Annotated in this window: 55 protein-coding genes and 2 pseudogenes (1 of these 57 only partly in view); 33 read left to right on the plus strand and 24 right to left on the minus strand. The window is 38.0% G+C overall.

The genetic code is table 11. The features are described 5' to 3' along the window. The 4 genes and pseudogenes from MSG95_RS09510 to gmk all read right to left on the minus strand — a co-directional run. Nucleotides 1-1,540, minus strand: the 5' portion of a protein-coding gene (locus tag MSG95_RS09510; RefSeq protein WP_004705224.1) for a RelA/SpoT family protein. It extends 566 nt beyond the left edge of the window; the window shows 1,540 of its 2,106 coding nt (coding positions 1-1,540); it begins with the start codon at nt 1,538-1,540; its stop codon lies beyond the left edge, outside the window. 39 nt (nt 1,541-1,579) lie between these two features. Beyond that, nucleotides 1,580-1,710 (minus strand): annotated as a pseudogene (locus MSG95_RS09515) (hypothetical protein). 38 nt (nt 1,711-1,748) lie between these two features. After that, nucleotides 1,749-2,027 carry a DNA-directed RNA polymerase subunit omega gene (rpoZ, locus tag MSG95_RS09520; protein ID WP_000135049.1) on the minus strand — a complete coding sequence of 93 codons (279 nt, stop codon included), beginning with the start codon at nt 2,025-2,027 and terminating at the stop codon, nt 1,749-1,751. A 72-nt stretch (nt 2,028-2,099) separates the two neighbouring features. Beyond that, nucleotides 2,100-2,729, minus strand: a complete 630-nt coding sequence (gene gmk, locus MSG95_RS09525) for a guanylate kinase (protein ID WP_151819360.1) — start codon at nt 2,727-2,729, stop codon at nt 2,100-2,102. A gap of 122 nt (nt 2,730-2,851) precedes the next feature. On the opposite strand from gmk, the gene ispH reads away from it, so the two are divergent. The 12 genes from ispH to rplS all read left to right on the plus strand — a co-directional run bounded on the left by ispH (nt 2,852) and on the right by rplS (nt 13,732). Next, entirely contained in the window at nt 2,852-3,802 is a 951-nt protein-coding gene (gene ispH / locus MSG95_RS09530) for a 4-hydroxy-3-methylbut-2-enyl diphosphate reductase (protein WP_077164860.1), read from the plus strand. Nucleotides 3,803-3,970: 168 nt separating this feature from the next. Beyond that, nucleotides 3,971-4,420, plus strand: coding sequence for a GspH/FimT family pseudopilin (locus MSG95_RS09535; protein WP_077164861.1), 450 nt, complete (start codon nt 3,971-3,973; stop codon nt 4,418-4,420). Next, entirely contained in the window at nt 4,417-4,917 is a 501-nt protein-coding gene (gene pilV, locus MSG95_RS09540; RefSeq protein WP_081410218.1) for a type IV pilus modification protein PilV, read from the plus strand. The genes MSG95_RS09535 and pilV overlap by 4 nt, the downstream gene beginning before the upstream one ends. A gap of 1 nt (nt 4,918) precedes the next feature. Next, on the plus strand, nt 4,919-5,956 hold the full coding sequence (locus MSG95_RS09545) for a PilW family protein (protein WP_077164863.1): 1,038 nt from the start codon (nt 4,919-4,921) through the stop codon (nt 5,954-5,956). Beyond that, nucleotides 5,953-6,735, plus strand: a complete 783-nt coding sequence (locus MSG95_RS09550; RefSeq protein WP_077164864.1) for a pilus assembly PilX family protein — start codon at nt 5,953-5,955, stop codon at nt 6,733-6,735. The genes MSG95_RS09545 and MSG95_RS09550 overlap by 4 nt, the downstream gene beginning before the upstream one ends. A 15-nt stretch (nt 6,736-6,750) precedes the next feature. Next, complete coding sequence (locus tag MSG95_RS09555) at nt 6,751-10,428, plus strand: pilus assembly protein PilY (RefSeq protein ID WP_324624763.1); 3,678 nt, start codon at nt 6,751-6,753, stop codon at nt 10,426-10,428. A 13-nt stretch (nt 10,429-10,441) separates the two neighbouring features. Next, nucleotides 10,442-10,918 (plus strand): type IV pilin protein, encoded by a 477-nt coding sequence (locus MSG95_RS09560; RefSeq protein ID WP_019457852.1) that lies wholly within the window; start codon nt 10,442-10,444, stop codon nt 10,916-10,918. Next, nucleotides 10,912-11,376, plus strand: coding sequence for a type IV pilin protein (locus tag MSG95_RS09565; RefSeq protein WP_077164866.1), 465 nt, complete (start codon nt 10,912-10,914; stop codon nt 11,374-11,376). The genes MSG95_RS09560 and MSG95_RS09565 overlap by 7 nt, the downstream gene beginning before the upstream one ends. 147 nt (nt 11,377-11,523) lie before the next feature. After that, nucleotides 11,524-11,775, plus strand: a complete 252-nt coding sequence (rpsP, locus tag MSG95_RS09570; RefSeq protein ID WP_000260334.1) for a 30S ribosomal protein S16 — start codon at nt 11,524-11,526, stop codon at nt 11,773-11,775. Nucleotides 11,776-11,794: 19 nt separating this feature from the next. Next, entirely contained in the window at nt 11,795-12,343 is a 549-nt protein-coding gene (rimM, locus tag MSG95_RS09575; protein WP_077164867.1) for a ribosome maturation factor RimM, read from the plus strand. A 45-nt stretch (nt 12,344-12,388) separates the two neighbouring features. Beyond that, the gene (gene trmD, locus MSG95_RS09580; RefSeq protein ID WP_077164868.1) at nt 12,389-13,144 is read left to right on the plus strand and encodes a tRNA (guanosine(37)-N1)-methyltransferase TrmD; all 756 of its coding nucleotides are present in this window, start codon (nt 12,389-12,391) and stop codon (nt 13,142-13,144) included. Between the two features lie 219 nt (nt 13,145-13,363). Further along, the gene (rplS, locus tag MSG95_RS09585; protein ID WP_002116654.1) at nt 13,364-13,732 is read left to right on the plus strand and encodes a 50S ribosomal protein L19; all 369 of its coding nucleotides are present in this window, start codon (nt 13,364-13,366) and stop codon (nt 13,730-13,732) included. A 52-nt stretch (nt 13,733-13,784) separates the two neighbouring features. On the opposite strand, the gene MSG95_RS09590 is transcribed toward rplS, so the two are convergent. Both MSG95_RS09590 and MSG95_RS09595 read right to left on the minus strand, forming a co-directional pair. After that, entirely contained in the window at nt 13,785-14,726 is a 942-nt protein-coding gene (locus MSG95_RS09590; protein WP_324645031.1) for a triacylglycerol lipase, read from the minus strand. Nucleotides 14,727-14,846: 120 nt separating this feature from the next. Further along, complete coding sequence (locus MSG95_RS09595) at nt 14,847-15,881, minus strand: lipase secretion chaperone (RefSeq protein WP_077164870.1); 1,035 nt, start codon at nt 15,879-15,881, stop codon at nt 14,847-14,849. Nucleotides 15,882-16,034: 153 nt separating this feature from the next. Between MSG95_RS09595 and truB the strand changes: the two genes are divergently transcribed. The 3 genes from truB (at nt 16,035) to MSG95_RS09610 (ending at nt 18,389) form a co-directional block, all read left to right on the plus strand. Beyond that, nucleotides 16,035-16,940: a tRNA pseudouridine(55) synthase TruB gene (truB, locus tag MSG95_RS09600; protein WP_077164871.1), complete on the plus strand. Its 906-nt coding sequence runs from the start codon at nt 16,035-16,037 to the stop codon at nt 16,938-16,940. A 19-nt stretch (nt 16,941-16,959) separates the two neighbouring features. Then, nucleotides 16,960-17,736 (plus strand): sulfite exporter TauE/SafE family protein, encoded by a 777-nt coding sequence (locus MSG95_RS09605; protein WP_004705250.1) that lies wholly within the window; start codon nt 16,960-16,962, stop codon nt 17,734-17,736. Between the two features lie 212 nt (nt 17,737-17,948). Further along, nucleotides 17,949-18,389 (plus strand): hemerythrin domain-containing protein, encoded by a 441-nt coding sequence (locus MSG95_RS09610; RefSeq protein WP_077163624.1) that lies wholly within the window; start codon nt 17,949-17,951, stop codon nt 18,387-18,389. A gap of 11 nt (nt 18,390-18,400) precedes the next feature. Here the strand turns inward: MSG95_RS09610 and MSG95_RS09615 are convergent, their stop codons facing one another. From MSG95_RS09615 to serA, 3 genes are all read right to left on the minus strand, one after another. After that, a complete protein-coding gene (locus tag MSG95_RS09615; RefSeq protein WP_039250541.1) occupies nt 18,401-19,264 on the minus strand; it encodes an EamA family transporter in 864 nt (287 codons plus the stop codon). A gap of 89 nt (nt 19,265-19,353) precedes the next feature. Further along, nucleotides 19,354-20,238 carry an EamA family transporter gene (locus tag MSG95_RS09620; protein ID WP_077164882.1) on the minus strand — a complete coding sequence of 295 codons (885 nt, stop codon included), beginning with the start codon at nt 20,236-20,238 and terminating at the stop codon, nt 19,354-19,356. Between the two features lie 98 nt (nt 20,239-20,336). Beyond that, the gene (gene serA, locus MSG95_RS09625) at nt 20,337-21,569 is read right to left on the minus strand and encodes a phosphoglycerate dehydrogenase (protein WP_004705258.1); all 1,233 of its coding nucleotides are present in this window, start codon (nt 21,567-21,569) and stop codon (nt 20,337-20,339) included. Nucleotides 21,570-21,947: 378 nt separating this feature from the next. On the opposite strand from serA, the gene MSG95_RS09630 reads away from it, so the two are divergent. Continuing rightward, complete coding sequence (locus tag MSG95_RS09630) at nt 21,948-23,357, plus strand: FAD-binding oxidoreductase (protein WP_002116692.1); 1,410 nt, start codon at nt 21,948-21,950, stop codon at nt 23,355-23,357. A 94-nt stretch (nt 23,358-23,451) separates the two neighbouring features. After that, nucleotides 23,452-23,820 carry a hypothetical protein gene (locus MSG95_RS09635; protein WP_077164872.1) on the plus strand — a complete coding sequence of 123 codons (369 nt, stop codon included), beginning with the start codon at nt 23,452-23,454 and terminating at the stop codon, nt 23,818-23,820. Nucleotides 23,821-23,865: 45 nt separating this feature from the next. Here MSG95_RS09635 and MSG95_RS09640 read toward each other — a convergent pair whose 3' ends face one another. Together MSG95_RS09640 and MSG95_RS09645 are read right to left on the minus strand one after the other, a co-directional pair. Beyond that, on the minus strand, nt 23,866-24,180 hold the full coding sequence (locus MSG95_RS09640; protein ID WP_019457841.1) for a putative quinol monooxygenase: 315 nt from the start codon (nt 24,178-24,180) through the stop codon (nt 23,866-23,868). A gap of 13 nt (nt 24,181-24,193) precedes the next feature. Continuing rightward, on the minus strand, nt 24,194-24,781 hold the full coding sequence (locus MSG95_RS09645; RefSeq protein WP_077164873.1) for an NAD(P)H-dependent oxidoreductase: 588 nt from the start codon (nt 24,779-24,781) through the stop codon (nt 24,194-24,196). 221 nt (nt 24,782-25,002) lie between these two features. Between MSG95_RS09645 and MSG95_RS09650 the strand changes: the two genes are divergently transcribed. Together MSG95_RS09650 and MSG95_RS09655 are read left to right on the plus strand one after the other, a co-directional pair. After that, on the plus strand, nt 25,003-25,368 hold the full coding sequence (locus MSG95_RS09650) for a hypothetical protein (protein WP_039250545.1): 366 nt from the start codon (nt 25,003-25,005) through the stop codon (nt 25,366-25,368). A gap of 368 nt (nt 25,369-25,736) precedes the next feature. After that, nucleotides 25,737-26,966, plus strand: coding sequence for an MFS transporter (locus tag MSG95_RS09655; RefSeq protein ID WP_077164874.1), 1,230 nt, complete (start codon nt 25,737-25,739; stop codon nt 26,964-26,966). Between the two features lie 34 nt (nt 26,967-27,000). Here the strand turns inward: MSG95_RS09655 and MSG95_RS09660 are convergent, their stop codons facing one another. The 5 genes from MSG95_RS09660 to MSG95_RS09680 all read right to left on the minus strand — a co-directional run bounded on the left by MSG95_RS09660 (nt 27,001) and on the right by MSG95_RS09680 (nt 32,486). Then, nucleotides 27,001-27,537 carry a hypothetical protein gene (locus MSG95_RS09660; RefSeq protein ID WP_077164875.1) on the minus strand — a complete coding sequence of 179 codons (537 nt, stop codon included), beginning with the start codon at nt 27,535-27,537 and terminating at the stop codon, nt 27,001-27,003. 25 nt (nt 27,538-27,562) lie between these two features. After that, nucleotides 27,563-29,713 (minus strand): YccS family putative transporter, encoded by a 2,151-nt coding sequence (gene yccS, locus MSG95_RS09665; protein WP_077164876.1) that lies wholly within the window; start codon nt 29,711-29,713, stop codon nt 27,563-27,565. A 193-nt stretch (nt 29,714-29,906) separates the two neighbouring features. After that, complete coding sequence (gene sodC, locus MSG95_RS09670) at nt 29,907-30,482, minus strand: superoxide dismutase family protein (RefSeq protein ID WP_004705268.1); 576 nt, start codon at nt 30,480-30,482, stop codon at nt 29,907-29,909. Nucleotides 30,483-30,598: 116 nt separating this feature from the next. After that, nucleotides 30,599-31,717, minus strand: coding sequence for an AI-2E family transporter (locus MSG95_RS09675; RefSeq protein ID WP_039250553.1), 1,119 nt, complete (start codon nt 31,715-31,717; stop codon nt 30,599-30,601). 124 nt (nt 31,718-31,841) lie between these two features. Beyond that, nucleotides 31,842-32,486, minus strand: a complete 645-nt coding sequence (locus MSG95_RS09680) for a ParA family protein (RefSeq protein WP_077164877.1) — start codon at nt 32,484-32,486, stop codon at nt 31,842-31,844. Nucleotides 32,487-32,646: 160 nt separating this feature from the next. Here MSG95_RS09680 and MSG95_RS09685 point away from each other — a divergent pair, with 160 nt between their 5' ends. Further along, on the plus strand, nt 32,647-33,114 hold the full coding sequence (locus MSG95_RS09685) for a Holliday junction resolvase-like protein (protein WP_002048811.1): 468 nt from the start codon (nt 32,647-32,649) through the stop codon (nt 33,112-33,114). 139 nt (nt 33,115-33,253) lie between these two features. Then, a complete protein-coding gene (locus MSG95_RS09690) occupies nt 33,254-33,826 on the plus strand; it encodes a hypothetical protein (protein WP_019457834.1) in 573 nt (190 codons plus the stop codon). A 48-nt stretch (nt 33,827-33,874) separates the two neighbouring features. Here MSG95_RS09690 and MSG95_RS09695 read toward each other — a convergent pair whose 3' ends face one another. Both MSG95_RS09695 and MSG95_RS09700 read right to left on the minus strand, forming a co-directional pair. Beyond that, nucleotides 33,875-34,408: a hypothetical protein gene (locus tag MSG95_RS09695; RefSeq protein WP_077164878.1), complete on the minus strand. Its 534-nt coding sequence runs from the start codon at nt 34,406-34,408 to the stop codon at nt 33,875-33,877. A 15-nt stretch (nt 34,409-34,423) separates the two neighbouring features. Beyond that, nucleotides 34,424-35,218, minus strand: a complete 795-nt coding sequence (locus MSG95_RS09700; RefSeq protein WP_077164879.1) for a class I SAM-dependent methyltransferase — start codon at nt 35,216-35,218, stop codon at nt 34,424-34,426. A gap of 127 nt (nt 35,219-35,345) precedes the next feature. Between MSG95_RS09700 and MSG95_RS09705 the strand changes: the two genes are divergently transcribed. From MSG95_RS09705 to astE, 8 genes are all read left to right on the plus strand, one after another. After that, nucleotides 35,346-36,623: a hypothetical protein gene (locus MSG95_RS09705; RefSeq protein WP_077164880.1), complete on the plus strand. Its 1,278-nt coding sequence runs from the start codon at nt 35,346-35,348 to the stop codon at nt 36,621-36,623. A gap of 413 nt (nt 36,624-37,036) precedes the next feature. Next, nucleotides 37,037-38,470: an amino acid permease gene (locus tag MSG95_RS09710; protein ID WP_077165149.1), complete on the plus strand. Its 1,434-nt coding sequence runs from the start codon at nt 37,037-37,039 to the stop codon at nt 38,468-38,470. A gap of 1,023 nt (nt 38,471-39,493) precedes the next feature. Beyond that, nucleotides 39,494-40,768 (plus strand): Glu/Leu/Phe/Val family dehydrogenase, encoded by a 1,275-nt coding sequence (locus MSG95_RS09715; RefSeq protein WP_039250558.1) that lies wholly within the window; start codon nt 39,494-39,496, stop codon nt 40,766-40,768. Between the two features lie 144 nt (nt 40,769-40,912). Next, on the plus strand, nt 40,913-42,127 hold the full coding sequence (locus MSG95_RS09720; RefSeq protein WP_077165151.1) for an aspartate aminotransferase family protein: 1,215 nt from the start codon (nt 40,913-40,915) through the stop codon (nt 42,125-42,127). Between the two features lie 18 nt (nt 42,128-42,145). Next, nucleotides 42,146-43,177, plus strand: a complete 1,032-nt coding sequence (gene astA, locus MSG95_RS09725) for an arginine N-succinyltransferase (protein WP_004705286.1) — start codon at nt 42,146-42,148, stop codon at nt 43,175-43,177. After that, nucleotides 43,177-44,646, plus strand: a complete 1,470-nt coding sequence (astD, locus tag MSG95_RS09730) for a succinylglutamate-semialdehyde dehydrogenase (RefSeq protein WP_324624764.1) — start codon at nt 43,177-43,179, stop codon at nt 44,644-44,646. Before astA ends, astD begins: the two co-directional genes overlap by 1 nt. Nucleotides 44,647-44,664: 18 nt before the next feature. Continuing rightward, the gene (gene astB, locus MSG95_RS09735; RefSeq protein ID WP_019457827.1) at nt 44,665-46,008 is read left to right on the plus strand and encodes an N-succinylarginine dihydrolase; all 1,344 of its coding nucleotides are present in this window, start codon (nt 44,665-44,667) and stop codon (nt 46,006-46,008) included. Nucleotides 46,009-46,020: 12 nt separating this feature from the next. Then, entirely contained in the window at nt 46,021-46,995 is a 975-nt protein-coding gene (gene astE, locus MSG95_RS09740; RefSeq protein ID WP_077165153.1) for a succinylglutamate desuccinylase, read from the plus strand. 62 nt (nt 46,996-47,057) lie between these two features. Here the strand turns inward: astE and MSG95_RS09745 are convergent, their stop codons facing one another. Then, a complete protein-coding gene (locus MSG95_RS09745; RefSeq protein WP_324624765.1) occupies nt 47,058-47,792 on the minus strand; it encodes a hypothetical protein in 735 nt (244 codons plus the stop codon). 581 nt (nt 47,793-48,373) lie between these two features. On the opposite strand from MSG95_RS09745, the gene MSG95_RS09750 reads away from it, so the two are divergent. Beyond that, complete coding sequence (locus MSG95_RS09750) at nt 48,374-48,682, plus strand: hypothetical protein (RefSeq protein WP_324624953.1); 309 nt, start codon at nt 48,374-48,376, stop codon at nt 48,680-48,682. A gap of 73 nt (nt 48,683-48,755) precedes the next feature. Next, entirely contained in the window at nt 48,756-50,111 is a 1,356-nt protein-coding gene (locus tag MSG95_RS09755) for a S8 family peptidase (protein ID WP_324624952.1), read from the plus strand. 98 nt (nt 50,112-50,209) lie between these two features. On the opposite strand, the gene MSG95_RS09760 is transcribed toward MSG95_RS09755, so the two are convergent. Both MSG95_RS09760 and MSG95_RS09765 read right to left on the minus strand, forming a co-directional pair. Then, on the minus strand, nt 50,210-50,641 hold the full coding sequence (locus tag MSG95_RS09760; RefSeq protein ID WP_019457822.1) for a hypothetical protein: 432 nt from the start codon (nt 50,639-50,641) through the stop codon (nt 50,210-50,212). A gap of 97 nt (nt 50,642-50,738) precedes the next feature. Then, the gene (locus MSG95_RS09765) at nt 50,739-51,158 is read right to left on the minus strand and encodes a hypothetical protein (RefSeq protein WP_077165154.1); all 420 of its coding nucleotides are present in this window, start codon (nt 51,156-51,158) and stop codon (nt 50,739-50,741) included. A gap of 170 nt (nt 51,159-51,328) precedes the next feature. Here MSG95_RS09765 and MSG95_RS09770 point away from each other — a divergent pair, with 170 nt between their 5' ends. Beyond that, nucleotides 51,329-52,225 carry a LysR substrate-binding domain-containing protein gene (locus MSG95_RS09770; RefSeq protein WP_077165155.1) on the plus strand — a complete coding sequence of 299 codons (897 nt, stop codon included), beginning with the start codon at nt 51,329-51,331 and terminating at the stop codon, nt 52,223-52,225. A gap of 37 nt (nt 52,226-52,262) precedes the next feature. Here MSG95_RS09770 and MSG95_RS09775 read toward each other — a convergent pair whose 3' ends face one another. Both MSG95_RS09775 and MSG95_RS09780 read right to left on the minus strand, forming a co-directional pair. Next, nucleotides 52,263-52,973, minus strand: coding sequence for an aspartate/glutamate racemase family protein (locus tag MSG95_RS09775; protein ID WP_077165156.1), 711 nt, complete (start codon nt 52,971-52,973; stop codon nt 52,263-52,265). Between the two features lie 235 nt (nt 52,974-53,208). Then, a complete protein-coding gene (locus MSG95_RS09780; RefSeq protein WP_077165157.1) occupies nt 53,209-54,075 on the minus strand; it encodes a LysR family transcriptional regulator in 867 nt (288 codons plus the stop codon). 108 nt (nt 54,076-54,183) lie between these two features. Between MSG95_RS09780 and MSG95_RS09785 the strand changes: the two genes are divergently transcribed. Continuing rightward, entirely contained in the window at nt 54,184-55,077 is an 894-nt protein-coding gene (locus MSG95_RS09785) for a DMT family transporter (RefSeq protein ID WP_077165158.1), read from the plus strand. Nucleotides 55,078-55,168: 91 nt separating this feature from the next. Here the strand turns inward: MSG95_RS09785 and MSG95_RS09790 are convergent. Further along, nucleotides 55,169-55,289, minus strand: a pseudogene (locus MSG95_RS09790) (IS3 family transposase); the annotation flags it as partial.

Here is a 55,289-nt window from a genome sequence, read left to right on the forward strand (position 1 = left end):
TATTATCAATATGACGCCATTGTAAAAGATCTAGCCAATCTGCTTCTGAAAGATCATTGATTGAACGGTTAAAGAGTTTTAATGCTCGTGAAAGTGCCTGTGCACCCACTAAACGTTGTTCTTCAATATCTTGATCTTTGAGTACATGTTGTAACGCACGGCGGGCTTTTTGAGTATTAATGAAGCTTAACCAGTCCGGATTTGGAGTTGCTAAAACATCAGTAATGATTTCAATTACCTGTCCACTGACTAGGGGAGTTGAAAGTGGTTTAATTTCACCATCAACTTTTGCACCTACTGCATGGTTACCCAAGAAAAGGCTTGCTGAATAAGCAAAGTCAACTACCGTTGCGCCTTGTGGTAATTCGTGTAGTTGCCCATGTGGGGTGTAAACCCAAATTTTTTCTTGATGTAAGTAATCTAATAAATCATTAAAAGTTGTTTTAGCACATTCACCATCAATGAGTGTATTTAAGTTCTGCATTGATGCCTGAATGGCAGACCGGCAAGTTTGTGGAGCATTTTCACCGAGTACCACACCAAAACGGGCAGCTTTACGCATGAGTTCAGTTTGAATGGTGAGTGATAGTGTAGTTTTTTCGCCTTTAAGCTTGATCAATAAAGATTGATTGCCGCCAGGTAATGGGCGTCGAATATGGTCTTGGTATTCGATAACTTGAAAATTTTCTTTTAATGCTGCAAATAAACGGTCACAGTCGGCAACTGACTGTAAAACAATTTCAAAGGCATGACTATGGGTAAGCTCTTGTAAATCCATCTCGCTTTTGACGAAATGGCGTAATAGTTCAATATTATTATTTTTCTTTTTAATACGGCCTTGAATATGGTAGTTGTGCAGAAGCTCTGCTAGATTTTGTTCCCAAATACTTTGGTATTTACATCGTTCGGGTTTGGTTTGGAGTAATGCATTCTGGACGTTATCAAACATATCTAAATCAAGATTTTGATAACATAAATTTTCAAGATTATCAGCCATTTCATTCATGCCGACTAATCTTGCCATAGGTACAAAAATATCAAAAGTTTCTTGCGCGATACGAGCACGTTTATCGGGACGCAAAGCACCTAAGGTTGTCATATTATGATAGCGATCGGCTAGTTTAATAATAATGACGCGCGGATCCTGCAGTGTGGCTTGTAGAATTTTTCTGAAAGACGCAGCTTTGTTGTATTCTTTATCACTTGATTGGCTTAGCTTGGTCACGCCATCAACTAGCTCTGCAACAGTTTGGCCAAATCGCTCAGTAATATCTTCTTTGGTATATTGAGTATCTTCAATGACATCATGTAAAAGGGCTGCCATTAAAGTTTCAGCGTCCAATCGCATATTAGCTAAAATACAGCTAACAGCAATAGGATGTAGAATATAGGGTTCACCACTTTTACGTGTAATACCAGTGTGTGCCAGATCTCCAAAATCACAGGCAGCAAGCACTTTCTCGACTTCACTTACGGATAAGTAAGGTTCGATAATTAATTTGAGCTGTTGCTTGGCTTGGCTGACCTCTTCGCCTGGCATAGACCACCCTTTTTCTGTTGCTTAAAAAACTAAATCTATCTACTTCTTAATGAAAAGCATATTGCGGAACTTGTCAATTTTTTCGGTTGAAAAAGTGTATTTTTTTTTCAATGAAAATAATTGTTTTTGCCAATATGTTTTAAATATGAAGAAGCCAAATAAAAAACCATCGCAAAGAAACGATGGTTTTTTATAGAAACAGGAGTAATTAGAAAGAAAAACCTTCTAAATTCAAGCTGTTTGTAGAAAGGGCAAGATCAAGACTCGAAGTTTGATAATCTTGCTCACGTTGTTTAAGAATTTCTTTCGTTACGTGACCTACAGCGATTTCACGTAAAGCAACAACTGTCGGTTTGTCGTTATCCCATTCTACAGTTGGCTCCATGCCTTGACGTGCCAATTGACGAGCACGTTTACTTGCAACGAGCACAAGCTCAAAACGGTTGTCTACATGATCTAAACAATCTTCAACGGTGACGCGTGCCATAAAAGTTCTCGTTCTGGAATGGTAAATTTGAACAGACTAAATAGTATAAAAGGCTTTCGTTCTAGACTCAAGTTATTCCTGTTTTGGTTGAGGAGTAATCAAGTCTTGGATTAATGCTTGGTGTCTTTTTGCTTGCTGAGATAGCACCAAACGGTTCGCTGTAATCACAGCTTCAAGCTCATGTAAGGCTTTATTAAAATCATCATTGATAATGATGTAGTCAAAGTTCGTATAATGCTGCATATCTTCAACAGCACAGCTTAAACGATGTTCGATCACTTCAACTGAATCTGTACCGCGATTAGATAAACGCTGACGCAAGTCAAATTGAGTAGGTGGTAAAATAAAGATTTGTTTAGATTCAGGAAACAGCTTACGTACTTGCTCTGCGCCTTGCCAATCAATTTCAAGCAAGACATCATGTCCTTGAGCTAACTGTTGTTTTACGGTTGCTTGCGAAGTGCCATAGTAGTTACCAAATACTTCAGCGTATTCAATAAATCCATCTTGATTAACTTGGTTTAAAAAGTCATCTTTTGTTGTGAAGTGGTAGTGAACACCATCTAATTCACCTGGTCGTTGACCTCGGGTAGTATGCGAAACTGAAACATGTAAATTGCTTACACGGTCAAGTAGGGCTTTCACCAAAGATGTTTTGCCCGTTCCTGATGCAGCAGAAACGACAAACAATAGACCCGACATGATATTTTTCCTGATATGATAAAATATCTTCGCTATTGTAGTGTACCGTGCGTTTAAACTGAATAGTTTTAACTGCAAATATTTAAGAGAAGTTCCCCTGTTTTATTAATTTTGAGGCTGTTATGGAAATTGTGTTAGCTAATCCGCGTGGTTTTTGTGCCGGTGTTGATCGAGCCATAGCAATCGTCAATCGGGCTTTGGAATGTTTTAATCCTCCTATTTATGTACGTCATGAAGTTGTACACAATAAATTTGTGGTAGATGACTTGCGTCAGAGAGGGGCAGTTTTCGTTGATGAGCTGGACCAAGTGCCAGATGACTCAATTGTAATTTTCAGTGCACACGGTGTTTCAAAAGCAGTCCAACAAGAAGCAGAGCGTCGAGGTTTAAAAGTATTTGATGCAACTTGTCCTTTAGTTACTAAAGTGCATATTGAGGTAACCAAATATGCTCGTGAAGGAACGGAAGCAATTTTAATTGGTCATGAAGGGCACCCGGAAGTTGAAGGTACGATGGGGCAATATGACAAATTAAAAGGTGGGGATATTTATCTGGTAGAAGATGAGGCTGATGTAGAAGCACTTCAGGTAAGATATCCAAATAAACTTGCATTTGTTACACAAACGACTTTATCTATTGATGATACAGCGAAAGTGATTGATGCATTGCGTGCGAAATTCCCAAATATTCAAGGGCCACGAAAAGATGATATTTGTTATGCAACTCAAAACAGACAAGATGCGGTACGTGACTTAGCTGAAAAATGTGATGTCGTATTGGTAGTTGGTTCACCTAATTCATCAAATTCGAACCGTTTACGTGAACTTGCTGAACGTATGGGGAAAGCTGCCTATCTTGTTGATAATGCTGATCAGCTTGAACAATCATGGTTCAATGAAACTTGTAAAATTGGTGTAACAGCCGGTGCCTCAGCTCCAGAAATTTTAATTAAGCAAGTCATTCAACGTTTACAAGACTGGGGTGCTCAGGCACCTAAAGAGTTAGAAGGACGTGAAGAAAATATTACTTTTAGTCTTCCAAAAGAGTTACGTATTCATGTAACGCAAGCCTAAAGTGTGACTTATTTAACATACTGATTTTAAAATAGTTAAACAGATAATTGTGATATGACAGTTATCTGTTTTTTTATACCCTTTATCTGGTTTGTATTCGTTTTGTAAAACTAAAACGTAAAATTTATATAGAAATAAAAAAATTTAAGTTTATTTGGGGTTATGGGGATGAGGGGAATTATTCCGCAAGAAGGGTTCACCTTAATTGAGCTCATGGTAACAATTGTGGTTATGGCAATTATTGCTGTGATGGCTGAACCAATGTTTGGGAATATGTTGAATAATCAAAATTTGAATAGAAGTTCAGAAGATCTAGTTTCAAGTATAAATCAGGCACGTATGAAAGCTATAGTCGAGCGTAGACAAGTAAAAGTGCAATTAAATGCTACGTATGTTGCAGATAGTGATAATCAAATTAATTGGTTACCAAGCGGAAAAGCTCAATTAAAAACAGGATCTAATACTTCTATAGTATTTTTAATGTCCGGTTTGGTAAAAGATGCAACCGGAGATACAACTTTTGAAATTTGTAATACGGCATCTGGTAATAAATCAAAAATTATTAATGTTTCAAGAATGGGGTCAATTCAGTCAATCACAATGGGGACATGTTCATGAAGAGCCTTGGACACCAGCGTGGTATGGGGATGATTGAAATTCTAGTTGCTTTGCTGATTTTGGCAATTGGTATTTTAGGCTTTATTGCTCTGCAGTATAGAGCGTTAGAGGCAAGTGCAGAAAGTACATCGCGGGTACAAGCAATTACATTGGCGCGCGATCTTGCCGAGCGCATGAGAGTTAATCGTAATTCTTTAACTGTATATAACCAGCAACTTCAAGATGCCAGTAAACAAACAGACTACGCTAAAAATTGCTTTCAAAACAATTGTACTGATACAGAGCTAGCTGATTTTGATGTTGCTCAGGTTGTAAAAAATGCATCTTCTTTTGGTATGACTATGAATATGATTGCCTGTCCCCAAACTAACAATCGTCAATGTATTTATATTGCATGGGGAGATACTAGTGCAACCAATGGCACTGGTGTAGGAGATTGTACTCAAGATACTTCATATAACAATAATTCAACGTGTGTGATTATGGAGGCCTATTAAAATGAAAAAAAATCAGGGCTTTACATTAATCGAGCTTATACTTTCGTTAGCTTTAGGTCTGATAATTACAGCGGCTGCAATATTATTATTTTTGACTAGTCAAAAAAGTTTATCAATGCAGATAGGTGTTTCCGATGTACAGGATAATGCTAATTTTGGGCTTAACTATTTAACCCAAGATATTCGCCTTGCGAATTTAAATAATCCTAAAGCAGTTATTGATGATCAAACTGCGTACGGCGGTATCGTCTTAACCTCTGCAGTTAACTCAGCTAAAGATGCTGCTAATGAGCCTCTTAGTAATCTTTATAAAACCATTGTTGGTGTAACAGCCAGTACTAATTTACTTTCGCGTAGTCAAGGCGATAGTGTTGGTAGTGGTAATACTTGGACTGGAGCATCAAACGTCCAAAGTAATGGAAGTGATATTGCCAGTGACCAGCTCGTTATTCAATATGTGCCGCAATATACAATTGATACAAAAGGTACAGCAACTCAAGCTGACGATGAATATATAGGTGGTACCGATTGCGAAGGAAACAATTTGAATTTTCCGCTTGCAAGTGGACGCCAAGTTATAGTTGAACGATATTTTCTACGTAAAGATGCTAATAACACTACTGATGAACCCAATCAACCCTTAGCACTAGCTTGTGATGCCGGTTATTACCCATTAACGGGTAATCCAACTGCTATCACGCGTTATGGGGATGCGGGTGAAATTATAATGAAACGCGTAGATTATTTCCGAGTTTTACTGAATGTTCAGGGGAGTTCAGGGCGACGTTATATTTCAATACATGATTATTTGAGTTTAACAGCTCCTCGTCCACGTATTGTTTCGGTACAAATTGGATTATTAACTCGTTCATTGCAACCAGTCGGTGCAGAAGTAGCAATTAAAGATGATCAACAATTTTCAGTATTGGATCAAACGATTACAGTTAAAAAGCCTACAAATTCTACAAAAAAATATGTGCGGCAAGTGATATCACAAACCATCGCTTTACGTAATGTAATCGGGGAGCGTGGTGAATGAAACTGAAGCAGAGTGGTTCAGCGTTAATTGTTGTACTCATTTTTTTAGTTGCAATTATGGTTATTGGTACAATAGCAATTCGTAAAGGCTTGATTAATCTAAATATAGCAACAAATAGTCAAGTTCAACAATTGATATTACAAAATTCGGATGCTTCTTTTTTTCAGATAGAGAATCCAACTAATCTAATTCAAAGCTTAAGTGCGACAGGTTTATTTGGTTATATCAGCAATGCAAATGACAAAAATAAAGAATTGGTCTTTTGTTATCGCGGAGATCAAAGCGACTTTTTTAATATTGGTCGTGCAAGTTTAATGCAATGGGTGGATGGAAATAGTGCACCTACTAATAATGCTTTAGGTACAGATGGTTATTGTGATGCAGTTGATACAACCAATAACTGGTTTACCAGTGGTCGTAAGGCAGTCATGACTCAGGTTGCAGTCAAATTCTCCACTGTCGGGGAAGATGACCCTTTTTATGCTCGAACTCGTGGCCTTGATGAAAAAGAAGGGCAAGTCCAAGAGGCGAAACGAGTCAAAGTATTTGCTGTGTCATTGATGCCAGGTTTGAGTAGCGTTAATCGTGCTGATATTAACAAGTGTCTACAACAACACATGAGTGAAGTGACACTCCCAGATGGAACGGCAGCACCAGATGTTACTAATAAATCCGACTTAGACAATCCTTTAAAGTCAGTGGCAGAGTGCTTAACCAGCTTAAATGTCCCATTCACTACGAACGTCACTGAATACACTATTGCACAAGATTTTAACTAATTGGGGAAAATAATAATGGATAAGAAAGACTTAAAGTTTTCATATCATCCAAAACTTCTAACAAGTGCAGTAGCCGCTTTATGTACTGGGTTAGTAGCGAGCAGTGTAAGTCAGGCCAGTGATATTGATATTTATCAAAAAGCAAAAGCTGGTGATATTACTTTAATGTTTGTATTAGATATATCGGGTTCTATGGGATATCCGCAGCTCCAAAATGATGCTAGTGCATGTGATATCCCGAGTAATGTATTGCAAACTGGTTATAGTAATGTGTTGTCTAGTAATGGTGTCGCCGAATATAAGCGCTATTATTGCACTGCAACTGCTCCCACTTATTATTATATGAAGTATGGGTCATCTTGGTATAGCTGTGGTAATTCGAGTTCGCAAAGTGATTGTACAACTAAGTTAAAGAGTGCACCTTCTACTAGTGGTTTGACCTCAATGTCTGCAAACTATAGTACTTATTACTATAAGGCTGGTCCTAATACTCAATATCCTGACCGTATTACTCGTGTAAAAGATGGCATGATTGATCTACTTAACGGTAATACTAGTAAAGGAATCTTACCTGTTTCTGATGATAAATTAATTGGTCTGACGACTTTCTCCCGTCCAACACAATTTAATACTGCTGGTGAGCCGACTGCTGCAGACAATTTAACTGGTCAAGTTCGTATTCCTGCCCGACGTCTGGATGCCGTCGTAAATGGTAAAACTCAAAGAAGAATATTAATAGAAGAAATTGCAAAACTTGGTGCTAGAGGCGGTACTCCGACAGCTAATGCTTATGCAGAGGCAGCTGCCTCCTTAATGGGTACCACCACTCAAGGAGTAACTAATAGTGGTTTCAACTATGCTGGTACAGGTGCAACCAGTGGAGGAAACTATGTACGTCCCGATAGCATTACTAAACAAATGACAGGGACAACTACGCAATGTAGTGGTCAAGGTATTTATGTTTTAACTGATGGAGAGCCAAATAGTAATACTTCTGCATCAGGATTAATGAAGAAAGCTTTAAGCGGTAAAACATTTGCTTGTACAGATAGCGATACAGGTTGGAATTGTATTCAACAGTTTTCACAATTTTTACTAAACAATGGTAGTAACCCTGTTGGCTTAAAAATTAAGACTGCTGTTGTTGGGTTTGGAAGTGATTTTAATATTATTCCATCTTTTAATAGATCGTTGTCTGTAGCAGACAACTTAGCAAATATTGACAACTCTAATGCATCAGCAAATCAAAAAGAAGCTGCAAAATGGGGTGTTAATGCAAGTGGTGGTTGGTATTCTGGTTCAAGCTCTCAAGATGTTGTAAGTAGTGTAAATGCATTTCTAGGAGATCTAGGGTCTGATATTCCGGCTGTAACTACAGGATCACCTACAATTCCTAAAGATAGTCTTAACCCTGCGGTATTACAAAAGCAAGCTTACTTTCCTCAGTTCCAACCGACTCCAGATAAAAACTATCAACTTTGGGCAGGTAATCTCAAAAAATATGCAGTGGTTAATGGGATTTTAAAAGACCGTGATAATACTACTTTAATTAGTACAGCAACTGCTACAAAGGGGCAAATACTTCCAAATCGTGATTTTTGGGCATATATCGATAGTGATACTACAAATGATAATGCCGACTCCAATACACCTGGAAGTAATAGCTACACCCTAAAGGGAGGAGCTTGGTCGCAGTTGCTTTTAACAATGAATCAAACAACACAAGAAAATCGTAATTTGTTGACGAATAGAGGAGCAGACGGTTCAACAACTACAACTCTAAGACAAATTAAAAAGTCTGATTTAACAGATACGACTTACCAAACTGATGGAAAACGTGGTTATTTGATGGCGTTGCTTGGGTATCCGATGACTGTGACTCAAGCAAAGGATCCTGATCATTTAGTTCTTAATGCCGCGCCGTCTACTGCTTTAAGACAAATTGGTGCGTTAATGCATTCCTCACCACTACTAATTACCAATAGTGGTCAAATTACATATACAAATGGGGTAATTGATACTCAAAATCGTGAAGACTATGTTTTATTTGGTACAACACAGGGGCTTTTACATATAGTCAAAGCTGGCAAGAATGATAGTAGTTCTGTAGATAGTAATGGCGGAAAAGAAGTATTCACCTTTGTTCCAAATGAGATGGTCGAAAAACAACCCGAAGCATTTCTGAAAAACGATGCCATGAATGGAGGAGTCGATCAATTATATTATGGTATTGATGGGCCGTGGGCTAGTTATACTCAGTATGTATTAGATAATAGTCGAAAAGGGCTCACTGTCGGTAAAGGTTATGGTTCTCAAGAAGGTAAGCAGATCGTATATGGTGGCTTGCGAATGGGTGGGCGTAGTTATTATGCGCTTAATTTGCAAGATATGACTAATCCAAAGTTACTATTCCAAATATCTCCTGATGAACAGAAAACTTATTATAACGGTTCAAGCAATACCTATGCCGCATTAGACAATATGGGTCAAAGTTGGTCTAAACCAAGTATTGGTTGGGTAAATTGGAAAAAAAGTGATGGTAAAACTACTCAACGTAAACGGGTGATGTTTGTTGGCGGTGGTTATGATGAAGGCTATGAGAGTGATACCTATAACCCTAGCATTAGTAAGGGGGCAGGTGTATATATGTTTGATGCCGATAACGGTAAGTTACTTTGGTGGGCTAGTGCTAAAGCAACTACAGCTCAAGGTGCTGAAGCCTACACTCAATCCGATAATTTAAAATATAGCGTAGTAAGTGAAATTCGTACCGAAGACCGAAATGGTGATGGTTTGATTGATCATCTTTATTTTGGTGATTTAGGTGGACAACTATTCCGTATCGACTTAGATAATACTGCTGCAACCAATTCAAGTTTTGCTAAGCCACCAAAATTGTTATTGAATTTAAATAATGGTGCGGCTAGTCCACGTTTTTATGAAATGCCTGCATTCTCAGTATATGACTACAATGGTACAACATTCGCTGTTGTTTCTATTGGTAGTGGCAATCGTAGTAAACCTTTAGCTCAATATGCATCGGGCCAAGGTTATAATTATGATGCTGTATATAATATTTATGACAAAGATGTGGCAGATAGAAATTTATATAAAGCTGACTTCGTATATCAAACTCCAATCACAAATACGAATCAAATGGGGGAAATTACTAATTCAAACTGGAATACTTATGATGATGGTGCAGTCGCTTTACTTTCTGCTACGCGTGGATGGTTCTATCGATTTAAGTCCGCCAATATTCAAGATGCTAAAGTGTTTGCAACACCAATTGTATTAAATCATCGTATGTTTGTTTCTACTTTTGATGGTGGAAAAGCGGGTATGTCTGGAGATTGTGGAGCAGGAGTAAAAGGAGAAAGCTTTTTAAGTCAGTTTTGTATGCCTTTTGGACAATGTAGTAAATCGACCCTAGCAGCTAATAATGATAGTGTTCAGTGTGCACCTGGTACTGATTGTTCACAGGGTGCAGGTATTCAAGATACTACTGTTGTAGATGATGGTGGCGATGGTGGCGGCAGCGGCGGCAGCGGCGGTGGCGGTGGTAATGGAAGTACTAATAATAAGAACTATTGTGTAAATATGGGTAATCGTGGTGTTACCACTATTGGCGGTATTATTGCCTCGAATAGTAGTAAGATGTGTTTAATACCACAGCGTTGGTATGTCCGTTAGAAAGGAATAAGTGATGAAACGTAATTTCACGTATTCTTTAGGCTTTACTCTTATTGAGCTAATGATTGTAGTTGTGATTGTTGCTATTTTTGCCGCAGTTGCAATACCTTCATACCAAGCCTATGTTCTACGAGCGGATGCTTCACGTGCGCAGCAGCAAATGCAACAAATAGCAGTACAACTTGCTCGTCAAAAATCTAGAAATTTTAATTACATAGGTTTTTCTACAGGGGCTACAGCCCCAGTAACTTTGCCTGTTGGAGCAACCGGTAGTGCTATTAAATACCGAATAACTGTACGAGATGGTGACGATACAACGAAAACCTTAACAGATCCTACAGCTTTAGGGCAAAACTGGGTTATCAGAGCAGAGGCTTCCGATCCTAATAATTTTACTTATTTGTTTACTAGTAACGGATTACGTTGTAAGAATAAAGCAACTAGCAATGTTACTTATATAACTTGTGGCACTGGGGCTGAGCTGTGGTAAATAAAATAAAAGGCTTTACCTTAATGGAGCTAATGATTGTTGTAGCGATTATTGCGATTATAGTGGCGATAGCTTATCCCTCTTATCAAGAATATAGTCGCCGTACTAAGCGTGTGGATATGCAAACTACGCTGCAGCAACTTTCCATGCAGATCCAGCGTTATAAAGTAGCTAATTTAAGAGTTAGTGGAGCAACCGCTTCAGACTTGGGTGTCGGATCATCTTATCCTCTACAAGGAACACCTCTTTATAAAGTAAATTTGAGTCCAATGACGGCAGGGGCTTTAAATTCGGAAACATGGGTACTGACTGCGACGCCGATTGCAAATACTCCACAGTCTGGTGATGGGCATATTGTTTTAAATTATCGGGGTGAGCGTTGCTGGACAAAGGGAACTGATATTAACAGTGGTACGGCTTGCGTTCCTTCTGCAACATCGAATTGGGATGGCAAATAAATTAAAATTCAAAACTGCGGATAACTCAAAATTTAATCTTTCTTTCAGGGCGAAAATCACGTAGAATGTCGCCCTCTATGAAAGGGGTTTGAAGTGTTGCCGATGGTCGGCGCAGGGATAATCCGTAAGAATTATAAGGCTTTTATCATGGTTGTTATTCGTTTAGCACGTGGCGGCGCAAAAAAACGTCCATTCTATCAAATCGTTGTGACTGATAGCCGCAATGCACGTGATGGTCGTTTCATCGAGCGTATCGGTTTCTTTAACCCGACTGCACAAGGTCAAGCAGAAAAACTTCGTTTAGATGCAGACCGTTTTGCTCACTGGGTTTCTCAAGGTGCTCAACCTTCAGAACGTGTTGCTTCTTTAGCTGCTCAAGCTAAAAAAGCTACTGCATAATTATTGTAGTAGGTAGCCCATGACACCAACACAGAATGTTCCCGAAGATCGTATTCAGATTGGACAGTTACGTTCAGCTTATGGATTGAATGGGTGGCTCTGGGTGTATTCCAATACAGAACCTATGAGCAACATGTTTGACTACCTGCCTTGGTACATTGAGACCAAGGCCGGTTGGCAAACAATAGATGTAAAACGTTGGAAACCACATGGCAAAGGCTTAGTAGTTGCTTTGAAAGGTGTGAGTGATCGCACTGGAGCAGAAAACTTGGTTGGCGCTAATATCTGGATTGCTAAGTCTCAACTGCCAAAAGCAGATGTAGATGAGTATTACTGGTCAGATTTAAAAGGCTTAACAGTGTTAGGGCTTAATGATGAAGAACAGGAAGTTAACTTAGGGCAAATTCATGAGTTATTTGAAACTGGAGCTAATGATGTAATGGTTGTACGCGCTACACCAGACAGCATTGATTCAGAAGAACGCATGATTCCTTGGCATAAAGATGTGGTGCAACGCGTTGATCTTGAAGCTGGTCGCATTTACGTCAATTGGGGCGTAGATTATTAATCCTTCTTTAAGGATTAACGCAGCAGGAAAATAGAGGAGTCTGCGGTGTTTTTTGCAGTCATTACGCTTTTTCCTGAAATGTTTGAAGCGATTACAGCGTACGGGATTAGCGGGCGCGCAGCAAAGCGTGACATTGTACAAGTAACTTGTATTAATCCACGTGATTTTGCTGAAGGGAGTTACCGAAGAGTGGACGAACGTCCATTTGGTGGTGGTCCCGGTATGGTGATGATGGCTGAGCCTTTAGCAAAAGCAATTAACCATGCCAAACAACTTGCTTCGCAAGCAGGGTGTGTTCATGTACCTGTGGTGTATATGTCTCCACAAGGCAAAACTTTAAATGAACAGGCAGTACAGAAGTTTGTCGATTATGACGGCTTGATTGTATTGTGTGGACGTTATGAAGGTGTCGATGAGCGTTTGATCCAGCATTATGTTGATCAGGAATGGTCAATTGGAGATTATGTTTTATCTGGCGGTGAACTACCTGCCATGGTGTTGCTTGATAGTATTATTCGCCGTTTGCCGAATGTAATGTCAGATGAGCAATCAGCGATGCAGGATTCTTTTGTAGATGGTCTTTTAGATTGTCCTCAATACACTAAGCCAGACCATTTTGAAGGTTTGGATGTTCCTGAAATTTTAAAGTCAGGGCACCATGCTAATATTGAAAAATGGCGATTTTTGCAGCGATATCAACGAACTTTAGAACGCCGACCAGAGTTGGCTGAAAAAGTTGAGTTGACTAAGCAACAAAAAAAATGGCTAAAAGATATAAAAGAGAATGGTGGTAATTTTTAATTGCTGTTCTCAGGAACGAAAGTTCTAAAACAGGACGAGAAGCATTGCTTCGAGTTAAAGCATAAGTCTATTTCATGAATAGTTTTATGTATATTTAAAGGCTCTTTATAGACATATTGTCGTAAAGGGAAAGATAAACGGGTTGATATGCGCTTTAGCCTCTATCCCCAGCGGAATCTCAGACCTCTTCTGACTCCGCACATATTGGAGATTCCCACAATGAGTGGTAAACATCCTTTAGTTCAAGCTGTTGAAAATGCACAGTTAAAATCTGATATCCCTGCTTTTGCACCAGGTGACACTGTTATTGTCCAAGTAAAAGTAAAAGAGGGTGATCGTGAACGTCTTCAAGCATTTGAAGGTGTTGTAATCGCTAAGAAAAACCGTGGTTTGAACTCTGCGTTCACAGTACGTAAAATTTCTAGCGGTGTTGGTGTTGAGCGTGTATTCCAAACTCACTCACCAGTTGTTGCTAAAATCGAAGTGAAACGTCGTGGTGACGTTCGTCGTGCTAAACTTTACTACCTCCGTGACTTGTCTGGTAAAGCTGCACGTATTCGTGAAAAATTACCAGCTCGTAAAGCGTAAGCTTATACCGAGTAAAAAAATGCGCCCAGAGGCGCATTTTTTTGTTTAAAAATTATAGTCCTTGTAGTTTTAAACGGTTGGCATGTTGACGGTAAACCGAGACAGGATCGGCTGCAAAAATAGAGCGTATACCAAGCACTTGGTTTACTTCATCTAAATGGTTCCAGTTGTAGTCATCACGAATAGTTTTACCAAATTTGGCACTACATCTAGAAACTAAACCGTCATTATCTCCTAATGGATCGACAACTAAACTGCTACCAGTTAATGCAATATCAAAAGGATCTAAAAGATTGGTCAGCGCTTTATTACCTGAGAACGAATACATATAAATACCTTTCTCTTGATAAGCACCCTCGCCGCAAAAAGTTGTAGGCATACCCATAGGGAATTGAGCATTAAACTGTGCAGAACCTTGAGTAGATAAGCTGTGAGCACCTGCTAAAGAGTCATGGGGGTAACTTGTTGGATCGAGGCCCTCTGCCCAAGTAATTGCTGCTGAAAACCAATTTACTAGTGTTGCCAGTTTTGACAGAGGAGTACCCTCAACGTTCAATATGACATCTGCCATTGGAGATCCTTTGTTAGGTGCTCCAATCGTCGTAAGTGAGGCAACTTTTTCTGGCATGATGCCAGCGACATAGCGAATTGTTGGTCCCCCATGGCTATGTCCAATCAAGTTGACTTTAGGTTTTCCGGTAATGGCAATAATTTCTTCTACTTGTTGGGCAAGTTGTTCTCCGCGAACTTCGGTTGAGTTAAACGGTGAAACCCTTGTTGCCCAGACATTTCCTCCATTACGAGCAAGGTCAGGAAGAATCTGATACCAATAGTCCAGACCAAGTGTATCTGTCCCAACTCTGCTAAAACCAGCCATACCATGGTTAAAAACCAATGGGTACTTAGTTTGGGCATAATTTGAGTAGACAAATGAGCCTTTTACTTGCTCTGCATTTGTAGCATGGGCTGCTGAAATGCTCAGTCCTGAGAGCATTGCTGCACAGAAAAATATTAAGTTCCTTTTCATTTTTTACTCACTATTTTTATTTTGTATGAGCAGCAGCTTTATTTTTGCTGCTGGATTAAGACTTGGCTAACTTTGGAATAGAAAAGCCTAGTAGTTAAATGGTAGTTCACCTCCTTTGTCATGGACTTTTTCAAAAGTTTGAAGACGAAGTTGTTCCTGTGAAGAGCTAAATTGTTGTTGGCGTAGTTGTTGAATCGCTTGATTTTTTGCGCTATCACTCATACTACTATTCAGCACTTCATCACGTTGATTTAGGTAGCCTGTAACTCGCTGTTGCCAAGCATTACGCTGTGTATCTAAAGTTTCTAATCTTTGTGTTGCCTCAGCTCCAACAAGTGCTGTACGCATTTGTCGCAGTTCCTCTGCTGAGCCATTACGGGCTTTAATTTGTTTAGTCAGCGTATGTAAATCATCAAGTTTTGATAGCTCTTGCAGGTTTTGTTGCCAATCTACTGGTAGTTGTTCAAATCGTTCTTTGAGCTTTTGAGCCTTTTCAATTTCACTTAAAGATGAGTCTTCCAGAATTTTCATACGATCTAATGTGTAGTTCTGATAAATGTCTTCTGTTGAAAATAGGCCTTCAATTTCGGAGGCTGAAAAGAAGCGCTTTCTGATATCTTGAATTGAATTAAAAATTTTCTGAAAATAACTTTGATCTTGTTGCTTAGATTGAGGTGTTTGAATGTGTGCAAGTTCTTCACGGTATTTTAAATAACGATTCCATAAATCAATGATTTGTGAGCGAGTTGGTTCTAAATACTGATCTTGTATAAATTTCTCAAAATGATTTTTAACTTGTTGTAAATTCCCTTCGCCATACTGCGTAATAAAATATTCAAAGCAGTCGCGTGTCTGACTATTCACAACTAAATGTTGGTTGCTATCAACTTTTAGCTGGCAATTCACTTGGGTATCTTGCTGACTTTTGCTTGAATAAATATTTTGATTTGACGATGAATTTAAAGTGGTTTGAGAAGTGGCCGCTAAGCTTTTTGCCTCCTCTTGATTACGCTGAGGTGAGGCGCTTTTTGAGTCTGGGCTCAGCCAATATACACATGCAATGAGGCTCAAAATAAAAAATCCAAGCACACACCACAATATCTTTTTCTGCATCCTTTGCATAAAGATATATTCCTTAAGTTTTAATTTGTTGTTTTTTTACTCGATTAATAATGTGCCATAAAATAAGTGAAAACGCACCTAAATATTCTGAAAATATCTTGCCGAATTTGCTAACATGTCGGCACTTTTCTCTAGCTTTGTGTCCCAGTAAAAATGACGACAAAAAATCAAAAAATTTCTCGTCGCCATATCAGTGGTGTATTTCTTTTAAACAAACCATTAGGCCTAAGTTCAAACGCCGCTTTGCAAAAAGTACGTTGGTTATACCGTGCCCAAAAAGCAGGGCATACTGGTGCGTTAGATCCATTAGCAACAGGTTTACTTCCCGTTTGTTTAGGGGAGGCAACTAAATTTTCACATTATTTACTAGATTCTACAAAGCGATACCAAACCACTATTCGTTTGGGGCAAACAACAACAACCGGTGATGTAGAGGGCGATATTTTACAAGAGCGTCCTGTTCCTGTTCTTACAGAAGAGCTTATTGAGCAAACGCTAGAAAAATTCAGAGGCGATATTCAGCAAGTTCCTCCAATGTATTCTGCCTTGAAAAAAGAAGGTAGGCCTTTATATGAACTTGCGCGAAAAGGTATTGAGATTGAACGTGAAGCGCGTCCAGTCACGATTTATGCACTAGAGTTAGTCGAGTTTACCGAAAATAGTATCACTCTGGATGTAACCTGTTCTAAAGGGACATACATCCGTGTACTCGGTGAAGATATTGGTGAAGCACTTGGCTGTGGCGGGCATTTAACAATGCTGAATCGGACTCAAACAGGACATTTTGAGTTGATCCCAAGTTATACCATTGAATATTTGGAAAGCTTAAACGAAGAGCAAAGAGAAGCATTGTTATTACCAGTTTATGCACCAGTTGACCATTTCTTGAAAATTCAAGTTCCTGAGGGACGTGAAAAATATTTTTGCAACGGTTTAGAAAGCAATATTGATCATTCTGCGGAAGCAGAAGTTTTGGTTTTTTCGGGTGAGCGCTGTTTGGGGTTAGCCGAAATTACTGATAAAAAGCGGTTGGTACCTAAGCGTATCTTAAATTTGTAGTAGATGTAGAGTATAAAGCATGGGCATGGAATGGGATGTTATCCTTAGTTTGATCTTTTTTGCGTTTACTGCGGGAGCGATTGATGCTGCTGTGGGTGGCGGCGGACTCATCCAGATTCCCGGTATTATGAGCACTTTCCCGACCATGCAGACTGCAACGGTGATTGGTACTAATAAAGTTTCATCGATTTTTGGTACTGCATCGGCGGCTTATACATTTGCAAAACGAGTGAAACTGCAATGGAAGCTTCTTGCTGTGATTGCTGTTTGTGCTCTCATTAGCTCATTTGCTGGAGCAGCCTGTTTATCACTTATTCCCCAATCGGTTTTACGTCCATTTGTGTTTGTAATGTTGATCGTAATTGCGATTTATACTTTACTTAAAAAGAACTTTGGACAAGTTCATACCGAGCAAAAAATTACTACGAAAATGCTTGTTCTAGCGGGTATTGGTAGTTTAGCAATCGGTTTTTATGACGGTATTTTTGGACCAGGTACCGGTAGTTTCTTTATCTTTTTCTTTATCCGTTTTTTACAAGTCGATTTTTTGCATGCCTCGGCATTGTCGAAAATTGGTAATTTCATGACCAATCTTGCAGCGTTGAGTTTTTTTATTCCTACGGGTCACGCTATTTTGCATATTGGTTTAATGATGGCGGCAGCCAACGTATTAGGTTCTATTGTTGGAGTGCGGACTGCACTCAAATACGGTAGCGGTTTTGTGCGTATTATCTTTTTAGTTTTGGTCAGTATCTTAATTTGCCGTTTGGGTTATCAGATGTTTGTGACTGGCTAAAATAGTATGAAAAGTATGAACTGATTTTAAAACAGCAGTTCATACTTTTATGTATCATTTGAAATTATAAATATAAAAATCATTACAGAAATTTACTAGAAAGAAAACTGTGTAAAAAATAGTCTCATTTTAAGCTACGGAAACCATATAAATTTCAACGTATGATAATCATTGAAATAAAAAAGATTTTTTAGCTAAAAATGAGGAAGAGAATGAATATTTTCGAAGCATTAAGAGAAAGCCATGAAAATCAACGCAACCTTTCTGAAAAATTAGTCCAAACACATGGTTTAACCGAAGAACGAAAAGAATTATTTGATGCATTAAAAAATGAACTTTATGCCCATTCGGTTGCCGAAGACCGTTACTTATATATTCCTTTAATGTTTGATGATATTGGTTTAGATATTACCCGACATGCTTTATCTGAACATCATGAAATGGATGAGTTAGTTGAGCAACTTGAAAAAACCGATATGAGTAGTCCTAGCTGGTTGGCAACTGCGAAACAGTTAAGTGAAAAAGTTCATCATCATTTAAAAGAAGAAGAACATAAATTTTTTCAGCAAGCTGGAAAAATTCTTAAAGATAGTGAAAAAGAAAAACTTGGTAATCAATATTTAAAGGAATATAAGAAGTATAAAAAACAGTAGTAGGATTATATCTATGATGCTGTTTTAGTACTTCTTAGAGTAACCCCAATTGAAGCGAGCATTACGCAAGCTAAAGCCACCCATTGCAGCATACTGATTTCTTCATGAAGTAATAAGAAGCCCGTTAATGCTGCTAATGCTGGTGCTAAACTCGTTAGGGTGCCGTAAGTTAATTTATTAAGTTGTTTGAGAGCCATTAAGTCGAGTGCATAAGGAATAGCAGTCGCTAAAACCGCAATAAGTAAGGCTTTACCCCAATACTGTGTTTCAAGTAATGCTGGGCCATTATACCAAATACCAATTGGTAATAAGGCAAGCGCAGATATCGCGATCGCAATTGTTAAGGCATGCATTCCTATATTTTGAGTCACGACCTTGTGACCAAAATAAATATAGAAGGCCCAACATAGACCTGCACCCAGTGCACAAGCAGCACCTACATATGAAAAATGATGCTGTGTTGAGTCTTGCCATGGCACCATGAGCGCAATGCCTAACATAGCAAATGCTACCCAAATGTAGTCACTCTTTCGCTTAATCGAAAGTAGAGCAAGACCTAATGGTCCAATAAATTCTAAGCCTACCGCGATCCCCTGAGGTAGTTTTCCTAAAGACGTATAAAATAAAATATTCATTAGCCCTAAAGATGCGCAATACATTAATAAATCATGCCATTTTAGATAGGGTAAACGAGACCAGATTTTCCACGAACGGAACATGATTGCAACAATAATAGTCGCAAAACTTAATCTTAAAATAGTAACTGTCAGAGGATCTAAAGCTGCAATAAGTTGCTTAGCAAATGAAGCGCTGATTTGATATGAAACCATCGACAAAATCATATATAGCACAGCAATAAATGGAAGATTTTGCATGGACATACCTTAGTGCTTCATTTGATACTTAAAATTAATAGCGGCCAATTATAGCCAACATTGCATTTTAGCTGGCAGTTCTTAACCAACTAAACTGCGATTTTTTCGCGTTCCTGACGGGCTTTTTGGGTGGTTATGGTGCAGCCGACAGAAGCGATAATAATGGTGGCGAGAGCTAGCCATTGATTCCATAACAAATACTCACCTAAGAATATGAAACCAGACAATGCTGCGACTGCGGGTTCTAAGCTCATCAGTGTTCCGAAACTTAATGGTGTCAAATTGCGTAATGCAAGCATTTCTAAGGAAAAGGGAAGTGCACTGGCTAAGATTGCTAAGCCAATAAAATAAAATAGATAAGGCAGTTCTATCACTTGACCAATCGAGCTTGAAAAAAAGGTAATGGGTAATAAGATGCATGCACCCACAGACATTCCTAAACACACAGTATGATTACCTGAAATACCAGAAGGTTTTTGTCCTGCAATAATATAGAGTGCCCAACAAGCACCTGCACTCATTGCAAACAAAACCCCAATCCAGTCTAGGCCATGTGCTTGATTAAAAGGGAATAATAAAATAAGACCAACAATCGCAAAACTTACCCAAACAAAATCGTATTTTTGTCGTGCATGATATAAAGCCACGCTTAATGGGCCAATAAATTCAAAAGCAACCGCAATACCAATTGGTAGTCGTTCAATAGACAGATAAAAAAGTGCATTCATACCAGCAAGGGCACAGCCATAGCTTAAAATTGCTTTCCATCGAACCTGACTAAAATTAATTAGCCAGATCTTAAAAATAAAAGCCAGAATACATGCTCCAATACATAATCGCATTGCGGAAACAGTAAGCACGGGAAAGTTTTGAAATAGGACTTTAGCCAAGGATGCGCTACTTTGAACGCTTAACATGGCAAGAATAAGAAAGCCCAAAGCGTGTAGCTGAGTTTTCTGGCTTGAAATTGACATTTTATTATTAGATCGATTGGTATACTTTTCACATGATAATGTAAATACCCATAAAAAAGCCACAGACATTGCTGTGGCTTTTGCATTTGCAGTTCGTATTAGAACAATACGCGCACGCGGATTGTACCTTCAACTTCATGCAACATATCTAAAGCTTCGTGAGAAGCAGAAGCGTCAACATCCATAACAAGGTAACCGATGTCACCTTTAGTCATAAGTGATTGACCAGAAATGTTGATGCCTTGTTCAGCAAACAAGTTGTTGATTTTAGACAATACACCCGGTACGTTTTTGTGGATGTGTAGTAAACGGTGTTGACCAGCAGTTAATGGTAACGCGATTTCTGGGAAGTTTACTGCAGAAAGTGTCATACCTTTATCAGAGTAAGCAACAAATTTCTCAGCAACTTCTAAACCGATGTTTGCTTGCGCTTCCATCGTTGAACCACCAACGTGAGGCGTTAAAATCACGTTGTCTAAGCCGCGAAGTGGAGATTGGAATTCTTCACCATTTGCTTTTGGTTCTTTAGGGAATACGTCAACTGCTGCACCAGCAATATGGCCAGATTTGATCGCATCAGCTAGATCTTCAATGACTACACATGTACCACGTGCAGCATTTAAGAAGATCGCGCCTTCTTTCATTTTCGCAAATTGTTCTTTAGTGAAGAAGTTACGTGTAGATGGAACATCTGGTACATGCAGCGTTACAACGTCCGCAGTTGCTAAAAGCTCATCTAAAGAACCAACTTGGCGAGCATTACCCATTGGTAACTTAGTGACTGCATCATAATAAATCACATGCATACCCATGCTTTCAGCAAGAACTGAAAGTTGAGAACCAATGGAACCGTAACCCACAATACCTAAAGTTTTGCCACGAGTTTCAAAAGAACCAACAGCAGACTTGTCCCAACCACCACGATGACAAGCCGCCGATTTTTCAGGAACACGGCGAAGAAGAAGAATCGTTTCAGCAAGTACAAGCTCTGCAACCGAACGCGTATTTGAATACGGTGCGTTGAATACAGGAATACCACGTGCCATTGCTGCTTTAAGATCAACTTGGTTTGTTCCAATACAGAAACAACCTACTGCGATCAATTTATTTGCAGCTTCAAAAACTTCTTCAGTCAATTGGGTACGCGAACGAATACCAATAAAGTGAGCATCTTTAATTGCTTCTTTAAGCGCTTCGCCTTCAAGAGCAGTTTTACGATAGTCAATATTGGTGTAACCCGCAGCGTTTAAAGTGTCGACTGCGTTTTGGTGAACGCCTTCTAACAAAAGGAAACGGATTTTATCTTTAGGTAGTGAAAGATGTTGGCTCATTACGGCTCCGCTACAAAGGCCAAATTTGGTGGCGGTATAATAACATACTGGGCAGCGCTATAGATATTTCGTTTATACCATTGCCTTATGGCAATTTTATCTATGTCTAATCACTTCCGTTTATGGCTTGTTGAACATTTTAAAATATGCTTGGAATATTATTTAAAGTTGTTTTTCTCTAAAAGCTTTATAAAAAAGCATTTATTCGCTTTAAACATGTTTTGTAGTGACAGTATCTCTATTCTGAACTTTATCGCTTGTGTGGTTACATGTAGAATATAGGAGTTCCTTGAACATTATGGCTTTGCTCAGGTGAGAACCCTGAAAATATGAAGTCATAGTCCCACCATAGTTTACTTCTTGCTAGGTCTGCAAACGATGAATGCTCCAGTCGCTTTAACACCTGAGTTACTTACCCAATTAACAGCAATCGTCGGTGAAAACCGTATTAAAACCGATGCTGATAGTCTCGAAAACTGGGGTAAAGATCATACCAAGCATTTTAATCCGAACCCATCGGTCATCGTTTTTCCATCGACCACTGAACAAGTTCAAGCTGTTGTAAAGCTGGCGAACCAGTTTAATGTTGCGATTACCCCATCAGGTGGTCGTACTGGTCTCTCTGCCGGTGCAGTAGCAACCAATGGTGAAATTGTCATTAGCATGGACAAAATGAACCAGATTCTTGAATTCTTCCCAGCAGATCGTATGGTTCGAGTGCAAGCTGGTGTTGTGACTGAACAATTGCAAAACTATGCAGAAGAACAAGGCATGTATTACCCAGTGGACTTTGCATCAGCAGGTTCTAGCCAGATTGGCGGTAATATTGGTACTAACGCTGGTGGTATTAAAGTCATTAAATACGGCATGACACGTAACTGGGTACTTGGTTTAACGGTAGTTACGGGTAAAGGCGATATTTTACGTTTAAACAAAGGCATGGTTAAAAATGCTACTGGTTATGCATTACAGCATTTGTTTATTGGTGGTGAAGGTACTTTAGGTTTAGTGACCGAAGCAGAAATTAAACTTGAGCGTCAACCACAAAACTTACAAGTTTTAGTGTTAGGTGTTCCTGATTTTGATGCAGTAATGCCTGTATTACATGCGTTCCAAAAAGATATCGACTTAACAGCATTTGAGTTCTTTGGTGAGCTTGCAATGCAAAAAGTTTTAGACCACGGGCATGTACAACGTCCATTTGAAACTCAATGCCCGTTCTATGTATTGCTTGAGTTTGAAGCACCATATGAGCCGATTCTCGATAAAGCAATGGAAATTTTCGAGCATTGTATGGAACAAGGTTGGGTGCTTGATGGCGTAATGAGCCAGAGCCTTGACCAAGTAGAAAGCTTATGGCGTTTACGTGAAGATATTTCTGAATCAATCGCGCCGTTTATTCCATACAAAAATGATATTTCAGTATTAATTACTCATGTACCTGCATTTATTCGTGAGATTGATGCAATTGTTCAAGAGAACTATCCTGATTTTGAAATTTGCTGGTTTGGTCATATCGGTGACGGTAACTTGCACTTAAATATTTTAAAACCTGAAAATTTAACCAAAGATGAGTTCTTTGCAAAATGTCAGGTTGTGAATAAATACGTGTTTGATACCGTTAAAAAATACGATGGTTCAATTTCTGCTGAGCATGGCGTAGGTATGACGAAAAAGCCATATTTAGAATATTCACGTTCACCTGAAGAAATTGAATATATGAAGGCATTGAAAAAAGTATTTGACCCAAATGGTCTGATGAACCCAGGTAAATTATTTGATCTGTAAGAAAGTAGGCATTCTTAGAACTACATAGTTTCTACAGAGTAACCGACAAAGCCATAGCATCATAAAGCTATGGCTTTTGTTTTTGGTGATAAGAATGCAACGTTTATTTTTAATTTCAGCACTTTGTGTTGGACTTTTCACTGGGTGTGCGACGACCAGTAAGTTGATTCCTTTTGTGGGTTCGGAAACTCCGATGCAACAAGTACTTAAAGCCCAACCTGAGATTGTAAAAGAGCATAACAATACCTCAATTCAGCAAGTATTTAACCGAGTAGAGTCTCCAACAGTTTCTCGTATTACGGTCATTCAAACTGGTTTAATGGATGATTCTGTTTCAGCAATTCGAACAGAATATTCATTTAAATTGGTCGATGAAAAGTGGCAATTGCAAAATAAGCAAACAAGCTACCAATGTGCGCGAGGGAAGGGTTCTAAAGGTTTCCAAACCCAACTTTGTTCTTAAAAATAAAAAAGACGATAAATATATCGTCTTTTTTTATGGGTTAAATTATACGCCGCTTTCTAAAATTCTAATTTTGACATCAACGACATCGTCTTTAACGGCTGCATGATGCGCTTGCATATGAGGTGTAGCTAAATGAGCTTCAAGGTGAGCCACACTTTCCCATTTTTCTAACATGACAATCGTGTCAGGCTCTTGAGTCTGGAAGCTCGCATTTGATTTGTGATCAATTAAAGGTTCATAACCATGGCAACCATCTTCTGCTAAAACAGTTGGAATGATTTTTTGAAAAGCATCCAATACGTTTTGGCGATGCTGTCCACCTGATTGAGTACGAATTTCCGCAATAATGGTAAGCATGGTTTTCTCCTGATTAAGCTGCTGCAAATACAGTGTTTAAGTGTGCTTTATATTCTTCAACGTAACGATCAACTTCAGGCATTTTAATTACGTCGTTTACAATGAAAGTTGGAAGCGTGCTCATACCTAAAAATTGATTGGCTTTATGAAATGGTAAATAAACACCATCTACGCCCACACCGTGGAAGAACTGATCAGCATCATCAAATGCTTCCATAGGTGCATTCCAAGTGAGTGATAGCATATATTTCTTGTCATGAATTAAGCCACCTGAACCATATTTTTTTGAAGCATCAGAGCGGCTACGACCGTCATTTGCATATAGTGAGCCATGACCTGTCGTAAATACATCATCAATATATTTTTTTACCGTCCACGGTGCACCCATCCACCAGCCTGGCATCTGGTAAATCACGACATCTGCCCATAAGAATTTTTCTACTTCAGCCTCTGTATTGTAGTCGCTATCTGCACGGGTCACTTGAACTTCATGGCCTAGATCAGTGAGATAGTCCGTTGCCAAAGCCGTGAGTGTGTCATTTAATTCACCATTTGAATGGGCAAATTGTTTGGCACCATTAATCACTAAAATATTGCTCATGAGAGTTACTCTAATTAAATTCCTAAATTGATGCATACTTTAGTAAACTTACTCTTAGAGAAAAATGCAGTAATCGGAAAAAGATTATTGATTAAAAATCATGAATTATGCACTAAACAATTATTAAATTTTTCACTCTAAACATAAACACTTTACAAAGTTGAATGGAAAAGTTTGTTTATAGCCTTTAGCATCAACGTGAAGTTGTGGTGGAGTTGAGTATGAAAAAAATTGGTTTACTCATGGTGTGTAATTTGTTGATTCTGAGCGCATGTACACCGAATACAAACCCGCCTACACCCCAAGCCAATAGTCCGATACAAGCAGTTTTGATTGATCAACCAAACCTTTTAAATAATGCGAGTAATTTAAGTATTTCACAACAAATGAATGCTTTGGATGATGCTTCTAATGCACAAGTAACTATTTTACAAACTGTGCCTAGCGAAGATGCTATATCAAAAACACGTACCGAATATTTATTAAAGCGTGATCAGACCATTTGGAAAATCGTAAATAAAAAACAAAGTTATCAATGTAAACAAGGGCAGGAAACAACAGATTTTCAAGTCAATCCTTGTCCTTAAGGCTGAATCTTTAGGATATATGTGGATAACTTCAAGGTTATTCACAATATAAAAATGAGTTGATGCTAAGCAAAATATAGAATTTTAAATGGATGAGACTGTCCGATTGCTGATCAATATAAAAAGTGATATTGTGTCATCCGGAAATTAAGCCAAATGGTAAAAATTACCGAATCTCACGTCATACATTTTTTCTTGTCTTAGACACCTTGTGAATACGGTGTTTCACATTCTAAACATGCACTCTCACGGCATATAAAAACTTAATTAAAGATTGACTGACCATACTGTCATCGTGATGACTACATTATTTATTTCAATATGTAGTTGCTGAGACATTTTGGCCGCTATTTTGAAGTGTACAACTCATGAATAATATTCAAACGACAGCGTTGAACCGTACAACGTTGATGTTTCCTTTAGCTTTAGTGCTATTTGAATTTGCGGTTTATATTGGTAATGACCTGATTCAGCCAGCCATGTTGGCAATTACTGAAGATTTTGGTGTGAGTGCAACTTGGGCACCATCTTCAATGTCATTTTATTTATTAGGTGGTGCATCTGTTGCATGGTTACTTGGGCCTTTATCAGATCGATTAGGTCGTAAGAAAGTTCTTTTGGCCGGTGTTTTATTTTTTGCCTTGTGCTGTTTTTTAATTTTATTAACAAGACAAATTGAACACTTTCTGACATTACGTTTTTTACAAGGTATTGGTCTAAGTGTAATTTCAGCAGTGGGCTATGCAGCGATTCAAGAAAATTTTGCCGAGCGTGATGCTATTAAAGTCATGGCGCTTATGGCAAATATCTCATTGCTTGCACCCTTGCTCGGACCTGTACTTGGCGCATTTTTAATTGATTATGTGTCTTGGCACTGGGGTTTTGTGGCAATTGCTTTACTTGCACTGCTAAGTTGGTTTGGCTTAAAGAAACAAATGCCGAGTCAGAAGGTGAGTGTAACTAAACAACCTTTTAGCTATCTTTTTGATGACTTTAAAAAAGTGTTTAGCAATAGGCAATTCCTTGGTTTAACACTCGCGCTACCGCTTGTAGGTATGCCGCTTATGCTTTGGATTGCGTTATCACCCATTATTTTGGTTGATGAACTCAAGCTAACTAGTGTGCAATATGGTTTAGCTCAATTCCCGGTATTTCTAGGCTTAATTGTTGGTAACATCGTTTTAATTAAAATTATTGACCGTTTGGCTTTAGGTAAAACTGTCCTAATTGGTTTACCGATTATGCTCACTGGGACACTTATTTTAATATTAGGCGTTGTCTGGCAAATCTATTTAATTCCTTGTTTGCTTACGGGGATGACACTCATTTGCTTTGGTGAAGGAATTAGCTTTTCAGTGTTGTACCGTTTTGCACTGATGTCATCTGAAGTATCAAAAGGAACTGTAGCTGCCGCTGTTTCAATGCTATTGATGACGAGCTTTTTTGCAATGATTGAGTTGGTGCGTTATCTCTATACTCAATTTCATTTATGGGCTTTTGTCTTATCTGCTTTTGCATTTATTGCGCTGTGGTTTACTCAGCCACGTTTAGCTTTAAAACGGGAAATGCAGGAAAGAGTTGCCCAAGACTTACATTAAAAAAATACCGGAATATATATTCCGGTATTTTTTATCATTCTTGTAACATTTTTTCCATCTCTTCGCGGTCTGCTTCATAGGTACAACCTAACAGTACCATTGGCTTTTTCCCTTTCATTTCTGATAAGTTCAAGTTGTGGTAAAAAGTAACTGAGTCTGAAGTTGCAGGTTCTGTTTTAACTGTACGTACCCCTCTAAACAAAGGAAGCATTGTAAAATCAGGATGCTGAGGAATATCAAATTTCTTTGAAAGTTGCTGAACATTTACATTACGAAAAACGGCAGTTATACCTTGACCAGCCAAAGCAATCTCGTTTGTCTTTAACCCAAATAGTTCAATAGGTTGATTGGTTTTATATAAATAAATGAAAGGTTGATCTGAATCTTCAATTCTTTTAAAGCCAAGCGCTGATAAATTTTCATCATATTCAGAAGCAAAACTGGTATAAGTTTCTTGATCTGATTGACACTCTATAATCTTTTTTAAATCATTTATTTCAAATGCATATGATGTGCTACTCAGCAATAAAAAAGTGGCAGAAAGAAATTTATATATCTTTGGAAAGTACATTTTTATCCTCAATAAAGTGTTATAGCTATTTAATCTCTTGTTCTAAAAGCCGACCTTTTAAAGTTAAGAGTTCAGGTAGGGTTTCTAATAGTAAACTCATTTGTTTTAAGACTAGAGTATAGCTTTCCGAAAAGTGCTCATGAGTTGTTAGATTTTGAATTTGTTTTAAAGTTCGCTCAAGAAAATTAAAGTCAACAGAAGCTTGTTCAAATAAACTCTGATTAAGAATGTGCTGACAATCCAGTAAGAGCTGTAATACCTGTTGATCCTCAATTTTTTGTCTTTGGCTGCCTAATGCTGCGACATAACTCAACTGGCTATGACTATAAACCAGATAGCGAAAGGCGTAATGAATCAGTTCTGGTTTGGGATTGGGCTCAGCACTTAAGCTCGAAATCATATTCGACAGCTCAATTTGTGCGTTATGTGCAGCACGGCGAATTCTGCGATATTCAATGTCCTGATTTTTACCATGTTGGTATTGCTCAACAATTACATTGAAATAATCCAGTGTGGCTTGGCTACTTTTTTTAATATTGTTTGGAATATTACGGAAGTTCCAGTCTGGCCATATAAAGTTAACAGCAAGCCATGCAATAAAGCAGCCTAATAAGGTGTCGATTAGGCGAGGTAAAATAATACTGAAACCTGCGCCTTTTAAGTTGAAAATGAGCAATACCATTAAGGTTGCCATCAGCGTTGCCAAGGCGTATTTCTTTTGGCGTAAGTAGAAAAAGCTAACTCCACAAATAATGGTAAGAATGAGCTGACCTTCAATACTTGGTACAAAATACAAAATGGGGATACCCAATAAAACGCCAAGTAAGGTTCCAATTGTTCTGAGTTTTAAACGGCTTTTCGTTGCGAAGTAAGTAATTTGGCAAACAAATAAACTGGTAAGCAAAATCCAGTAACCGTGCTGGGCGAAAGGTAGCAGTGAAATGCCGTAACCTGCTGCAAACACAACGGCAATTCGTATTGCATGTCTAAACAGAGCCGATTGTGGAGTCAGTTGCTGGCGAATTTTTAAAACAAGGTCAGAAAAATCTTGAATATCATCATCAAGTAAATTGAGATGATCTTGCTTGTTTTGACTGAGCGTTTCATTAAACGGTTGAGCATATTGAAGTTGTTCAAACTGTTCATGCATGCCTTTTAAATTATTAAAAATCAGCTTTAAGTTTTTAACTTCAAAATTTTGTGGATGCTGTTGTATCCAGTCTTTTAAAGAACCTTCCAAATGGTTTAAAACAATTTGTCCTTCTTGAGAAGACTGATATTGCTGGTTATGCAAAATACATTGTGCTAAATCATGGCAAGCTTGAGCTTGTAAACGGAGATTTTTCTGAAAACGGAAAATGAGATCGCTACGGCTAAAATTTTGTTGAATATGTTCATAGTGTAGATAATTAGAGGTAGCCTGCTCATGTATATCGCGAGCAAAAAAGTACAGGTTTAACCAGTAAATACTTTTATTACTCACTCGTGATGCTTTAAGGCGAGTAAGCAGAGAGCTGCGGATTTGATTAAGACTTTGCGCGACTTGCGTATTTTGTAGTGATAATTCAAATAAAAGCTGTTCAACATTTTCTTTATTGTCTGGATCGAACAAGCGTGCTTTAGCTTGAAGTAAAGCAGATATTTCTTCAAAAATTTGCGAAAGCTTATCTTGTAAAGGAAGTGTTGGTTTTAAAAGAAAAAATAAAATAGAAGTTAGACCATACCACAGTGCGCCATAGACAAAATAAGTAGGCTGTTGGTACCAGTGAGCATATTCTCCTAAACCAAACATGCTGTAAATCGAGAGTAAAATCGTACCAAAAGAAATGGTGGCGTAACGCTGGCCTAAGGCTCCCAATAAAATGAAACCAGCACTTGAAATTGAAAGATATAAAATAAATAAAAGTTTATAAGGTGCTAAAAAACCAAGAATAGTGCTGACAGTAAAAAAGAGTATGCAAACATAGAGCAGATTACGTAAACGGAGACTTAAGCGATCGTCAAAATCGGTAAGTGCAGCGGCAATCGCACCTAAGGTTACGGGAACGATGAGCTCGTTATGGCCCAACCACAGTAAACCTAAAGTTGTGCCTGTAAGTACAATTAAAATTTGCAGACAGTAAATTAAAATTGAATTCGCTTTAAAACGATTAAATATTTGAGTCAAATAATTCACGGTTTTTTCTAAATGATAGGGGGCGTGACTAGGGATATTTAAATTTTTTATTACTTGAAAAATATTATGCGCTTTATTTAAAAAAGTCAGTTAATTTTTTAAGATTTTATAATAATTAAGTGAACTAAACTGCTTAATAAAATAGCAAAATTGTGGATATCTTTTTAGATACCCACAATATGAAAATAATAAGTTATTGGATTACGCCACAGGCAATTCGTGCTCCGCCACCACCTAAAGGTAGAGGAGAATCTGAATAGTTATCTCCGCCAGCATGGATCATGATGGCGCGGCCTTGAATGTCAGCAAGTTTTAAACGTGGTGCAATAACAGCGGTGGTAGCTACACCATTATTATCAACAACCAATGCTGGTAAGTCGCCCAAGTGTCCTGTAGTTGGCGTACCATGATGTGGTGCTTGATTAGGGTTATAGTGGCTACCCGCAGCTAAAGCGGCACCTGGTTTTCCATCTTTAACAGCAGGGTCGCACGATGCATTTTCATGAATATGGAAACCGCGAGTACCGCTTGGTAAATCTGCTAAAGCAGGGGTAATAATTAGGCCTTTATCACTGTCTTGAAAGCTAATTGTCCCGATTTTTTTACCAATCCCATTGGCTGTTACTTCATTCACATCGACTACTTTTTTGGTGTGCATTGTGGTTAATGCATGCGTCGTATCTGAAACAGTTTTGCTGACCGTGCTACAACCGACTGTTAATAAGGCTGTCAGTGCACATACTGCACTCATTTTATTTAATAATGGCATTATTGGATGTCCTTATAGATATAAAGCTGATTTTTTTATTCAAGCAAAGGCTCGTTAAGCCTACAAGTTAATTTAAATAGTCACTTTGTATCCTGAAACATTTTTAAATCATTGGCTTAATTTTGAGATGGTGGTAAATCATCATCCGAATCATAAATCATAGTGGTTTTTGGCATTGGTTCAGGATCAATGGTTTCATGGAGCCATTCGCGCCAAATCGCTAATAGAACGGCTAAAATAACTGGCCCAATAAATAAACCAACTAAACCAAAACTCGCAATACCACCTAATACACCAAACATAATGAGTAAAAACGGAATTTGGGTTGCACCAGAGATCACAAGAGGGCGAATCACATTGTCCGAACTACTTACAATAAGAACACCCCATAAAACTACGCCAATGGCTTCCATAGTTTGCCCTTGAGAGAACAACCATAGGCCAACGCCTAAATAGGAAACAGGAGTGCCAAAAGGAATGAGTGCTAATAAGAATGTTGCAATCGTGAGTACCATTGGATTTGGTACACCCGCTACGAAATAACTTAATCCTGCAAGCACAGCTTGAGCAATCGCAGTTAAACCCACACCGTAGACAACAGCACGAGTTGTTTCTGAAATTGTATCTAGATAATGATGAATACGTGGACCGATCACCATTTCTAAGGCTTTACTTACTTGAGTTAAAATGGTGTGACCATCACGATAAAAGAAGAAAAGCGTTAAAATTGCGAAACCAAGTTTGACGATATTTTTACTAATTTCATTGAGTAATACGCGACCATAACTTAAATGGCTTTGAACCCAAGCTGCAATACTTTGAATTGTACTATTGGGGTCGGTATTTATGTCGTTTAGTGTTCGGCTTATTTCTTTACCGACAAAAGGTAAGTTTTTAATGAAGTCAGGTACGCTTAAATGGCCCGAAAAAACTTGGCGTTGCAAGTCGAAATAAAGATTACGGCCTTCGTGCTGCAAAATAAAAATAGCGCATGTGAGTGGAACGCCAACAATTAAAATGACTAAGCTAATCATCAATGTGGCATTCAAATTATGACGGTTTTCACCAAAAAAACGCTGGATTCTTAAATAAATAGGCCAAGTCATGTAGGCAATAATCGCAGCCCAAACTACAGGTACAATAAAGTACTTAAGGATGTTAAATCCTAAAAACATCAGGATAAAAAACAACCCAAACAATAAAACGCGCTGTAAAGTAGGAGCGTATTGATGCACGAACAAAAATTCTCTAATTTTTTAAATAGGGTGAGGCCATATTAACTGAAAAATGACCTGAGGCAAATTTTAGGCAGAAATGCTAATGTACACATTCCTGCTCAGCAAAAATAAAAACCTATTTTTAGAACCACTCAGATTTATCTTCAATCAGTTTATTTAAAAGCGGCTGCCACTGGCTTTGAATTGCAATAAAGTTTTTTTGTGGTTTATCAAACACACTCAAACCTTGCATTGCCAAGCTGCCATAAGCACTACGCTCTGCGATCCAAGCGACTGGTTCATGTTCGATTTTTTCAAAAAATTGCTGAATGTCTTTTGAACTGGCGCTATTCGGTTTAACTCGATTTGCAAGCAGTAAAATTTGTACCTTACCTTTGCGTATACGCTTAATATCTTGCAAATGCTTGAGAAAACGACGTGTACTATCGATATCAAAAAACGAAGGCTGAAGTGGTGTAATAATGGCATGAGCTTCGCTGACTAACTGCTCAGCGTGATCGCCTGAAAGAGCGCCTGGTGCATCAATAATTAAATAATCTAAATTTTTAGGCGCGTCGCCAATCGATTTTTCATGACGCCAATCTAGGCTTTGAATCGCAGCTACATTTTCTGGACGTTGCTTCAACCATTGTAAAGAAGATTTTTGGTTATCAGAATCTGCTAATGCTACTTTATATCCTTTTTGTGCCAAAGCTGTTGCCAACGTAATGGCTGTCATGGTTTTTCCGCATCCGCCCTTTTGATTTGCAATAAGTATCGTTTTCATAAATCCAATTATTTTCAGCAGCACATGTGTTTATGTTTTATACCTTAGCATCTTTTTATGCGAAGTAGATGACCACCTTTGACAAAAGTTTAAGCTACTCCGTAATTTTAGATATGATTGCTCATCTAACGCGATGATATGTATTTGTTAAGGAAAATTTATGTCCGTATGGCTGGCCATGCTTATAGGTGCTGGTATTGGTATTATTATTACTACACTCATTTTATCAAATACTCGTAATGGTCGAATTAAGGCCGAATACGAGCAATATATTGCGGAATTAGAGCTTGAGCATCAACAGGCATTAGCACAGGCACAAAAGAGAAGTGTGAATACAAGCCGCGCCGTATTAAAAGGTAAAATGGCAGAACAATTCGCGCCGATTTTACCTGAGTTTCAATACTTACCAAGTGATGCCAAGTTCTTGGGTGATCCAGTTGATTACGTTATTTTTGATGGCTATACCGATTTTAGAGATGGGGACGGGACTGCCGAGGATATCCAGATTATTTTACTTGATATCAAAAGTGGGGGAGCGCGTTTAACCAAAGGGCAGCAGGCAATTGCTCAAGCAATAAAAGAAGGAAAGGTTCGTTTTGAAACGTTACGAATTGATTTTGAAGATTAACAATCTATTTAATTAGGCACAAAAATAGACGAAATTGATCTGTATTGTTACTAAATTCCGATATTTTTTTCATCGCTTAGCGCTACCATAAATTAGAGATCTACTGTATTTGATCTAGCAATATTTGAGGTATAAAGCGATGAAAAAACAACATGTAATGATAGGCTTATTGGCCTCTTTATGTATTAGCTCAGCTTTTGCTTCGACGGCCTCTACTTCTGGTGAATATAATATTGCAAATGGTCTGTTACCGATTGAAAAAGATCAGTCAATTTCTGTATTACAACCATTTCAAGGCAATTTTAGAATTTTAGGTTCAAAAATTTATAAAAATGATGAACAAGCTAAGTTTTCACCGATTGATTATGCGGTAAGTTGGGGACTGTTTGCTCAACCAGATATTGCTCGTACTATTTCAGTTAAACAGTATGACCGCTATTTGAACTGGAAAATGAGTAAGCTTCCTGTACCTGCTGAGCAAGCGATGCAGATGGTGTCTAATATGCACATCATTCCTGCGAGCCCTGAGATTGCTCAACAAATTAAACAAGTTAAACGCGGTGACTTGGTATATCTCAAAGGTGAGTTGGTTGAAATTAAAGACAAAAATTTAGTTTGGCGATCATCTTTAACCTCAACTGATACAGGTGATGGTGCGTGTGAGTTATTCCGTGTTCAAGCAATTCACTGGGTTGAAAAACAAAATATATAAATTAAAAAGCCTTCTTAATCAGAAGGCTTTTTATTGCACGCTATAAAATTAATGCTGCTGCGAAGCTTTCCAGTATTTCAACTGGTTCTGTGCTTGTAAGTAGTCAGCCAGTTGATTGACCTGTTCATCTTTATTGGCTTGTTTATCATTTATATGTTTTTCTTGGTTTTCCCAATATTGATAAAGCAAGCCTTGAATATAACGACCTTGTTCAGTTTTTAAGTCGAGGTCTTTTAACATAGTCAATGCTGAACGAACATTATCAAGTGTACGTTTCTGTTCAAACTCTGTGGTAAGTGTACCTGCTGCATGCATTTTTTCTAGCTCAGTTTCCATTTCATCGCTCATTTCAGTAAAGCGACGGTCATAGTCCTCTAATAATGCAATGTCATGCGCATCGTCAGCAGTGGCCACGAATTTTTTAACAGGTCTTTCATTGAGCTTTTCCATCACCTGATCGGTAGATGAATTTGTCTGATGTTGTTCGGTCTTTGCTGGCTCATCTGCTTTTTTACAAGCAGTCAATAATAGGCTAGTGCTGAGCAAAGACATTAAGATGATATGAGGCGTTTTTTTAAACATAGCTTTCAACCGAACCTATTCTCTATGATTTGACGACGTACTTTTCTGAAAGTGATATGCATATGTGACATATGGAAAATCAATCTGATCTTGTGGGCCTAGCCCTGTAAAATCATAAACAATTTTTTCAAACTGAGCTTTGAGCTGTAATTGATCTTTTTCGGTCATTGCTGCAATAAAACTTGTAGAGAGTAATCTTTTACTCACGACTTGTTCGACAGTACCATGCTGTGATTGCGAAAAAGTTTCTAAGCTTTCAAAACTAAATAAATTTTGATTTTCAAAAACCTTTTTCCAGTTTTCACTATGGTAACGCGGTGTATCACCTTCAAGGGGTAGCAAAAAATCTGCTAAGGCTTTTACCCAGTTCGTACGTTCATCACGCTGGTTCCACACGAGTCCCAAATGTCCTTGCGGTTTTAATATTCGATGGATTTCAGTCAGTGTTTCCATGTTGTCAAACCAATGGAAAGATTGAGCGCAAATGACCGCATCAATTTGTTGATCGTTTAGCGGAATAGCGTGGCTAAACGCTTGTAAAGTTTTAATATCAGTATAGGCTTGCTGAAGCTGTTGTAACATCTCGCCAATTGGCTCTACTGCAAGAATATTGGCATGGGTTTGTTTTAAGTAGGGTAAGAATTTGCCAGTACCTGAGCCAAGATCAATAACAGTAGAATTTTCATGTATTTGGAGGCGTTCTTGCAGCCAACTGACTATTTCTGCTGGATAATTCGGTCTAACTTGCTGATAAAGCTCCGCAGCGGAACTGAAGCCTTTTTGAGCGGCAGGATGTAAGGATTGTGTCATATTTTGCGCTTTTTAATCTGACTGGCATCTATAAAATAAGATACTCCGCAATCATAAATTGGCAAAACACCTATTTTGTTTCATTTTTGACGATATATGTGGGAGTAAATTTTCTTTCGGTGTGAGCATGGATAAGCAAATTATTTTTGAAGACGAACACATTAGAGCCATTTTTTTACAAGGCAATTCTAATACATTAGTTCTCTCTTTTGGCGATTTGATTACCCGAGCGAGTGGCTTATCTATCAATGCTGAAAAGTCTCTAATAAAGTACCAATACAATGTTATTGGGATTATGCCAAAACAAAAATCGTGGTTCCCAAAAGCCAGTATGGTTGAAATGGCTAAAGCCATTTTGCCTATTATTCAGCGTTTTAAAAATATTGTAGGTTATGGCGGCTCAATGGGCGGCTATGCAGCAATCAAATATTCGAATCTTTTAAATATGAATCGAATCGTTGCATTTGTACCTCAGTATTCAATTGACCCTGAACAAGTTGAAGACCGACGTTATGCTGAATTCTTTGATGCTGTCGCAAATAAAGACATGCAAATTCAGCTGCAAGATATAGATGTAAGTCGTGAATATATTATTGTTTATGACCCTTATTTTGCCGTCGATCGTGAACATTACTTAAAAATAAAAGAAATATTGCCAAGTTTACATACGGTTCATTTGCCTTTTACGGGACATGAAGCTTTATCTGTATTGGCGAGTTCAAGTCTTTTACATGATTTTATTGAACATGAATTTGATGAAACATATTTCTATCAACACGTTCGTAAAATTAAAAAACAAAGTAAATTCTATTACCGTAATGTACTTGCCAATGTGCTGACTTATCATGACAGTATGTTATTGAAAATCTTACGTCAAAATGATTTTCAATTAGATGAGCGTTATTTAGATAACCCGCTCAAGCAAGCCATTACACGTAGTCTTGTAAAAACAAAGCAGTCGACTGAACAAGACTTCCAAAAACTTGGAATTAAAATTCAGTACAGCCAGCAAGTTGTAAGCTCTAACAAAGGCTTGCAGACTCACTCTGGTACAGTCTTAGTATTCAATTTAATTAATCTAAAGCTTGAAAGCTATGCTGTAGATGTGTTGCTCGCAAATACATCGTATCTGATTCCGATTGTGGCAGAGCAGACCGGAGTTGCACACATTGAATTAAATAATGAAATTTATTTGTTAGGTATGAATGACCGAAAAATTATTAAATTATTTAAACAAGGTGATGCTTTAAGCTCGGATATGAGTCCATTTGTCATTAAACAATATTCTGATTTTTTTGCATTAAGCTATAAGCAATTCAATTTAGATTGTGATGAACAAGGCGTTTGTGACTACATTGAAGGTTCAGTTCAACCATCGCAACAATTTGTACTGACCCGTTTTTAATTTAATTTACTGATTAAATAAAGCCCAAATCATCAAATTTGGGCTTTATTTTTTGCTCAAAAAATATTTTTTTATTAATTTATTTGTATGTGAAATTAAAAATCATTATTTAAATAAATAGTGAGACTAATTTTTAAATAAAGATAGAACTAAAAATAGTCATGATAAATTAAGTGAAAAATTATTATATTTAAAAGTTAATGGTTTTTGTTAGCACATAAATTAAATAAATAGTGTGGGGTTAATTAAAATACAATCTTTGCTTGGATATTTGTTAATATATTGTTTTTTATATTTATTTTGTTTTTAATGATAATGGTTGCTTAAAATAGCTTCACTATTCAAAGATAATTGCATATTTATTTTTTTCTCCTAAAATGATTTTTTACTAAATTGTCGTTACAGTTTTTTATATGCAATCATTAAATTATCGGAATAATGATGCATCGCAACATGGAAGTTCTGCACCTTTGAAACGAGCAATGAGTACTCGACATTTGGTGATGATCTCCCTTGGCGGTGCCATAGGTACAGGTCTTTTTTTAGGGTCTGGCGACGTAATTTCTCAAGCAGGCCCAATTGGCGCAATTATCTCTTATTTCTTGGGCGGTTTGATTGCCTACACCGTTATGCTCTGTCTTGGTGAGCTAGCGGTTCATGTGCCTGAGTCGGGCTCTTTCGGTGAATACGCACGACGCTATATTGGTCCGGGCACAGGTTATATGATCACCTGGTTATATTGGCTAACTTGGACTGCTACTTTAGGAACTGAATTCACTGCCGCAGCTTTGTTGGTTAAGGAATGGTTCCCAAGCACTTCGGTTTGGGCGTGGACTTTATTTTTTGGTGGTCTCGTCTTTTTTCTTAATATTAGTTCAACACGCCTATTTGCTGAATCTGAGTTTTGGCTTGCTCTCATTAAAGTTATAACAATTATTGTTTTTATTGCCTTGGGTTTATTGGCGATTTTTGGTTTTATTCCTTATCACGGGCATGAAACAGCGCCATTGTTTAGTAATTTGACTGCTCAAGGTTGGTTTCCGCACGGGTTATTTCCAATTTTCACAACCATGCTGATAGTAAATTTTGCTTTCTCTGGAACTGAGCTTATTGGTGTGGCTGCGGGTGAAGCAGAAGATCCAGCGAAGACTGTTCCTAAAGCAATTAATGCAGCAATTTGGCGCTTACTTATATTTTTTGTAGGGACCATTGTTGTTATTTGCTCTTTGCTTCCATTTCATCTTGCAGGTCTTAATGCAAATGATGTGAGCAGTAGTCCATTTGTGACGGTATTTAACTATATTGGTATTCCGTATGCAGAAGATATTATCCGTTTCGTAATTATTACGGCTCTACTTTCTGCAGCTAACTCTGGTTTGTTTGCTGCTTCACGTATGATGTGGTCGCTTTCAGCAAAAAATCAATTACCTAAAATTTTCGCTAAACTCACACCATCTGGAACACCTATTGTTGCCATTATTGTGACCATGTTTGGTGCTATTCCCGGATTACTTTCAGAACAGTTTGCGCCAGAAACAATTTTCAAAAATTTACTAGGTGTTGCTGCTTTTACAATGGTAGTGGTGTGGATCGCAATTTGCGTTTCACAATTTAACTTCCGTAGACAATGGTATAAGGCAGGCAAAACAGCAAAAGATTTACGTTTCGCTGCACCACTTTTCCCTCTTACTCCAATTGTAGGCGGGTTATTCTGTATTGTTACCTGTGTGAGTATGGTATTTGATCCATCAATGCAAGCTGGTTTCGTTTGTTGTTTAATTTTTATCGTCTTATGCTATCTCAGTTATTTTATCTTTTATCGTAAGAAAGAGATTGCTCAGAACTAAACTTGGTTTGGTTGAAAAAGGTCCCTCAAGGGGCCTTTTTTAATGTCTGAAAATTGAGCTTGGTTCTGATGTTTTATATATTTTTTTTAAAAATGTTTTTTTTATTTTAATAAAAAAATCAAATAATGATTCATAAATTAACCATTTGTCGGAATGTTATTAATAGCTAATTATTATAAGTTTTTAAATAAGTATATGTTTAACATGGTTATTTAATATTGAAGAAACTTTTATATTTCATTTTTTGTTTTAAATTAAATCAAACTAAAAAAATATTATGAAATTTCCTGAAATTTTTGAGTGTTTTTTGAAATTTTTTGTTAATTAAGTTATTGTTATTGAATGGTAATTTTTTGATCATTTTTAATTTTAATATTTTTTTAATTTCCATAAAATAAAATGATCATGGTCAAAGGTGTTTTTTAGATTGGTTACTTTTTTATTATAAAAAAGATGAGAAATTGATTATTTTTTCTCTGCTTGTTTATTTTAAAATGTTCTAAATTACCTTGCTCTGTGCTATATTTACTTAAAGATTTTATGTCTATATGAAAGCATCAATTATCTGCTTGAGTACCGATATAAAGCTTGCAGTATTAATGAACAATTTTTATTTAAAAAGACTAATGGAGGGATCTATCGATTAGTCAAAAATAATTTTATGGACTTATGGTTTTTTGGTTTATGAACCCTAGTTCTTTTTAACTCCCAAACGGTTGTATCACCTCTTTTGTACTTATTTCCAATCGGCTTGTTTGAGTTGGTTGCGGTGGACTTTTGCTTTTATAAAGACGTTTTTATAAACAGCAGATGAGGCAAAAGAAAGATTGTAAAAGATATCGATATATAAAAGTAAATCGTACTTTTGATATCACAAGATGGAATTTAAAGGGTCTAAAGCTTTAAAAGGGCTGAAGATTTTATAAATAAATCAAAACATTGTTATTGCAAGGTTTTGGTTGCTGAATAATAAAGACTGCGGATTTATCACATCTGAGTCTGTATAGGTAAATAGGAAAAAAGATGTCAGATCTTTCATACGTAAACGAACATAGCGATGCATGGCAAACTTACTTGGCACAAATTGACCGTGTTGCTCCGTACTTAGACCACTTAGCTGAGTTTATCGACACATTAAAACGTCCAAAGCGTGCGCTTATTGTTGACGTGCCAATCGTAATGGATGACGGTTCTATTCAGCACTTTGAAGGTTACCGTGTACAACACAACTTGTCTCGTGGTCCTGGTAAAGGTGGTGTACGTTACCATCCAAACGTTGATTTAAATGAAGTGATGGCGTTATCTGCATGGATGACAATTAAAACTGCTGTTTTGAACTTGCCATTTGGCGGTGCAAAAGGTGGTATCCGTGTTGACCCACGTAAACTTTCAAATCGCGAATTAGAACGTTTAACTCGCCGTTATACGACTGAAATCGGTCACATTATCGGGCCTCAAAAAGATATCCCAGCTCCAGACGTTGGTACAAATGCCAATATCATGGGTTGGATGATGGATACTTACTCTACAAGCCAAGGTTATACAGTAACTGGTGTTGTAACTGGTAAGCCAGTTCACTTAGGTGGTTCTTTAGGTCGTGTTAAAGCGACTGGTCGCGGTGTATTCGTTACAGGTCGCGAAGTAGCTGCAAAAATCAATTTACCAATTGAAGGCGCGAAAATCGCTGTTCAAGGTTTTGGTAACGTAGGTAGTGAAGCTGCTTTCTTGTTTGTTGAATCAAAAGCAAAAATCACTCACGTTCAAGATCACACTGGCACAATTTTCAATGCTGACGGTATTGATCTTGTTGCATTACGTGAACACGCAAATGCAAACCAAGGCGGTGTTGGTGGTTTCGCTGGCGCGCAAGCAATTGCTGATGAAGATTTCTGGACTGCAGATGTAGACATCATTATTCCTGCTGCGTTAGAAGGTCAAATCACAGTTGAACGTGCTGAAAAACTTAAAGCTAAGTTGATTTTAGAAGGTGCGAACGGCCCGACTTATCCTAAAGCTGAAGATGTTTTAGTTGAGCGTGGCATTGTTGTGGTTCCTGACGTGGTATGTAACGCCGGCGGTGTAACTGTAAGTTACTTCGAATGGGTTCAAGACATGGCGAGCTACTTCTGGACTGAAGAAGAAATCAACGAGCGTTTAGACAAGTTGATGGTTCAAGCTATGCATGACGTTTGGAATACAGCAAACAGCAATGCTTGTACTTTACGTACAGCAGCTTACATCTTGGCATGTGAGCGTATCTTAAAAGCTCGTAAAGAACGCGGTATTTTCCCAGGCTAATCTGAGGAAATTACCTTTTAGAAAAAGTGGGCTGAGTAAATATAAAGGATGTTATAGGGTTATTTTCTCAGTCCCTTTTTCTAAACAAATTAAATAAAAGACAGTAAGACAGATTAAATAAATTAAATAGATACTGAGGTAAGCATGGAACAGCCAATTTCTGTAACTCGAAGCAACTTTAATGACTGGATGGTTCCAGTTTTTGCACCGGCAAATTTCATTCCGGTACGTGGTGAAGGTTCACGTATTTGGGATCAAGAAAATAAAGAATATATCGATTTTGCAGGCGGGATTGCAGTAAACGCATTAGGTCATGCGCATCCAGTGGCAGTAAATGCATTAACAGAACAAGCAACAAAACTTTGGCATGTAGGTAACGGTTATACCAATGAACCAGTTCTACGTCTTGCTAAACAACTCACCGAAAATACATTTGCAGACAAAGTATTCTTCTGTAACTCAGGTGCAGAAGCGAATGAAGCAGCTTTAAAGCTTGCTCGTAAAGTTGGACTTGATAGCGGTGTGGCAGGTAAAAGCGGCATTGTGGCATTTAACAATGCGTTCCATGGCCGTACTTTATTTACCGTTTCAGCAGGTGGTCAGCCAAAATACTCACAAGACTTCGCACCACTTCCAAATGGTATCAACCATGTTGCCTTTAATGATTTAGAAGCTGCAAAAGCAGCCATTAACGAACAAACATGTGCAGTCATTGTTGAGCCGATCCAAGGTGAAGGTGGCGTTATTCCTGCTGACATCGAATTTTTAAAAGGTTTGCGTGCGCTGTGTGATGAGTTTGGTGCGTTACTTATTTTTGATGAAGTACAAACAGGTGTAGGCCGTACAGGTTCACTTTATGCTTACATGAACTCAGGTGTTACTCCAGATATTCTTACCACTGCAAAAGCATTAGGCGGTGGTTTCCCAGTGGGTGCAATGTTAACGACTGATAAATTTGCGACGCATTTTTCAGTAGGTACGCACGGTACAACTTATGGCGGTAACCCGTTGGCAAGTGCTGTTGCTGGCGCAGTATTTGAGTTTATTAATACGCCAGAAGTGCTTGATGGTGTAAAACACCGTCATCAATATTTCCTTGATGCATTAAATACTTTAAATGCTGAATATCAAGTTTTTGATGAAATTCGTGGTCAAGGATTATTGATTGGTTGCGTATTAAAAGCTGAATATGCTGGTAAAGCAAAAGACATTACGACTTGGGCAGGCGAAGAAGGATTACTTGCTTTAATTGCTGGACCAAACGTGGTTCGTTTTACTCCATCTCTTATTATTCCTGAACAAGATATTGATGAAGGGATTGCTCGTTTAAAAAGAGCTTTGGCAAAGTTGGCTAAATAAAAAAAAGGAAAGCTAGCCATGATGATTGTCCGTCATGCCGAGTTTCGAGACCTTGAAGATATTTATAAATTAGCAGGTAAGTCAGGTGTTGGCCTGACTTCCTTGCCACAAAATATGGATACGCTTTCGGCTCGAATTTCACGTACTCGCAATACTTTAAATGGTAATGTCCATAAGAGCGAACAAGGTTATTTGTTTGTTCTTGAAGATACAGAAGCTCAACGTGTTATTGGGGTGAGTGCAATTGAGGTTGCTGTAGGTTTAATCGAACCTTGGTACAACTTTCATGTAGGAACACAAGTTCACGCTTCAAAAGCATTAAATGTCTACAAATCATTACCGACATTATTTTTAAGTAATGACAGAACGGGAAGCAGTGAGCTCTGTACATTATTTTTAGATCCAGAACGTCGTGAGAATCAAAACGGTAAATTTTTATCAAAAATCCGTTTTATGTTTATTGCTGCTTTTAAGCAATATTTCGAGAAAAAACTCATTGCTGAAATGCGTGGTTTTTCTGATGAAAATGGATGTTCGCCTTTCTGGGATGCGATTGGGCACCATTTCTTCAATATGGATTTCTCCACAGCAGACTATTTAAGTGGAATTGGTCAAAAAGTTTTTATTGCGGAACTTATGCCACGTTTTCCAGTTTATGTAGATCTCTTGCCAAAAGACGCGCAAGAAGTAATTGGAAAAATGCATCCACATACTCTGCCTGCTTATCATGTGCTTGAGTCTGAAGGTTTACGTTATCAAGGATATGTCGATATTTTTGATGCAGGCCCAACGATTGAAGCCAATATTGATGAGTTGCGCGCAGTAAAAGAAAGCCAATTTTTAACTGTCAAAATTACAAATGACGCAACGGTAGGTAAAACACAATATCTTGTTGCCAATGATAATTATCACGACTATCGAGCCATGTTAATGAAGCTTGATCTCGTAGATAGCACTCTAAATTTAACCCATGAACAAGCTGAGAAACTCGGTGTACAAGAAGGCCACGCTGTTCGTGTGTTATCACTAAATCCTATGGAAGTATCCTGATGTCAAACTCTTTATTTATAAACGGTGTCTGGTTACAAGGCAGCGGTACAACATTTGTAAAAACAAATCCGGTTGATAACCAAACTGTATGGTCAGGTGGTGAAGCTACAGCCGTTGATGTTGATAAAGCTTGCCAAGCTGCACGTACAGCATTTCCTGCATGGGCACGTTTACCTCTTGCTGAGCGCGTTGCGATTATAGAAAAGTTTGCAAAGCTGCTTGAAGAAAATAAAAAACATTTAGCAGAAGTCATCAGCCAAGAAACCAGCAAACCTTTTTGGGAAACCTTAACTGAAGTTCAGTCAATGATTGGCAAGGTTGCGATTTCGATTCGTGCTTATCACCAGCGTACTGGCGAAAGCTCAACTGAAATGGCAGATGGCGTGGCATCCCTACGTCACCGTCCACATGGTGTACTTGCAGTTTTTGGTCCATATAACTTCCCGGGCCATTTACCAAATGGACATATTGTTCCTGCATTACTTGCGGGCAACACAGTTGTATTTAAACCAAGTGAGTTAACACCTTGGACTGCTGAAGAAACTGTAAAACTTTGGCAACAAGCTGGTTTGCCAAATGGTGTAATGAACTTAGTTCAAGGTGGTCGTACTACTGGCGAAGCGCTGGCTGCTTCACATGAAATCGATGGTCTATTGTTTACTGGAAGTGCAAACACTGGTTATCACTTGCATAAGCAAATGGCAGGTGCGCCTGAGAAAATTCTTGCACTTGAAATGGGTGGCAATAATGCATTGATTATCGATGAAATTATTGATGTCGATGCTGTGGTTAATCTGGCTATTCAATCTGCATTTGTTTCGGCGGGTCAGCGTTGTACATGTGCGCGCCGCATCTTGGTAAAAAACGGTGCTGAAGGTGATGCATTTATTCAACGTTTTGTTGAGGTTGCTAAAAACCTGAAAGTGGGTCGCTGGAATGATGAACAACAACCATTTATGGGTGGTGTAATTTCATCAGTTGCTGCGACAAATATGATGAATGCTCAGCAAAAGTTACTTGAACTGGGTGCAAAAAGTTTATTAGCAATGACTCGTCCACAAGAAGACAGTTCGCTACTGACTCCGGGCATTGTTGATGTAACAGGTGTGGCTGGTATTCCAGATGAAGAATATTTTGGCCCGCTTACGACCATTCAACGTTATGACAGCTTTGATGAAGCATTGAAAATTGCTATTGCAACACGTTTCGGCTTGTCAGTTGGTTTGGTTTCTCCAAAACGTGAACTGTTTGATGACTTACTCATTGAAGCACGTGCCGGTATTGTGAACTGGAATAAGCCATTAACAGGTGCTTCAAGTGCCGCACCATTTGGTGGTGTTGGAGCGTCAGGCAACCACCGTGCAAGTGCATTTTATGCTGCTGACTACTGCGCTTGGCCAATGGCTTCACTTGAAAGTGAAAGCTTAAGTTTGCCAGAAAAATTATCTCCAGGGATTGTGTTGCCTTAAACACTAGGGAAAGAAAAAATGAAAGGATATGAAGTAAATTTCGATGGTTTAGTGGGACCAACACATCACTATGCGGGTTTGTCTTTTGGTAATGAAGCATCAACCAAAAACCGCAATAATACCTCGAACCCAAAATTAGCGGCGAAACAAGGCTTATTAAAAATGAAAGCCTTGGCTGATATGGGAATGAAACAAGGTGTACTTGCTCCGCATGAACGTCCACATGTTCCAATGTTACGCCGTTTAGGTTTTACAGGAGATGACATTAGTGTTGTTGCTCAAGCAATGCGTCATTCACCTGAATTGTTATCATCTTTAAGCTCAGCTTCTCCAATGTGGACTGCAAATGCTGCGACAGTTTCACCTTCGGCTGATAGCCAAGATGAGCGCGTGCATTTTACTGCGGCTAACCTGAACAATAAATTTCACCGTTCAATTGAAGCTGAAACTACAAGCCAAGTTTTACAAGCGATCTTTAAAAATGAGCGTCACTTTGTACACCACGAAGCTTTACCGCAAGTGGCTTTGTTCGGTGATGAAGGGGCAGCAAATCACAATCGTTTAGGTGGTGATTATGCTAAGCGCGGTATTCAGGTGTTTGTTTATGGTCAACAACATTTAAATAATGGCTTACCGGGACCAAAGCGCTATCCAGCACGTCAGACGCGTGAAGCGAGTGAAGCTATTGCACGTTTGCATCGTTTAGATGATGCACATACGGTTTTTGTTCAACAAAATCCTGATGTAATTGATCAGGGCGTTTTCCATAACGATGTGATCGCGGTAAGTAACCAACAGGTTTTATTCCACCATCAACATGCCTTTTTAAATCAAGATCAAGCTTTTGCTGAAATTCGTCAAAAAATGGCAAGCATTGGTGAAGACTTTATTTCGATTGAAGTGCCTGAAAACCGCGTTACTGTAGACGATGCTGTTGCTACTTATTTGTTTAATAGCCAGATTTTGACTCGTCCAGATGGCGGTATGACGATTGTTGTGCCAGAAGAATCTCGTCAAAATGCAGCAGTGTGGGGCTACTTGAACGATATGATTCAAATGGGCACACCAATTGATGCGATTCAGGTATATGACTTACGTGAAAGTATGCGTAATGGTGGTGGACCAGCATGTTTGCGTTTACGTGTGGCTTTGAACGAAACTGAATTAAATGCTGTAAATCCAAAAGTATTAATGAATGATCAATTGTTTGGAACGCTCAATCAATGGGTTGATAAACATTATCGTGATCGTTTAGCGCAAGAAGATTTAGCAGATCCGCACCTACTTATGGAAAGCCGTATGGCACTTGATGAACTCACCAAAATTTTAGGTTTGGGTTCGGTTTATCCTTTCCAAAAATAATGAGGAGGTGACATGCAAGATTTTCTAGCATTAACCTTACAGGGTGAGCAGCCTACAACTCGCGAAGGAAAGCAAGAAAACTTTTCTTGGCGTTGGCTAGGTGAAGGACTTCTTGAATGTACGCCACATGTACAGTACGACAAAGCTGTCGTACTGTCAGCAGGGGTACATGGTAATGAAACAGCACCAATTGAGTTGTTGTCTCAACTTTGCACCGATTTATTTGCAGGTCGTTTAAACCTTGCTGTGAGGTTGCTGCTTGTATTGGGTAATCCGTATGCAATGCGCCAAGGCAAGCGTTATGTATATGACGATGTAAACCGAATGTTTTGTGGTGGGTATAAAACTCTACCTGTAACAGAAGAGTCTAAGCGAGCTGAGGTTTTAGAGCATGCAGTAGCCACTTTCTTTCAGGAAAGTGCGAGTAATGCTAAGCGCTATCACTATGATTTGCACACCGCAATTCGCGCTTCTTTGTTACCCACTTTTGCTTTATTGCCTTATCAAACACATGACTATGATGCTGATTTGATAGCGAGTCTTGAAGCTGCCGATTTAGATGCTCTGGTTTATCATCGTGCTGCGGGTAAAACATTTACACATTTTACTAGCGAGAGCTTTAAAGCTGCGAGCGCAACCTTAGAGTTAGGTAAAGCCTTGCCATTTGGACAAAATGACTTAAGTCAGTTTGCTGCAATTGATGAAGTCATTCGTAATGTGGTTTCTGAACAAGTTTTACCGACGCGACATAAATCGAAAATTCGAGTGTTTCAGGTGTCTGATTCTTTAATTAAAAAAGATGAAGATTTTCAAATGAACTTATCGGCTGAGGCTCCAAACTTTTCGACATTTACGAAAGGTGAAATCATTACCATGCAACCTTCTGGGAATTATGTGGTTGAGCAAGATCAAGTCTGGATTTTATTTCCAAACCCAAATGTGAAAATTGGTTTGCGCGCTGGTTTGGTTTTAACTGAAACTCTTTAAATGACTAATTTAAAGTAAATAAAAAAGGGCAATTGATTGCCCTTTTTTATTGCTAGCTTTAATTAGTTAGTACCGAAAAGACCTTTCATGAAAGATTTCTTTTCAGTTTTTTGGGTAGAGCCTTGAGCACCTGCATTTAAGTTTGCATTTGCACTAACTCCAACTGGGGCAACATTAACACCAACGTTTACACCTGTTTGAGCATTAATCGCGTGCGCTGATTGAGCTGTATTTAATTTTGCTTGAGCATCAGCTTTGGTGTCAGCCACTAATTCTTTTTGCTCAGCTTGATTTTGAGCTACGCGAGCTTTAACTGCATCTACACGTGCTTGAGCATTAGCTTGTTTTTCAGCAGTAAACTCTTTTTGTTCAGCTTCATGTGCTGCTACTTTAGTTTTTACCGCATTTAAATGTGCTTTTGTATCAGCTTTCGCTTCAACGGCTAGATTTTTAGTACCGTTTGCAGCTTTAGTCGCTACATTTTTAGTACCTGTAGCAGCTTCGGTAGCAAAGTGTTTTGTACCATTTGCAGCTTTAGAAGAAAGTTGAGTCACTTTTCCAGTTGTTTTTTTAGTTGCTTTAACTGTAGTGTCAGCAGCAACATGACCAGCATGCTTTGCTGTGCTACCTACAGTATGTGCAGTACTTGTGACTGTGTTGGCTACGCCACTAACAAGACCACCCGGTTGTACATTTACTTGGGCAGAAGCGTCTGCATTAATGCCCCCACTTTGTGCAAAAATAGAAGCAGAGGCAAGAACACTTGCAGTCACGATAGCTGTTCTCATCATTTTCATTGCGATATCCTTCAAAGAATATACCTTTTTAGTGAGGTATTTCATAAACGCAATCGCATCATAGTCAAACCTTGCTTTGCTTAGGAATAGACTTCATCAAAACCTTACAACAGTATTACAGTCACTAAACAGATGAGAGAGAAATTGTGGAGAAAAGAAAATATTAATAATAAAGTGAAATAGATATCGATATTTGACTGTTTAAAAAGCTAATAAAAAATAACTTCTCTCATTTTTTAGAAATACAAATATTTAAACTTATTCAACACGACCATTTTTTTATATCTATAAAGAAGATTTTCTTTTCTTTTTTTAATCGAGATAACGGCATAGTTATTGCTTATTATGAGAATAAGGTGCTTTTTGGAACTTTTTTGAACCCTATTCTGCCAGAAATATAAATGCACTGGGCAGAACAGTATTTTTGTTTATTCGGGAAAAAGAATTTTAGTGTTCCTCGGGCTTACATGTTTTATGAAATGAAATTTCACATGACATATATCCCAAGAAATGACGCTTTATTTCGAATAATCAAAAATAAATAGAGATGTCTATAAACAAAAAAACAGAGATCTTAAATGATGAAAATTATTGCTTCCCTTGTCATATTACTCGGCTTAGTCGCCGTTGTTCTCTATTTTAAGCCATCAAGCGGTGCATCAGATGTGATGAATTCTACTTTGCACAAGTCGAATCCATCGCAATCAGACACTTCATCTTTACATTCCCAACTTAAGGAGCCTGTTCAACCTAAAAATGTATCTTTAAATTCTACTCAACCTAAACCAGTATCCGCAGATACTGTTCCTTTATATGACACAAAAAGTGATCTTTCGATTCAACCGATTGATCCAGAAAAAGATCCTGCTAATGAAATTAAAACACTTTAAATAATCTAGTTTTCTTTATCCAAGAAATACTAGATGTTCAAAAGTTCTTTACCAAAGAACAATGGAGAAAAAAATGCAAAATAAACTAATTTTCACATTAGGTGCATGTGTACTTTTTAGTAGCACAGTTTCTGCTGCACCGCTTCAAGCCGCTCAAGCAAAACAACAACTGACTGAAACAGCGAAAAATAAAGTTTCGAAAAGTAGAATTGATTTGAATGCACTTGTAACCAATGATTCAAATGATTTAATTGTTGAATATAATTTGCAAGAAGAGGCTTTACCGCCTGGGGAACAGAAAAGGCAATATATTGCTAATAATCGAACTTTATTTAAAAATAAATTTACAAAAAGTGCTGGGGTTCAAACTTTGCGTGAATTTAATGGACTTCCAATAGGACTTTATCGAATTTCAAATAGAGAAACTTTGGTGAAATTATTAAATGATCCGACCGTAAAAGCAGTTTATCCTAATCGTATTAACCAAGCGACTACTATGCAAAGTTTACCTCTGATTAATCAACCACAAGCCAGTTCTAACGGTTTCTCAGGTAAAGACAGTAGCGTTATGGTCATTGATACAGGCGTAAACTATTTACACCCTGATTTCGGTGGTTGTACTGCTGTAGGCTCGCCATCTACATGTAAAGTTATTGCTGCTTTTGATACAGCTCCAGAGGACAATCAATTAGATGACGGTGGTCATGGAACTAATGTAGCGGCAATTGTGGGAAAAGTGGCTCCAGCGACAAAGCTTATCGTTGCAGATAGCTTTAGAAAAGTCGTAGTAAATGGTCAGGTTGGTGATACTGCATATGATTCGGATATAATTGCTGGAATTAACTGGGCTATTAATAATGCCAATACCTACAAAATTAAAGCAGTAAACTTGAGCTTAGGCGTTCCGAATCAGAAGTACACTTCGGAATGTCCAAATTCAGGTTACGCAACTGTATTTGCAAATGCTCGTGCGGCAGGTATCGTTCCTGTAGTTGCAGCCGGTAATGATGGTTTTGCTGATGGGGTATCGAGTCCAGCTTGTACACCAGGAGCAGTTCGAGTTGGTGCTGTATATGATAGTAATGTTGGTGGTTTGGCATGGGGTGGTACCCCACCAACATGTATTGATAGAACAACAGCAGCTGATCAAGTAGCATGCTTTAGTAATGGTGGTAAGCTTCTAACCTTATTGGCACCGGGAGCAATGATTACTGCAGGTGGTTATACCATGGGTGGGACTTCTCAGGCTGCACCACATGTTGCAGGTGCTATCGCGGCTTTAAGGGGAGGGGTGTCATCGACAGAAACAATTGACCAAACAATAAATCGGTTAAAAACTACAGGTAAGCCTATTACTGATCGAAGATCAGGTTTGGTTTTCCCTCGTATTGATTTACTGGCTGCAACAAATGGTTTAACTATTAATTAAATAGCATATTTATAATTTTTTATTAGGTCCAAGAAATTTGAATGGCTATGGCCCGTTGCAGAAAACTGCCTCTGCAACGGGTTTTTTATGGAAAATCTTTAATCACATTTTGCTAAATTGGCTTTACTAAAATTGCTTTGGAGCTTTTTAAAATTATTTTGAATTGCTGGATCTTGAATATTAAAAGTGGTCGAGCTTTTTGTTGTTGAGTTGGTGGCTTGACTTAGTATGCCAGATGAGTCGGGATATTGTTCGGTAAATGATTGAGCTGAAATCAGGCCTTTATTATTAAAAATCCAGTGCTCAGTGACTTGGCCTCCACCTAAGTAACCCGTAAATTCGATCATACAAGCTTGCTTATCATGTTTAATGAGCTTGGCTACATTACCTGTGGTGGTTGGATAAGCTTCAATATTGGTGTCTTGTTCTAAAACCTTTGATTGAGAATAAGAAGAAACAGATTTAGTAGTTGCGCATGCAGATAGTGCGATACAGCATAGTGTTGAAAAGAGAAGTTTTTGACTATTCATAAGGCAGATTCCTAGCTCTTTGTAATGGTAGTATTTCTTTTTAAACGTATACATTTCTATGAGCGCGAAGTAATCGCGCTATTCGTCGGACTCAATTTTAATTAGTCGTCGTACTAGACTTACTTAACTCACCTTGTTCGATCGGAATGTTTTCACCATTTCGGCTACTGGTGATATTTTGTTTAGCCTGTTCTATTTTCTCTTCAGTATATGCTTTTGCAGTATCTACTTTTTGCTGGGCAACTTCTGATTTTTCAGCTGTAAATTCTTTAGTGCTTTGCCATTTTTCACTAATTTTATTCGACGTATTTTCAGACGCACCTTGAATAGAGTTCCCTAGGTTTTGTATACCTTTTCCTGTTTTATATAACAACACACGACCTAAACTTGGATTATCACCATAAGGTTGAGCTTTAGACGTTGTCTCATTTGTAGGTTGAGGCTGTGTTGTTTCAGCAAAGAGCGTCGATGAAGCCAATATAGAGCTTGTAATACATAAAACTTTTAAGGTTTTCATTTGGTTCAAACTCCCCAATGACTGTCAAAATATCAAGTGCTGATCTTACTGTTAAAAATAAACCTTGTGCAGCAATGAGATAAAACCCATACGATTTGATTACGATAAATCATCATTTCAAATATACTTAAATAGCTTATCTAAATTCCTAGAATGATCTGGAGCTTCAGGTGATACAAAATATAGAATTAAAATGGTTATATGATCTGATCATTCTAGAAAAATACCGAAATTTTACAATAGCTTCTGATATTAGAAATATTTCACAGTCTTCTCTAAGCCGCCGTATTCAGGCTCTAGAAAATAGTTTGGGATTTGAGGTTTTTGACCGAGAAACTTCGCCGTTACAGCTCACAGAAAAGGGTAAGCTTTTTGTTCTGCACGCCAGAAATTTGCTAGATGATTTTGAGTTCAATATAGATCGAATTAAAGGTGACAATCATGTTAGAAGTAAAGTCACTATTGCTTCTGCACACTCTTTGGCAGGTTATATTTTTCCTAAAATTTTAGGAAATTTAAAAAACTACCAAGAAAAGATTTTTCATGTTGAAGCCATTAACGTAAATGAAACCGTAGATTCTCTTAAAAATGGTCAATGTGACTTTATCGCATCTTTTTATGATGATGATCTTATGAATCCACAATTCTTGTGTCATAAATTATTTTCAGCAAAGCTTTATTTAGTCACTGCACCTAATCATTTAGGTCGTCCCAAATATTCACTCGAAGATGCTTCAGTTCCGCTCATGAATTACACCGACGATAGTTACATGGGTAAAAAAGTAAATAAGTTTCTACAAGAGCATCATTCAGATAAATTTGAGACAAACTTTGTGTCTTCAATGAGTTTATTGCTTAAAGACATGATCAAAGGTGGGTATGGAGTAGGGTGGTTACCCGATTACAGTATTCAAGATGAGCTTGAAAAAAATCAACTTTTGATTGTGCCTTTGAAAGATTCAGTCTTATCTGTAGATATTTATTTATATCGTAGTAGTGCGAGGCTCAATACAGCTTCTGAAAGTTTATGGAGTTTTATTAAGGCAATTGATTGGACAATTGCCTAAACTATTTTATGCATAAGTTGCATTATCTTTTATTTAGCTATGCAACTTTTGCTATGGGAGCGTTTTGATACCACGCAATCGCATTTTTAATGAGTACGTCGGTTGTGTCTATGAATAGTTCAGGATAAGCCTCAATACTTTCTTCTAAAATGAGAGGTATTTCTGTACAAGCCAACAGGAATTTTATATTTCTCTTGTTATTGTAAAAATTAATAACTGCCTTCATCATTTCTCTAGCTTGTTGAATATTTCCTGCTTTGTATTGGTAAATACTTTGCATTACTTTATTTTGCATTTCGGCAGAAGGAGTAGAGAAACCAATACTATTTTCAATAAACTGGCTTTGATAAAGCTCGGTGTTTATTGTGGCAGATGTGGCAAGAATACACACCTCATCAATTTGACTATCTTGAATAAAATGAACCGCGGACTCAATGATACTGATCATTTTAGTTTGGGTGCGCTTTTGTAGTTGGTTAAACCAGAAATGAGCAGTATTACAAGGAATAATGATACAACCGACTTGTGCTGCTTCTAAGATTTTAAGATATTCAGCCATTTTTTCGAGTGGTTTATCATCATGATTTATAATGGATTGAGTTCTATCGGGAATATCTGGGATAGAAACTGTAACGACAGGAATATGTTCTTGATCACAATGTGCTGGTGTATTTTTAATAATTTTATTCATAGCATCAATCGTAGCTTGTGGTCCCATGCCACCTAAAATTCCAATTGCTTTATTCATGTTGAGCGACTCAAAAAATTCTATAGGTTTAGAATGAGCGTATTTTTATTAGGATCATTGCAAAAAGCGGATGGTTTATGCAGATTCTATTTCTAAATCAAAAATTAATTTAATTTAAAGTATTTGTTTTATAAATATAAAATTTAAATTTCTGAAATTTGGTTATGCTTTTTATGCATGACAATTTTATATAAAGCATAGAATTTTGCATGGATAGTTTGTTTCAGGCAAAAATCTAAATGATAAATTCAGACTTAATTAAGTCTAAAAACATATCTCTCGCTTTGTGATTGCTTACATTTTTGTGCCAGAAAAAATGGTTTTGCATAAAGGCAAGGTGTTCAAATTTATAGCCTCGAATATTGGTTAAATTTTTATATTGCTCAAAAAGACTCTTCGGCACTAAAGACACACCAGAGCCTGCACTCACGCAACCAATAATCGTGGCATAACTGGTAATGCTGGTGATGGGAAGTGAAATATTCTTGAGTTTAAGCCAATCTTCGAGAGCTGCACGGTAAGGGCAGCCTTCAGTCCACATAAAAATTTCCTTACCAATCAAATCTTCTTGGCAGTGGATTTCACCGAAAGATTCTGGGGCAATTAAAATAATTTCTTCTTGATAAATACCAAGCTTATTTAACATTGGAAACTCGATATTACCCGCGACAATTGCACCATCGAGTTTATGCTGAGTAATATCAACTAATAGCTGTTTCCATGTGCCCGTAATAATTTGAATGGAAACCTCTGGATAGCGCTGATGATATTTCGCAAGTAAGCTAGGCAGACGAGTTGTGGCAGACGATTCAATCGCTCCAATTTTGAGTGGGCCAGAAGGTGGTGCATCAGGGTGGATACTACGTTTTGCCTCATCACATAGCGCTAAAATTTTATGGCAATAATTAAGAAAGATTTCTCCAGATGGAGTGAGGTTTAAACTTTTTCCTTCCCGATAAAACAGCGGTGCACCGAGTTCTTCTTCGAGTTGTTTAATCCGTGTCGTAATGTTGGATGGTACACAATGTAGTTGCATTGATGCCTTTGCCATTGTTCCGCATTCAACCACGGTTTGAAACATTTTTAACTGAGTAATATCCATGTTTTATCATTCACTTTTAATGAATATATGGCTCAATATAAGTTAATTTTATTCAACTATCCATGCGCATATGATGAAAGTATTCCATTTCACTAGTGCAGATTTAACATGGCAATTTCTCTTGCTGCCGAAACTCAGCCTCACGTATTTAAGCTCTATTTATGTATTGCCGTGACCGTCTTTTGTTGGGGTTATTCACCTATTGGTGTGCATAGTGCCTTGCACTCATATACACCGCAGCATATTGCCTTGCTTCGTTTTTTGATTGCATCGGTTTTCTTACTTTTGTTGATTATGAAAAAAGGCATACAGCCTTTAACGTGGAAAGATGTTCCTGCACTTGGGGTGTTAGGATTTTTCTCTGTAACGCTGCATCATTTGCTGATCAATACAGGGCAGCAATATGTGACTGCGGTCGCCTCTAGTATTTTGAGTCAATCCATTCCGCTATTCACTTTTATTATTTCAGTTTTGCTTTTTAAAGAAAAAATCAGTTTTAAACAGTGGTTATGTATTTTGCTGGGACTTTGCGGCGCGGTGTTAGTGGTCAGTGGAGATCATGGTTTTGGTGTGCCGAACCCTTACAGTTTGTTGATTGTTTTAGCTGCAATTGCATGGGGGCTATACTTTAATTTATATAAGAAATTTGCTTTAAATTATGATGCTTTGAGCATGATGTGCTACATCATTTGGTTCGGTACCATTCCTTTACTATTTTATAGTGCTCATTTACCTAGTGAAATTTTACATGCCACTTGGCAAGCCAATATGTCAGTTGTCCTATTAGGTATTTTTCCAAGTGCAATGGCGTATGTGCTTTGGGGATATGTACTTAAAAATATGCCGTTAACGATTGCATCGAATTTTTTATATTGTTCGCCTATTGTCGCAATGAGTTTGGCAGTGCTTTTCTTAAATGAAAAACCATCCATGATGGTGCTTCTGGGTGGAGTAATTATTGTGGGGAGTTTGGTGTGGATGAATTGGGGGCGAAAAAGATAGAGTCATTGCTGTTCTAAGAAGCGTTTTGCTAAATCAATCTCTGCTTCAGAGGTTTGGTGATTTTGAGGAGGAGGCAACTGGATATCTGATCCTAGACAGTATCGTGGACAACAAATCCCTCTAAATTCTTAAAATATTTCTTCTCAAAGGCTTCAGGGCTTAACCAGCCATTTGCAGAATGTCTTCTGACCCGATTGTAATAAATCTCAATA

Origin of the sequence: Acinetobacter sp. IK23 (assembly GCF_035615275.1) — a bacterium.
Classification (GTDB): domain Bacteria; phylum Pseudomonadota; class Gammaproteobacteria; order Pseudomonadales; family Moraxellaceae; genus Acinetobacter; species Acinetobacter seifertii.

Excerpts from the sequence above, each read along its gene's own strand:
- MSG95_RS09555 (WP_324624763.1), top strand. The coding sequence starts at position 6,751 with ATGGATAAGAAAGACTTAAAGTTTTCATATCATCCAAAACTTCTAACA.
- MSG95_RS09715 (WP_039250558.1), top strand. The coding sequence starts at position 39,494 with ATGTCAGATCTTTCATACGTAAACGAACATAGCGATGCATGGCAAACT.
- astD (WP_324624764.1), top strand. The coding sequence starts at position 43,177 with ATGTCAAACTCTTTATTTATAAACGGTGTCTGGTTACAAGGCAGCGGT.
- MSG95_RS09550 (WP_077164864.1), top strand. The coding sequence starts at position 5,953 with ATGAAACTGAAGCAGAGTGGTTCAGCGTTAATTGTTGTACTCATTTTT.
- astB (WP_019457827.1), top strand. The coding sequence starts at position 44,665 with ATGAAAGGATATGAAGTAAATTTCGATGGTTTAGTGGGACCAACACAT.
- rpsP (WP_000260334.1), top strand. The coding sequence starts at position 11,524 with ATGGTTGTTATTCGTTTAGCACGTGGCGGCGCAAAAAAACGTCCATTC.
- MSG95_RS09695 (WP_077164878.1), bottom strand. The coding sequence starts at position 34,408 with ATGTTTAAAAAAACGCCTCATATCATCTTAATGTCTTTGCTCAGCACT.
- MSG95_RS09685 (WP_002048811.1), top strand. The coding sequence starts at position 32,647 with ATGTCCGTATGGCTGGCCATGCTTATAGGTGCTGGTATTGGTATTATT.
- serA (WP_004705258.1), bottom strand. The coding sequence starts at position 21,569 with ATGAGCCAACATCTTTCACTACCTAAAGATAAAATCCGTTTCCTTTTG.
- truB (WP_077164871.1), top strand. The coding sequence starts at position 16,035 with ATGACGACAAAAAATCAAAAAATTTCTCGTCGCCATATCAGTGGTGTA.
- MSG95_RS09655 (WP_077164874.1), top strand. The coding sequence starts at position 25,737 with ATGAATAATATTCAAACGACAGCGTTGAACCGTACAACGTTGATGTTT.
- MSG95_RS09635 (WP_077164872.1), top strand. The coding sequence starts at position 23,452 with ATGCAACGTTTATTTTTAATTTCAGCACTTTGTGTTGGACTTTTCACT.
- MSG95_RS09630 (WP_002116692.1), top strand. The coding sequence starts at position 21,948 with ATGAATGCTCCAGTCGCTTTAACACCTGAGTTACTTACCCAATTAACA.
- MSG95_RS09705 (WP_077164880.1), top strand. The coding sequence starts at position 35,346 with ATGGATAAGCAAATTATTTTTGAAGACGAACACATTAGAGCCATTTTT.
- MSG95_RS09750 (WP_324624953.1), top strand. The coding sequence starts at position 48,374 with ATGAAAATTATTGCTTCCCTTGTCATATTACTCGGCTTAGTCGCCGTT.
- astE (WP_077165153.1), top strand. The coding sequence starts at position 46,021 with ATGCAAGATTTTCTAGCATTAACCTTACAGGGTGAGCAGCCTACAACT.
- MSG95_RS09595 (WP_077164870.1), bottom strand. The coding sequence starts at position 15,881 with ATGCAAAGGATGCAGAAAAAGATATTGTGGTGTGTGCTTGGATTTTTT.
- MSG95_RS09745 (WP_324624765.1), bottom strand. The coding sequence starts at position 47,792 with ATGAAAATGATGAGAACAGCTATCGTGACTGCAAGTGTTCTTGCCTCT.
- rimM (WP_077164867.1), top strand. The coding sequence starts at position 11,795 with ATGACACCAACACAGAATGTTCCCGAAGATCGTATTCAGATTGGACAG.
- MSG95_RS09775 (WP_077165156.1), bottom strand. The coding sequence starts at position 52,973 with ATGAATAAAGCAATTGGAATTTTAGGTGGCATGGGACCACAAGCTACG.
- MSG95_RS09560 (WP_019457852.1), top strand. The coding sequence starts at position 10,442 with ATGAAACGTAATTTCACGTATTCTTTAGGCTTTACTCTTATTGAGCTA.
- MSG95_RS09535 (WP_077164861.1), top strand. The coding sequence starts at position 3,971 with ATGAGGGGAATTATTCCGCAAGAAGGGTTCACCTTAATTGAGCTCATG.
- MSG95_RS09545 (WP_077164863.1), top strand. The coding sequence starts at position 4,919 with ATGAAAAAAAATCAGGGCTTTACATTAATCGAGCTTATACTTTCGTTA.
- MSG95_RS09700 (WP_077164879.1), bottom strand. The coding sequence starts at position 35,218 with ATGACACAATCCTTACATCCTGCCGCTCAAAAAGGCTTCAGTTCCGCT.
- pilV (WP_081410218.1), top strand. The coding sequence starts at position 4,417 with ATGAAGAGCCTTGGACACCAGCGTGGTATGGGGATGATTGAAATTCTA.
- MSG95_RS09690 (WP_019457834.1), top strand. The coding sequence starts at position 33,254 with ATGAAAAAACAACATGTAATGATAGGCTTATTGGCCTCTTTATGTATT.
- MSG95_RS09720 (WP_077165151.1), top strand. The coding sequence starts at position 40,913 with ATGGAACAGCCAATTTCTGTAACTCGAAGCAACTTTAATGACTGGATG.
- MSG95_RS09615 (WP_039250541.1), bottom strand. The coding sequence starts at position 19,264 with ATGCAAAATCTTCCATTTATTGCTGTGCTATATATGATTTTGTCGATG.
- MSG95_RS09780 (WP_077165157.1), bottom strand. The coding sequence starts at position 54,075 with ATGGATATTACTCAGTTAAAAATGTTTCAAACCGTGGTTGAATGCGGA.
- MSG95_RS09605 (WP_004705250.1), top strand. The coding sequence starts at position 16,960 with ATGGGCATGGAATGGGATGTTATCCTTAGTTTGATCTTTTTTGCGTTT.
- MSG95_RS09765 (WP_077165154.1), bottom strand. The coding sequence starts at position 51,158 with ATGAAAACCTTAAAAGTTTTATGTATTACAAGCTCTATATTGGCTTCA.
- MSG95_RS09620 (WP_077164882.1), bottom strand. The coding sequence starts at position 20,238 with ATGTCAATTTCAAGCCAGAAAACTCAGCTACACGCTTTGGGCTTTCTT.
- MSG95_RS09680 (WP_077164877.1), bottom strand. The coding sequence starts at position 32,486 with ATGAAAACGATACTTATTGCAAATCAAAAGGGCGGATGCGGAAAAACC.
- MSG95_RS09640 (WP_019457841.1), bottom strand. The coding sequence starts at position 24,180 with ATGCTTACCATTATTGCGGAAATTCGTACTCAATCAGGTGGACAGCAT.
- MSG95_RS09785 (WP_077165158.1), top strand. The coding sequence starts at position 54,184 with ATGGCAATTTCTCTTGCTGCCGAAACTCAGCCTCACGTATTTAAGCTC.
- astA (WP_004705286.1), top strand. The coding sequence starts at position 42,146 with ATGATGATTGTCCGTCATGCCGAGTTTCGAGACCTTGAAGATATTTAT.
- MSG95_RS09610 (WP_077163624.1), top strand. The coding sequence starts at position 17,949 with ATGAATATTTTCGAAGCATTAAGAGAAAGCCATGAAAATCAACGCAAC.
- MSG95_RS09760 (WP_019457822.1), bottom strand. The coding sequence starts at position 50,641 with ATGAATAGTCAAAAACTTCTCTTTTCAACACTATGCTGTATCGCACTA.
- rplS (WP_002116654.1), top strand. The coding sequence starts at position 13,364 with ATGAGTGGTAAACATCCTTTAGTTCAAGCTGTTGAAAATGCACAGTTA.
- MSG95_RS09660 (WP_077164875.1), bottom strand. The coding sequence starts at position 27,537 with ATGTACTTTCCAAAGATATATAAATTTCTTTCTGCCACTTTTTTATTG.
- MSG95_RS09650 (WP_039250545.1), top strand. The coding sequence starts at position 25,003 with ATGAAAAAAATTGGTTTACTCATGGTGTGTAATTTGTTGATTCTGAGC.
- MSG95_RS09710 (WP_077165149.1), top strand. The coding sequence starts at position 37,037 with ATGCAATCATTAAATTATCGGAATAATGATGCATCGCAACATGGAAGT.
- rpoZ (WP_000135049.1), bottom strand. The coding sequence starts at position 2,027 with ATGGCACGCGTCACCGTTGAAGATTGTTTAGATCATGTAGACAACCGT.
- ispH (WP_077164860.1), top strand. The coding sequence starts at position 2,852 with ATGGAAATTGTGTTAGCTAATCCGCGTGGTTTTTGTGCCGGTGTTGAT.
- sodC (WP_004705268.1), bottom strand. The coding sequence starts at position 30,482 with ATGCCATTATTAAATAAAATGAGTGCAGTATGTGCACTGACAGCCTTA.
- MSG95_RS09590 (WP_324645031.1), bottom strand. The coding sequence starts at position 14,726 with ATGCTCTCAGGACTGAGCATTTCAGCAGCCCATGCTACAAATGCAGAG.
- gmk (WP_151819360.1), bottom strand. The coding sequence starts at position 2,729 with ATGTCGGGTCTATTGTTTGTCGTTTCTGCTGCATCAGGAACGGGCAAA.
- MSG95_RS09755 (WP_324624952.1), top strand. The coding sequence starts at position 48,756 with ATGCAAAATAAACTAATTTTCACATTAGGTGCATGTGTACTTTTTAGT.
- MSG95_RS09645 (WP_077164873.1), bottom strand. The coding sequence starts at position 24,781 with ATGAGCAATATTTTAGTGATTAATGGTGCCAAACAATTTGCCCATTCA.